We start from the raw sequence: 57671 nt of genomic DNA on the forward strand, positions 1-57671 counted from the left end.
GGTTGGCCGCGGCGAGGATCGCGATATTGCTTGGGGTTCGAGCCGGCAGGCCTACGTGGCTGACGAAGAAGAAGCCACGACCCAGCTGGTGAATCGCTACACCGATTACGCCCAGAATTTCGATGCGGTTCTCATTCTCGGCATTCTGGATGGGGATCCGATTAATCCCGGGATGCTTTCGCGTACCGGCCGTACCATCGCCAACCTGGGCACCACCGGCATCGTCGCCGTGTCGGCGGCGCAGCGCAGCGCCGCGCAGGTGGAGGTTGTTGCCCAGCTTTCCGCGAAGGAGATCGCGGATCGGTACGGCACCCTGAGCGCACTCATTGTTATTGACGCTGATGAAAGCGTCCCCACTACCATGCGTGACCTGGGCATTCCTACTATTTACCTCCCCGATGGTGAGGCGCGTTCCTTCAGTGACGCGGATCGGGCCACCCTCGTTGCCGCGATGGAAGAGGAATCCTCGGTTATTACCCCGCTGTCCTTCCAGGCTTCCCTGGCGGCCCGGGCTCGCAAGGCAAAGAAGCGCATCGTTATGCCGGAGGCCGAAGATGACCGCATTTTGCTGGCCACCGCCCAGATTCTGGCCCGCGATATCGCGGATATTACCCTGGTTGGGGACAAGGACGAGGTCCTCGCCCGCGCCGCTGAGCTTGGCGTGGATGTCTCCGGCGCGGAAATTATTTCGATTGATGATCCGGAGCGGGTGCGCCGCTACGCGGAGAAGTTCGCCGAGTTGCGCGCTAAGAAGGGCGTGACCTACGAGCAGGCCGTGGAGAAGATGAAGGATCCTTCCTACTACGGCACCATGATGGTGTACATGGGCGACGCTGATGGCATGGTTTCGGGCGCGAACCACACCACCGCGAATACCATTGTTCCCTCCTTCCAAACCATCAAGATGAAGCCCGGCACGAAGACGGTTTCCGGCGCCTTCCTCATGCTCATGGATGATCGCGTCTACGTGTACGCCGATTGCGCGGTCAATACCAATCCCACCCCGGAAGAGCTGGCCGGTATCGCTATTGATTCGGCCCGCACCGCCCAGCAATTCGGTATTGAGCCGCGCGTGGCCATGCTTTCCTACTCTTCGGGTACCTCCGGTAAGGGCCCGGATGTGGATGCGGTGCGCGAAGCCACGGAGCTCGCGAAGAGCCTGGCCCCCGAGGGCGTGCTTATTGACGGCCCGCTCCAGTATGACGCTTCGGTGGATGCCGCGGCCGCGAAGAAGAAGCTGCCGGATTCCCCGGTGGCCGGCCGCGCCACGGTTTTCGTTTTCCCGAATCTGAATGCCGGCAATATTGGCTACAAGGCCGTGCAGCGTTCTTCGGGCGCGGTGGCCGTGGGCCCGGTGCTCCAGGGCCTGAATAAGCCGGTGAATGATCTTTCCCGCGGCGCGCTCGTGGAGGATATCGTCAATACCGTGGCGATTACCGCGATCCAGGCGCAGGAATAACCCGTAGTAACCGGAAACAACCTGCAATTCGCGGGAATCCGCAGGCATGAGCCGGAACAACCCGTATCCGGCATTACACTGAAGTTATAGGGGTGGGCCTCCACCCGGTCACAGACACAAGGAGATCATTTTGTCCGTTCTCGTAATTAATTCCGGCTCCTCCTCGATCAAGTACAAGGTCGTGGATCCCGAATCGGGTGAGGAACTCGCCTCGGGCCTCGTGGAGCAGATTGGTCTGCCCTCCGGTCACGTCAAGCACGAACACGGCGAGGACGTGCGCGAATGGGAAGGCCCCATTCCCAACCACGAAGTCGGTATGGAGAAGGTGCTCGAGTTCTTCGACGCCGCCGGCCCGTCCCTGCATGATGGTTCCATTCGCGCCGTCGGGCATCGCGTGGTCCAGGGTGGTAAGTACTTCGATGGCCCGGCTCTTATTACCGATGCGGTGCGCCAGAAGATCGAAGAGCTCCAGCCGCTCGGCCCGCTGCACAACCCGCCGGCCCTGGAGGGCATCAAGGTGGCGCAGCGCCTGCTGCCGAATGTCCCGCACGTGGCGGTTTTCGATACGGCGTTCTTCCAGAGCCTTCCGGAAGAGGCGGCGCGTTACGGCCTCAACCGCGAGATTGCCGATAAGTATGAGATCCGCCGCTACGGAGCGCACGGTACGTCGCACCAGTATGTTTCTGGTGAGGTAGCGAAGATCCTGGGTCGCGATGATCTCAAGCAGATCGTGCTGCATATCGGTAACGGAGCTTCGGTATCCGCGGTGGATTCGGGCCGCGCGGTGGAGACCTCCATGGGCCTGACCCCGCTGGAGGGCCTCGTTATGGGTGGGCGCACCGGCGATATTGATCCGGCTGCCGTTTTCCACCTGGCTCGCCAGGCGAAGATGTCCATTGATGAGATCGATAAGCTCTTCAACCGCCAGTCCGGTATGGCCGGTCTGACCGGCTCCTCCGATCTGCGCGATGTGCACGCGATGGTGGAGAAGGGTGATAAGAACGCGAAGGAAGCGGTGGATATTTACGTCCATCGCATCGTCAAGTACATCGGTTCTTACACCGCGATTCTTGGCGGCCTGGATGCCCTGACCTTCACCGCCGGCGTGGGTGAGAATGACGATATCATCCGCAAGGAAGTCCTTGATCGCCTGGCTCCCTTCGGTGTCAAGTACGATGCCGAAAAGAACGCCACGCGCTCGAAGAACGCGCGGGAGATCTCCACGGAGGATTCCACGGTGCATGTGCTCGTGGTTCCCACCAATGAGGAGCTGGCCATCGCCCAGCAGGCTATGACGCTCGTCTAAGCCCGCGCCCGTTATTTTCGGGTACGACGACGCAGTGGGGGGGAGTAACCGTTCCGGTTGCTCCCCCACTCATTGGGCTATGTGGTGATTGAGGAGTGATTGCTAGTCGAGCCTGGCACCCATATCCGGGGCCGGGGCTGCAACCCGCTTCCGGATGAGGGTAATGAGCTCGGGAAGCACCGTGTAGAGGTCTCCGACGATTCCGTAATCGCAGAATTCGAACATTTCCGCTTCGGGATCATTATTGATCACCACGATGACGCCGGAATCCGTGACTCCCGCGGTGTGATGCGGCTGGCCGGAAATACCGATGGCGATATACAAATCCGGGGCGATAACCGTACCCGAAAGCCCCACGTAGGAATCACGCGGGAGCCAGGCATCCCCTTCGGCCAGCGGGCGGGTTGCGCCTTCCGCGGCATCGAGCACCTCGGCGAGTTCGTGGAAGAGCCGCAGGTCCTCCTTGGCGGCGAAACCGCGGCCGGCACCGACCACCCGCGTGGCGGTGGCCAAGCGCCGCTCGGACACATCTTCCGATTCGGCTGCCGTGATCCGCGCCGGCGCTATCGCGCCGGCCGGGGCTGCCACCTCGGATACCGGGGTGCTGCCAGAGCTAAGCGCACGTCCGGTACCCGCTGCACCGCCAGCACCCGCAGCTCCAGCACAAGCCGCCGTACCGGGAAGCGAACCGATCACGCCCACGAAGGTCACTCCCGCGCGCGCGTAGGTTTCCAGGGAGATAGCACCGAAACGCCCGCTGACCACGTGCTCGGCGCTGACTTCGCGCACGTCGGTGAGGATGGGCCAGCCGCGCCGGCCGGCGATCTCCCCGCCCAGCGCGCGTTCGCTTGGCTCATTGGGAACCAGCACAATATCCCCGGGCTGGGCATCCACGAGCTCCGTGAGCGCCGCGCTCAGGGCCTCGGCCGGCACATCACTCGGGTGCGTGATGACCTGCACGCTGGTGGCATCCGGGAACGCGGGCAGCTGCACGCTGTCACGCCCTGCTTCACCCTCGGGAACGAGGGCGATCACATGAACCGCGTCGTAGCGGCGCAGGGCCGGGAGGAAGGGCGAAATAGTGGCGCCAGCGCTAATAATCCACACCGCGTGCTCCGGAGCAGAACCGGTGGCGGAAGAAGCTTCCGCGCCCGAAGTACCAGCGGCGTGAGGGGCGGCGTCGTCGCCAGAAATAACGGGGGCGCCGGTGCTCGCGTTGCTAGAGATGCCGGTGCTAGAGATTCCGGCGGCGGAACCAGAAACACCCGTGGAACCGGCATTCGGCAGCAGGCCGCGCCGATCCAAGATCCCGACGAGTTCAGCCACGGCGCCGGGACCGTCGAGGATTTGGTGGAGGCGGCGCTGGACGGGCGGAACCGCGCGGGCGATGGGGTCGAGGGTGCGCCCTTCCATATCGCCGAGGTCGGCGGCGGTGAGGAGCTGTGCGGGTTTCTTGGCGGCGTCGAGGATATCTTTCATGGCCGGGACTTTGACGGCCGCGGCGTCGGAGGTGACCGCGATGACCACCGGGCCGGCCACGCGCACCTCGCGGCGCTGCCCGCCGGTGTGCTGGGTGAGGAGAAGCTCCTCACCTTCGGTGCGGATCGCGGAAACATCCTGGAAAGACGGCCAGCCCAGCGCCCCGGCGATCACGCCGGAGACCATTTTCGAGCCTTCGTCGGTGGAACCCGGGCCGGTGATAAGCGCAGTAATAGTGCCATCGCGCTGCACCACCCGCGCCAGCGCTTCGCCCACCGCGGTGGAATTCCAGCTGAGGGTGGCATCATCACTCACCACGAGCAGGCGGTCCGGGCCTTTGGACAGCGCGTTTTTGCGCAGCGCCGGGGTGCCGATGGAGGCGGGGCCCAGGGTGATGCCCACGACCTCGGTGCCCAGGGAGTCGCCGAGTTCCCGCGCTGCCCGCATGGCAACGGCGTCGTCGTCGCTAATGGAGAGGCGCGCGCCGCTCCAATCCACCACACCGGAATCCAGAACGTGCGCTGAACGTGGATCGCCGGCAATTTTGTAGGCAACCGCAATGGTCATAAGTGTCCCCTGACGTAGGCGTTAGGCTTGCACATAATCTTAGCTCTCCCGCGGCGCGGTGGGCTGCTCGGGGTCCGGCCTCCCCGCGGCGGGCTCCACGAAGGATTGGTTCGACGACGCTGCACCCGGCTGCGCGGGCCCATCCTGCGCATCCTCATCGGACAGGCGCGAGCCGAGGGCTTCGGAAAGCACCTGCGGGGCGGCGGCGCTGCGGCCGGCGAAGAAGAGCGCCACGATAATCATGGCCAGGCCGGTCCAGAGGTTGAGGTTGATGCCCGCAGCTTTGGCCAGGTCCTCCTCGGTCACGAAGAAGAGCCCGTAGCCGGCCAGCATCGTGCCGAATACGCCGAACATAATGGCGATCCAGGTGCGCAGGTCGAAAAGCGAGAGTCGCCCGAGGCGCGCCTCGGGGAGGTGCGGCGCGGGCGCCGAAGCTGGCGCGGCGCTCCGCCGCGCTGCGTCGTCGTTCATAGACTCGTATCCCTTCATTTACAGCACCACATTGAGGATCGTGCACACCGCGAGCACCGCGATACCCAGCGGCACCGGTTCTTCCCACCAGTGCAGTTTTTCGCCGGTGAGGGCGCGTTCGCGGGCTTCGGCCACCCGGGCTTCGTGCAGTTTCGGAGCCGGCCGGGCGCCCTTAATATCCATCTTGACACGCCCCCACACCAGGCCGTCGAGTTCCTCGATGGGCTTGGGGCGCGTGATCTTCGTGACGAGCACCGACACGATGAAGTCGGCAATAAAAGCAACACCGGAAGCCGTGAAGGAAGCCGCCTGGGAAGAGTTAAAGTCCAGCAAGCCATTCGCGTAACCCAGCTGGATAAACCCGGCACCGGCCGCGCCGGCCACCAGGCCCCACAGCCCGGCCTGCGGGCTCATGCGCGCCCAGAACATTCCCATAATGAAAGTGGCGAAAAGCGGGGCGTTGAAAATGGACTGCAACATCTGGGTGTAGTCCTGGATATTGGAGAATTCCGCCGCGATAAAAGCCGCCCCGATGGCGATAAGCACCCCGATAATCGTCAGGCGCCGCCCGATTTTAATGTAGTAGGTGTCCTTGCGGCCCGGGCGCACATACGTTTCCCAAATATCGTAGGTCACCACGGTATTGAAAGAGGAAACATTCGCCGCCATCCCGGCCATAAAGGCCGCGATCAGCCCGGCCAAGGCCATGCCCAGCAGGCCGTGCGGAAGCACCTCCCCCATAAGCGCCGGGAAGGCTTCGTTATGGGTGATCTCGCCCGTGTGCAGCTGCGGGATAAGAACTGCGGCGATCAGCCCGGGCACAATAATAATGAGCGGCAAGAACATTTTCGGGATCGCCGCGAGGATCGGGGTCAGGCGCGCAGAACGCATATCTTTGGCGGACAGCGCGCGCTGCACCTCGGTGAAATTCGTGGTCCAGTACCCAAAGGAATTCACGAAGCCCATCCCCAGCAGCAGCGCGATCCAATTGCCGTACGGGTTCGTGGTATTCCCCAGCCCGGTTCCGCCCCACACATCCAGGCCGTTCGGGCCGAGCACCTGGGTTTCGTTGAGGGCGTTCACCAGCCCGGCCGGCCCGCCCACCCGCGCCAGCCCGGCGATGGTGAGCGGGGTGAGCACCGCAACGATGAGCAGGAATTGCAGCACCTCGTTGTACATGGTGGCGGTGAGCCCGCCCATCACCGTGTAGACCAGCACCACGCCGGCCGCGATAATAATCGAGGCCCACAGCGGCACCCCGATAAGCACATTAATGAGGAGCGCCAGGGCGAAAAGATTGATGCCGGCCACCAGGATGGTCGCCACCGAGAAAATCACCGATTGGTAGAGGTGGGTGGGCCGATCAAAACGCAAACGCAGGTATTCGGGAACCGAACGCACCCGCGAGCCGTAATAGAAGGGCATCATAATGAGCCCGAGGAAAACCATGGCCGGCACCGCGCCGATCCAGTAGTAATGCACCGTGGGCAGGCCGTATTGGGAACCGGAGGCCGCCATCCCGATGAGTTCTACCGCCCCGATATTCGCGGAGAGGAAAGCCAGCGCGCAGATCCACGCCGGCAGCGAGCGCCCGGAAAGGAAAAAATCCTCCGAGGTGTTGATTTTGCGCCGGGTGACCACGCCGATGACGAGGACCAGCACCAGGTAGAGCACCACGAAGCTGTAGTCGAAAGCGCTCGCGTCGAGCCGCAAATCCATGTTTAGCCCTCAATTTCGGCCAGGGATACCACGCGGTGCTCGCGTTGCGATAACCGCACGGCTTCCGCGATGCGCAGGGAGGCGACGGCGTCGTCCACCGTGGCGGGAATCTCCCCGCGGCCCGCAACCACCTCCAAAAACGCCTCGATTTCGCGTTCGTAGCAGGCGGCGAAGCGAGCGATGAAATCCACCCAGGCGGATTCCTCCGGATAGGAAACCCCATCTTCAAGGGAGCGCACGGGGAGTTTGTTATCGAAGCCGACCGCGAGGGTCTGCTCGGTGCCGTGCAGCTCCATGCGCACGTCATAACCGTGGCCGTTGAAGCGCGAGGATTGCGCGGTGGCGAGCACATCGCCTTCCATGCGCAGCACCGCTGCTGTTTCGCACACGTCTCCGAAATCGCGGAAATCGGCCAGGCCCAGATCGGTGCCGAAAGCCATGACCTCGGTGACTTCGCGCCCGGTGACCCAGCGCAGCATATCGAAATCGTGGATGAGGCAGTCGATGTAAATTCCGCCCGAGGCTGCCAGGAATTCGCGGGCGGCCGGGGCCTGGTCCATGGTCCCCATGCTCAGGCGGCGCAGCTGGCCCAGGCTTTTTTCGCGCACCGCCGCGCGGGCTCGGGTGTAGGCGGTATCGAAGCGGCGCTGGAAGCCAACCTGGATGCGGGCTCCGCGTGCGCGGGCGGCCTCGCGCACTTTCAGCGTCGAGGCCAGCGAGGTGGATACCGGCTTCTCGGTGAACATAGGAATGCCCAGCTCCATGCCGCGCAGCAGCTGTTCGGCGTGCACATCCGTGGGGCTGGTGAGGACGAGGGCGTCCAGGGTGGTGTCCGTGAGGGTGGCCTCCACGCTGGCTTCACTGATGCGGGCGCGAGTTGCAGCCTCACCTTCCAGTTCGGAAACGACGGCGGCACTGCGCTCAGGTTTCGGTTCGGCAATAACAAGTTCATCAACACGGTGGGCGAGAATGCGCGCGTGCATCAGCCCGGCGCGGCCCGCTCCCAGTAAACCAATTTTCAACAGGGATTCCTTCCAAACGTGTCATTAGCCTAGATCAATTCCCCCGAGCCGTGCGAGATGTGAGTCACACCTCATAGGACTTGCGGCAGAGTCGGTTCTATGGTTCATTAGTTATGTAACTAACCAAGGAGGGAGGGCGTGATGGAGTTCAGTTCAGCGGTGCCGATCTATGTGCAGCTGGCCGAGGATCTGCGTCGTCGTATTCTCTCCGGCGAACTCGGGCCCGGAGAAAAGGTCATGTCTACCACCGAATACGCCGCTACCTACCGCATTAATCCCGCCACGGCAAACAAAGCTTTTTCCCTCCTCGTGGAGGAAGGAATCCTGGAAAAACGCCGCGGCATCGGCATGTTCGTAACCGCGGGCGCGCAGGCAGCCCTGCGTGAGCGCGGGCGTGCCACCTACCTGAGTGACACCCTCGCCCCGGCACTCGCCGCGGGCCGGGCGCTCGGGCTCAGCCCCGCGGAAATATCCGCACTCGTCTCGACCTATTGGGAGGAGAACCAATGATTAGCATCGAGAACCTGAGTTTCAGCTACCGGCGCGGGACTCGCGCCCTCGATGATCTCAGCGTGGAGATCGGCCACGACACCATCACCGGCCTTTTCGGCCGCAACGGCTCGGGCAAATCCACGCTCGGGATGCTCATCGCCGGGCTCCTCCCGATTCGGCGCTCCCGCGGGCGCGCCGCGGGAAGCATTTTTATTGACGGGCACCCGGTGGATGAAAACCCGGAGGTCATGCCGGGGGTGGCCTATATTCCGGCCCGCGTGGAGGTGATTTCCGGTTCGCCCCTCGCCATGACGATGGATCTGTGGCGCATGGCCCGCCCCACCTGGGATGAGGATTTCGCCCGGGAGCTTTTCGAGCTTTTTGAGCTGGATCCCGCCCGCGTGATTGACGGGCTATCCGTGGGGCAGCGCTCCACATTTTCCGCGATTCTGGGCCTGGCATCGCGCTGCCCCATCACCATTTTCGATGAGGTGCACCTGGGTATGGACGCGGTGATGCGCGAGCTGTTCTACCGGGTTTTGCTCAGTGATTTCGCCGAGCACCCCCGCACCATCATCCTCTCCTCCCACCTGCTCGAGGAGGTGGAGAATCTGGTGGATACCGTGGTGTTCCTGCACCGCGGGAACCTGCTGGAAGCCGGGGATGCCGATGAGGTTCGCGCGCGCCATTCCACGGATAGCCTCGCGTCCCTCACCGATGTTTTAGTTACGACGACGCTCTCCCCCGCCCAGCGCGCCCGCCTGGCACAACCGCTGGGCGCGCAGGCGCCCCGGGCCGGAAGCACGGAAACTTCCACCCGCACTCAGATTGGAGTCGATCATGATTAAGCTGTATCGCCGCGCGAACGCTCTTATCTACCTCGCGGCGCGCCGCGCGATTGGGCGGCGCGGGCCTTTCTCCTATTTTTATCGCAGTTTCTGGCTGATTGCGGGCTGTTTCCTGGTGGTGACAACGCTGCTGCTTCCCTTCACAAATATCGAGCCAGATCTGCCTATTGGAGGTATCGATAATCCCATTCTCAACTGGATTATGTGGGCTTGGTTTGTGCTGAGCGGGAGCCTCATGTTCGGTGGGGCGATATGTACCCTCTCCATGCGGGCGCATCTGCAAGCGGGGAGCACGCGGCGGCAATTCTTCAGCAACCTGACGCGCAGCGCCGCGCGGATGAGCGCCGAATACCTGGCGGTTACCGCCGTGATTATCCTCGTGGTGCTCACCATTGTGCGCCGCCCGGATGGTTCCTGGGCTCTGGATGCCGCGTTTTCCCCAGAAGGTACCGCCATGCGATCGGGCAGTGTGTGGTTCATGTTCCTACCTACCTGGCTCTGCTGTATGGCCTTGTTCTTCGGGGCGGTGCTGGTGACCACCTTCCTGCTGCGCTGGTCGCTGAGCACGGTGGTACTGGCTGTCGCGGTGGTTATCGCTTTCTTCGCCGGGCTCTCCCTGCTCGGATACCTCATCGGGGTGACCGGGCTAGGTGGATTTATCTCCCGGCTCTGGAATCCCCATTGGGAAACCTTCTGCACCTGGGCCGCCCGCACCGGCACCGATTTCGCGCACTGGGTGGGGCGGGTGAGTGACTCGACCGGCTTCACGGATTTCCTTACCGCCAATCAGGGCTTCATCGGGCTACTTGCCTTCTCCCTGATCTTCGGCACCTGCGCGGTGATCGCCTGGGCGCTGGCGCGGCGTTCCACCGGGCGGCTCCATCTGCTGCGGCTCTAACTGGGAGCGGGACCTCGCTGCGGGGCGCGCAGTGGCGCGGCCCGCAGCGCCGTCGTCGTACTACCTAGGAGCAGCGCGCACGCGCGCCGTAGACTATGCACATGATTATTGGCGTTCCCACAGAATTGAAGAATAACGAATACCGGGTCGCGCTCACCCCGGCCGGTGCGCGCGAACTGGCCGCGGCCGGGCACACCGTCCTGGTGCAGGCCGGAGCCGGGGCAGCCTCCGGATGCGCCGACGCCGCCTACGCCGCCGCCGGGGCCCGTATCTGCCCGGACGCAGCCGAGGTGTGGGGCGCCGATGCGGTTCTCAAAGTCAAGGAACCCGAAGCGGAAGAATACGGGTATTTGCGCGACGACCTGGTGCTTTTCACCTATTTGCACCTGGCTTCCCAGCCGAAGCTCGCCCGCGCGCTCCTGGATGCCGGCACCACCGCCATCGCCTATGAAACCGTGCGGGAACGGAAAGCGCTGCCGCTGCTCGCGCCCATGAGCCGGGTGGCCGGAAAACTCGCACCCATCGTGGGCTCGCATTACCTCCTCGACGCGCAGGGCGGGGCCGGGATTCTTATCGGCGGGGTGGCCGGAACCCGCAAGGGCAAAGTGACCGTGATCGGCGCGGGGATCGCCGGGGAATCCGCCGCGGTTATGGCCGCCGGGATGGGCGCGAACGTAACGATTCTGGATATTAATATCGAGCGGCTCGCCCAGCTGGAAATGCGCCACGCCGGGATGCTCACCACCCTGGCCTCCACCGCGCAGACCATCGAGGAACAGGTGGCGGATGCCGATCTGGTGATCGGCACGGTGCTGGTGCCGGGTTCGCCCACCCCCAAGCTGGTGACTTCCGCGATGGTGGAAGGGATGCGCCCGGGCAGCGTGCTTGTTGATATTGCTATTGACCAGGGCGGATGCTTCGAGGATTCCCATCCCACCACCCATGATGAGCCCACGTTCACCGTGGACGGCAAGATTTTCTATTGCGTGGCGAATATGCCCGGTGCGGTTCCGCGCACCTCCACGGAAGCTTTGACGACGGCGACACTCCCCTACGTGGTGCGCTTGGCCGCCCAGGGGTGGCGCGCGGCCGCCAGCGCGGATCCCGGTTTCGCTAGCGGCGTGAATATTAGCGGCGGCAAAATCACCCACCGCGGGGTTTTTGATTCGCTGAGCGGGGCGCTGGGGCTGCCCGAATCTGAGTTTGACGATTCCTGCGTGTCGCAGGCAATGGCAGACTAGACCCATGAGCGATTTCTCCTCGATTTACAGTCACGGTTACGTGCGCGTGGCCGCCTGCTCCCCGGAAGTGGTGGTGGCCGATCCGCAGCGCAACGCCCAGGCCATTATTGCGGCCGCCCGGGTGGTGAGTGCGCGGGGTGCGGTACTGGCCGTGTTCCCGGAGCTGAGCCTCACCGGGTATTCCGCGGAGGATCTGTTCCTCCAGGATGCGCTGCTGGGCGCCACCCTGGAAGCCCTGGAAACCGTGCGGGCAGCCAGTGCGGAATTCGATGCGGCCCTTATTGTGGGAGCGCCGCTGCACTGGCGCAACCGCCTCTATAATTGCGCGGTTGTGCTCCACCACGGGAATGTGCTGGGCGTGGTGCCCAAGTCCTATATCCCCAACTACCGGGAGTTTTACGAAAAGCGGCATTTCGCTTCCGGGGCGGGGCTGCGCAATGCGGATATTGAACTGCCCGGGGTGCGCACGGATGCGCCGTGGAGCACCGGGCTTAGCGAGGAGCAGCGGGCCGAATTCGCACAAACCGAGGAAGCCTGGGCCTATACGCTGGGGCGGGATACCGTTCCCTTCGGGCCGGATCTGATTTTCTCCGCCAGTGATATTCCCGGTTTTGATTTCCACGTGGAGATCTGTGAGGACATGTGGGTGCCTATCCCGCCCTCGGCGCGCGCGGCCCTGGCCGGGGCGCAGGTGCTCGTCAATCTTTCCGGCTCCCCGGTCACGGTGGGCCGTGAAGATGACCGCGATCTGCTGATCCGCGGAGCTTCGGCACGCTGCGCGGCCGCCTATATCTACGCGGCGAATGGCGAATGGGAATCCTCCACGGATCTGGCCTGGGATGGCCAAACCGTCATCTATGAATGCGGGGAGAAAATCGCGGCCGGGCAGCGTTTTTCGGCCGGTCACAGCGCCACCCTGGGTGATATTGACCTGGATCGTATCCGCCAGGAACGCCAGCGCAACGGCTCCTTTAATGACAATGCGCTCACCCAGGGCACCGAGCGCGATGCGTATACCAACCCGGGCACGGATTCCTTCCGCACCATTCATTTCACCGCCGGCATCCCGGATATGAGCGCGCTTGGCGCCGCGGAGCAGCGCCTGCACCGCGAAGTGGTACGTTTCCCCTTCATGGGCGGCAGCGAACGCAATCCGGATCGTGATTGCTTCGAAGCTTTCTCCATCCAGGTGTACGCGCTCATCACCCGGCTGCGGGCCACCGGCTCCGCCAAGCTGATTATCGGGGTATCCGGCGGGCTGGATTCCACGCACGCCCTACTGGTGGCTTGCCGGGCCATGGATCTTCTGGAGCGCCCGCGCGCGGATATCCTCGCCTATACTCTGCCCGGTTTCGCTACTTCCCAGCACACCAAGAACAATGCCTATGCGCTATGCGAGGCCTTGGGTGTTCCGCTGGAGGAGATTGATATTCGCCCGGCGGCCCGGCAGATGCTGGCCGATATGGGCCATCCTTTCGCGGATGGCGAGCCGGTCTATGACCTCACTTTTGAGAATGTGCAGGCCGGGCTGCGCACGGATTACCTGTTCCGGCTGGCCGGTTTCCACGGCGGTATCGTGCTGGGCACCGGAGATCTTTCCGAGCTCGCCCTCGGGTGGTGCACCTTCGGGGTGGGTGACCATATGAGTCACTACAACGTGAATGCCGGGATGCCGAAAACCTTTATGCAGCACGTGCTGCGGTGGATGGCTCGCCAGGACTTCCTAGCCGGCGCGGCGGCGCAGGCTCTCACGGATATTCTCAATACTGAGATTTCCCCGGAGCTGGTTCCCGCGGATGCCGGTGGGGCGCTGCAATCCACCCAGGAGAAAATCGGCCCCTACGAACTCCAGGATTTCACCCTTTACTTCGCCTTGCGTTACGGTTTCCTGCCCTCGAAAATTGCTTTCCTGGCCCGGGAAGCCTGGGGGGATGCTTCCCGCGGTTTCTGGCCGGAAGGTATTGAGGGGGATGCTCGCCACGCCTATAGTCTGGCGGAGATCAAGAAATGGATGGAGCTGTTCTACCGCCGGTTCTTCTCCCAGCAATTCAAACGTTCCACTCTCCCCAACGGCCCGAAGATCCTTTCGGGTGGCTCGCTTTCCCCGCGCGGGGATTGGCGCATGCCGTCCGATGCCACCAGCCGGGTGTGGCTGGCCGATCTGGAGAATATCCCCGATATCCCAACGGAGGACACATGATTTCCCTGCAAGAAAATGTGACCGAGGATTTCCTGGCTGCCTGCCAGCGCCTCATCCCGCAGCTTTCTTCGAGCAGCGCTCCGCTTTCGCGCGGTGCTGCGGAGGAATTGCTCGCCCAGCCCGGGGTGTACCAATTGGTGTACCGGGTGGAGGAAGGTGCCCCGATCCTCGGGATGCTCACCCTCGTCACCTTCCAGATTCCCACCGGCACCCGGGCCTGGATTGAAGACGTAGTGGTCGACGACGCCGCCCGCGGCCACGGCGCCGGCCAGCAACTCGTGGAAGCCGCCGTGGTGTACGCGGCGAAGCTCGGCGTGAAATCGGTGGATTTGACTTCGCGGCCCAGCCGGGAAGCCGCGAACCGGCTCTACCGGCGTTGCGGTTTCGAAGCGCGGGATACCAACGTGTATCGGTATCACGCGCAGTAAAAGCAGTGCGCGGTAGCGAGCGCGCCTAGCGCCGGGTGACCACCAGCTGGGCGCGCTGGAATTCCTTGCAATCGGAGTAGCCATTAGCGGCCATCGCGTGGCGCAAGGCCCCCATAATATTGGTGTGCCCGCGGGCGCTCGAGGTGGGGCCCACCAGGATTTCTTCCAGTGTGCCAGCGGTGCCCACATAAACGCGTTCCCCGCGCGGGAGGCGCGGGTGGCGGGCTTCGGGGCCCCAATGCCAGCCACGCCCGGGTGCTTCGCTTGCCCGCGCCAGGATAGTTCCGAGCATCACACCGTCTGCCCCGCAAGCCAGGGCTTTAATGAGATCCCCGGAGCTGCCCACCGAGCCGTCCGCGATCACATGAACGTAGCGCCCGCCCGATTCGTCGAGGTAGTCCCGGCGGGCGGCCGCGATATCGGCTATCGTCGTCGCCATCGGGGCAGCGATCCCCACGGTACGTAACGTCGCAGAAGCGGCCCCTCCCCCGTAACCGGCCAGCACCCCGGCCGCGCCGGTACGCATAAGGTGGAGCGCGCTCTGGTAGGTGACCGCGCCGCCCACCAGCACCGGAATATCAAGATCGTAAATAAGGCCGCGCAGGTTGAGCGGTTCGCGGGTGGTAGATACATGCTCGGCGCTCACCGTGGTGCCGCGGATGACCAGGAGGTCCAGGCCGGCATCGGCGGCCGGCGGCACAATTTCTTTCGCGTGGCCCGGCGAACAGGCCCCGGCCACGGTAATTCCGGCGGCCCGCAGCTGCGCCACCCGGTAGCGCACCAGGCCGGTATCGATGGAGCGCTCGGCGTAGATCTGCTGGAGGCGCGCGGTGGCGGATTCGGCAGGCAGGGCGGCGATTTCTTCGTATAGCGGGGTGGGATCCTCGTAGCGGGTCCACAGGCCCTCAAGGTCCGCCACGCCCAATCCCCCGGCCCGCCCCAGGCGGATCATCATATCCGGGGAAGCCACCGAATCCATGGGTGCGCTGAGTACCGGAATATCGAGGTGGTAGGCGTCCAGCTGCCAGGCAGTGGAGACTTCGCGAACGTCCCGGGTGCGCCGGGTGGGCACAATTGCGACGTCGTCAAAGGTATAAGCTATCCGCGCGCGTTTGCCGCGCCCAATCTCGATTTCGCTCACGCTCTCCACTTTACCGGCAAAGAAAGGCGCGCGACCGGGCCGCGGTGCACATCCGCGCGGCTTAGGTAGTGGAGCGCGGGGCCGCAGCCCCGATTCACCCGGCTACAGCGTCACGCTCCTACCTCGTTTCCGCACCTAGCACGCGGGCGAGGAAGCGCGGCGCGAACGTCTTTTCGTAGGTGCCTACAAATTCCTCGACCTGCCCGTTGAGCCAGCGCTTGAAAGCGAGGATATTGGCATCGGCCGCATCCTCGGAAAAGTCCCCGGAAATCCCGAACGTATTGTAGATATCCAGGCCCTCGTCGCAAGCGTATTTGAACATAGCACGTTCAACCGGGTAGTCGCGCGCGTAGGCGGAGAGCGTTTTATCCATCCCGCCCAGCAGCAAAATGAGTTCGGAACCGACCCGGAATCCGAGCGCCGCGTTGAAGGGAATCTCCGCGTCGCCGCGCTCGGCCAGGGTTTCGCGCGCCATCTCTTCCTGACCGTCAAGCACCTCCAGGCGCTGAGCGGTCTGCTCAAGTTCACGATCCCGCGCTTTAGTTTCTTTGCGCCCGCGCAGTACCTCAATCCGCTCATGTACCTCCGCGCGTTCGGCTGCGATCTGGTCGAGGTAGCGGCGCGGGGACACATAGGCCACCGCGAGCAGCGCGCGTTCGGGGCCCATTTCCGCCATGAGGTCGCGGTAGAAACGCACCGCGGAGGCCGAGAGCTCCGGCATTCCGTCGGTGCGGTCCCGGGTGCTCGCGTAGAGCTGCGCGAATACCTCGAAATCTTCCGGCCCGAGGAAACGGGTCTGCACCCCGTAGCGGTTTTCGTTATTGAAACGACGACGCAGCCCCTTGGCAAGGGTGGCTTTGGCTTCTTCGAAGTTCATCCCGGAGATGGTTTTGGTGTAAATCCAGCGCAGCTGAATATCGGAGCGTTCCCCGAATTCATAAGGAAGGTGGCGCCAGCCATCGCGTTCCAAAGCGTGGGAGACCGCGCCAGCCACCGGGTTATCTTCCAGGGGCGTAATATCCGTGTACCAGCGGCGCGCCAAAATCGGGTTAATCCGAGCGGTGAGCAGGCGCGGCTGGGAAGCGAAATGCCGGTTGAGCCCGCTGAAGAAAGCGGAAACAACCTCGCTGCGGCTCCAATCTAAGGTGGGCCCGTAGGCGAGGGAAGCCCGGGTGAAAATCTTTTTCCAGGGTTGGTACATAATGAGACCGGCCCCGCAAATCGTGCCGGTGGCATCGCGCACGCCCACGTATTCCACCCGGTAGCCTTCGGCCTGGCGCACCCGCCCGTAGCTCACCGTTTGGGAGAGGAAACACCGTTGAGCGTTCATATATGCTTCATATTCATTTTCTGAGAGCACCGCAAAGTCCATAGCTTCCCTTTCGCGCCACGGCGGTGAGCTGCACAAACCGCCCCGACCTTTTCCGAACTGACCCAGGCTGTTACCTTGCCTCGCAGAATTTTACCGAGTCTTCATTAAAGTAACTTAAGCTGATTTAAACCTGGGAACGCACCGCGGGTCTTTTGGGACCAATTTTTGTGTCGTAGGGGCGGATTAGACTACGAAGCACCAGCACAGGAGCGCGGCGCGGGCCGCGGAAAGGATGGGAACCGTGTGGACCACGCTGCCGCTTATCGGCTTTGATACAGAAACAACCGGGGTAGATCCCCGGCGTGATCGCCTCGTCACCTGCTCGCTCGTGCGGGTGGATAGTGAGGGAACCTCGCGGCGGTATTGGCTGGCTGATCCCGGGGTGGATATTCCGGAAGCCGCCAGCCAGGTACATGGCATTACTACGGAGCAAGCCCGCGCGGAGGGCCGCCCCATCGCGGAAGTGCTCGGTGAGATCGCGGATATTTTGGGGGCGCAACTAGCAGCCGGCCAGCCGGTGGTGGCTTTTAATGCCTCCTATGATTTCACCCTGCTCGAAAGTGAGCTGGCCCGCCACGGGCTCCCCACCCTCAGCCAGCGCCTGGGTGGTGAGATTTTCCCGGTTATCGATCCTTACCTGCTGGATCGCGGGGTGGATCGCTACCGCAAGGGGAAGCGCCGCCTGGAAAACCTCGTCATGCACTACGGGGTATTCCAGGATGATTCTTTCCATAATGCGGAAGCGGATGTAGTGGCAACACTGCGGGTACTCGGTGCCATGTTGGAGAAATTCCCCCAGCTGCGGGAAAAGGAGCTGCGGGAAATCGTGGATATTCAGATCGGGGCCGAACGCGAATTCCAAGAGTTTTTGCGCGAAGTAGGCCGCTCGGATGGTCCCAAGGAAGGCTGGCCCGTCCCGCGCTCATAGTGCTCACGGGTCGCGTTGTTGGTCCGGATGGGCGAACCCGACCGGACCACGCATCATCCGGTACCCGCATAAGCTCAGCCACGCGGGAGCCGGGCTGCGGCGTCGTACCTTCCGGCACATAGCGAAAGGCCGGGAACGCACTCTTACGTTCCCGGCCCTCACTACCACCCCAGCCCTACCGCTCACGGCAACGGGCTAAAGGAGGTATGAGTATGAATATTTAGGACTTGAGCCCGGAGTAATTCGGGGCTTCTACGGTCATTTCCACATCGTGGGGATGCGATTCCTTGAGGCCGGCGCCGGTCATGCGGACCATGCGGCCCTTTTCCTTCAGCTCGGCAATGGTGGAGGCACCCGAGTAGAACATGGTCTGGCCCAGGCCGCCCACCAGTTCGTAGAGCACGGAGGCCAGCGGGCCGCGGAAGGGAATCTGGCCTTCGATGCCTTCCGGAATGAGCTTGGCATCGGAGGTAACGTCGGCCTGGAAGTAGCGGTCCTTGGAATAGGACTTCTTGCCGCGCGAACTCATCGCGCCCAGGGAACCCATGCCGCGGAAGTGCTTGTACTGCTTGCCGTTCACGAAAATAACCTCGCCGGGCGTTTCTACGCAGCCAGCCAGGAGTGAACCGAGCATCACGGTATCCGCGCCGGCCACGATGGCCTTGCCGATGTCGCCGGACCAGTGCAGGCCGCCGTCCGCGATCAGCGGGATCCCGGCGGGCTTGCAGGCGCGCGCCGCATCAACAATCGCGGTCACCTGCGGTACGCCCACGCCGGCCACCACGCGGGTGGTGCAGATGGACCCGGGGCCCACCCCGACCTTGACCGCGTCCACCCCGGCGTCGATGAGTGCCTGGGCGCCGGACCGGGTAGCGATATTGCCGCCGATAATCTCCACGCCATCGAAACCGGAATCGGCACGCAGGCGGCGAATCATATCGAGGGCGAGCTTCGCTTCCCCGTTCGCCGAATCGATCACGAGCACGTCCACGCCAGCATCGGCAAGCATCCCGGCCCGCTCCCACGAATCGGTCAGGTAGCCAACGCCCGCACCCACGAGGAGGCGGCCCTGGGAATCCTTGGAAGCATTGGGGTACTGCTGGGTTTTGACGAAATCCTTGACGGTGATAAGGCCGGTGAGGCGCCCATCCTCATCAATAAGGGGCAGCTTTTCAATCCGGTGGCTCTTGAGGAGCGCGCGGGCATCCGCGCGGGACACACCCGTGGGCGCGGTCACCAGCGGCATGCGGGTCATCACGTCCTCAACCCGGGTGGTGGCGTACTCATCTTCCGGAACGAAACGCAAATCACGGTTGGTAATAATGCCGAGCAGGTGCTTCTGCTCATCCACAACGGGAAGGCCAGACACGCGATACTGCCCGCACAGGGCATCGAGCTGGGCAATCGTGGCATTCGGGGCTACGGTCACCGGATCGGTGATCATGCCGGATTCGGAACGTTTGACCTCGCGAACTTGCTGGGCCTGATCTTCCGGGGAAAGATTGCGGTGAATAATCCCAATACCGCCCTGGCGTGCCATCGCAACAGCCATATCGCGCTCCGTGACCGTATCCATGGCCGCGGAAGCCATGGGGGTTTTCAGCACAATATTGCGGGTCAGGTGGGAAGAGGTATCGACTTCGGAAGGAATAACATCAGTTGGTTGCGGAACAAGCAACACATCGTCATAGGTTAGAGCAAGAGGAGCAAAATCGTTCACGAAATCCATTTTCCCATGTTATCGCGCCAAGCTGATAACTCCAATGTGGCCGGCACGCGAAAATCAACACAGCTCGCGCGTGCATACCCAACCGGCAGGCACATAGACACAAGCCCAGCTCACAGGCCCGTGACTAGCAACTCACCCGTGCGCAACTAGCCCGCACGCCAGCTCAGTAATGAGCACGGCAGCATGCGGGCTAGCGATGCACAGCACCGGCAAATATTGCTCAGCGGTGCTGCTGCGGATTTTTTAGCGAGGGCTTAGCGAACGCTTAGCGGACGCTTAGCGGACTCGGTGGACGGCCGGGGTATCAACGCCGTCGCCATTCCAGTCACCCAGAAGGTGCGTATCGGTGTGCTTCCCGAAGGAGTACACCGCGCTGGCCGGCCCGGAGGTCAAGGAACCGGCAACGTAGTAGGCGTTACCGCGGACCACCACGATGGTGTCCTTCCCGTCCCCATCGGTATCACCGGCAAGGGCAATATCCGAGGCACGGCCAAAGGAGAAGGCGGCATTGGCAGCCCCGCCCAGGGAGTCCTGCACGAAGAAGGTATTGCCGCGCTGGACCGCTACTTCGTCACGGCCATCGCCGTTGAAATCGCCAGCCAGGTGGGTATCCCCGTGGCGCCCGAAGGTGAACACATGATCCGCCGCGCCGCCGCGCAGGGAATCCACCGCGTAAATGGTGTTTCCGCGCACCACGGCCACGGTGTCTTTGCCGTCCCCGTTCCAGTCGCCGACGAGCACCCGGTCACCGGCCTTCCCGAAAGCGAATACCTCGGTGGCGTTCCCGGCAAAGCCGTTGGTCAGGAGGAACTGGTTGCCGCGCACGACGCCGAGGCTATCCACGCCGTCGCCATCCCAATCCCCGTAAATAAAGCTTTCGCCAGAGCGCCCGTAGCCGGCATCAATGCTGCCAGCACCCGCGTTCCAGTTATTGGTGGCGATGAAGCGGTTGCCCGCAGGAGCGCCAGGCTTGCCCGGTTGCGTGGGTTCCGGCTCGCCCGACTCCTCGCCCGCACCCGGGTCCGGCGCCACCGCGGCGGGAGCAACCGCCACTCGGAAGGACAGATCGGTGGGCCCGGCCACCACCCGCAGCACGGAATCTGCGGGGGCATCGGCGGGCACCTTGACCGTCACGGTGGCCCGGCCGGTGTTATCCAGCGAGGGAGTCACGGTGGTATCCAGCGCGCCGCTGCCCACTTCCACCCCGTTGAGGTACACGGTGACCTTCTCACCCTTGGGTTCGGTGGAGGTGTGGGCCAGCGAGGAGAAGCTCAGCTCAGAGCTTTCCCCAGCCTTGAGGGCATCTTCCCCGGTGATACCCACCGAGGTCTGGTTGTAACGCACCTGGTAGCCGGGGTTGGCCTTGAGGAAAGCGTTGAATACATCGTTATCGATCAGCCCGGTATCGGCGTAATTGCTGCCTTCGCCGAGCACCGTGAAGCCGTCACCACCGGCCAGGATGAACTGGTTGGAGGCCACGGTATAGACCTTCTGCCCCGCCCGATCCAGTTTCTCGCCGTTGATGTACACGGCCTTGACGCGCTGGCCCGGGGTGGCATCCGCGGCGGCGTCGAAAACGTAATGCATATTGTAGGAAAGCCCGAGGCGCAGCATGGGCCGCGAGGCGCCTTCCTTGTCATTCCACTGCTGTTCGAGCATGGTGTAGATCTGCGCTTCGGTCAGGTCCACGGTGGCGTAGGAATTCCCGAAAGGCTGCACGGTGTAGGACTCTTCCAGGGTGACGATGCCGTCCCCGTTGGGGTCCAGGTCCGCGCGAATACCGCCCGGGTTAATAATCCCGAAATCGGCCTTCTTTTCCATACCCTGGGAGTACTGGTAGAACGCTTCGGCGATCATATTGCCGGCCGAGGATTCCGTCCCGCGATTCGCCCCGGTATCGGTGCCGTTATTGGTACCGCGGTTCGCGATTCCCTTAATGGTTCCGATCTGCTGGGCGCCCAGTTCCTTTGCCTTCGTTTCGGCAGCCTGGTACATCGCGTCAATATCGGCGGACTTGGGGGCCTGAGCATTCTTGTAGTCAATAGCAACGTTGGCGGCGGTAGCGCTCACGAGCTTCTTAGCTGCGGCGTCGTACACAAAAGTGTAACGGCCGTACGTGCGCCCGTATTCGCCCACTTCCAGAACCGGTGCGCCCGAAGGCGTGGTCACGCTATCCACGGTGAGGTGCGTATGACCTGCGACGACGGCGTCCACATCGCCTCCGAGCGTTGCCGCTACCGCATTATTGGCGTGCATAAGGGCGACGACGATATCCGCCTCGCCGTTGCTTTCGTCCCCATCCTTGAGCAGGGCAGCCTGTGCATCCACGGCCTTGACGGGATCCTTAATATCCAGGCCGGTAATTGCGGTGGGAGACACCAGGGTATTGAGCTCGTCGGTCACGCCCGAAACGAAAGCCACCCGCACCCCGCCCACGGTCTTGGAGGCGTAGGGGGCGATCTTTTCGGTATCGATGCCGCCCACGCTCGCCAGGGTCCACGGGAATTCGGAAGCCGGGACGATGCGGTTCTCGAAATCCTTGACGCCCTGGTCGAATTCGTGATTGCCCGCCCCGGAAAGGTCGAGCTGCATGGCGTTGAGAATATCGAGGGTGGGCTGGTCATTCGCGATGGAGGACACGTAGGCGGAGCCGCCCACCAGATCCCCGTTCCCCACGAAAATGGTATTCGGATTGGCCTTGCGCAGCTCGTCAATCTGGTAGTCGAGGGCAGCCGCGTTCTCGATATGGCCGTGGAAATCAGAGATCGCCGCGATATCGATAGTGACGTGGTCGGCTGGCGCGGCCTGGGCCGGCGTGGTGAGCACGCCCGCGCCCAGGACCGCGACCGCACCGAAAGCGGTCATGCGCCGCAGGGAAAATATGGTCATGGTGTTCCTTCATCCGAGGGAAATAGGACACCGTCACCATAGGAAGCGCGGGTAAACACCCGGCTAATTGAACGTGACTGGAAAGTGAGCGCGGGGTGGCCCGGGCCGGCGGGCGGCCACGAATGCGGCGGCGCGTCCGGTTCACCCGGCCTGGCTCACCCGCCTCGCCCGGCCCGCTATTCGACAGTCACGGATTTGGCCAGGTTACGCGGTTTGTCCACGTCGTAGCCGCGCACCGCCGCCATCTCCGAAGCGAAGATCTGCAAGGGAATCACGGTGACGAGCGGCATCATGAGGGTGGGCGTGCCGCGGGGCGCCCAGAATACCGAGGTGGCGAAATCACGAACGGCGTCGTCGCCCTCCTCCGCAACCACAATGGTGCGTGCCCCGCGCGAACGAACCTCTTGCAGATTCGAAAGCGTTTTCGCGTGCAACTCAGGGCGGCGCGGGGTCGGGACGATCACGAAAATCGGTAGGTTGTCGGTCACGAGCGCGATGGGGCCGTGTTTGAGTTCCCCGGCGGCGAAACCTTCGGCGTGCACGTAAGCGATTTCTTTGAGTTTGAGGGCGCCTTCCAGGGCGATGGGGAAGCCGACGTGCCGGCCGAGGAAAAGCACCGAGTTTTCGCCCTTGAGTTCGCGGGCCAGGGCGCGGATTTGCGGTTCCTGGGCGAGCATTTTTTCCATGCGCGCCGGCATTTTTTCGAGTTCGTCGAGGTAGCCGGTGATTTCATCGCGGAATTTATTGCCGCGGATTTGAGCCAGGTAGAGCCCGAGCAGATAGGACGCGGTGATCTGGGCCACGAAGGCCTTCGTGGAAGCAACCGCGATTTCGGGACCGGCGTGGGTGTAGAGCACCGCGTCGGATTCACGCGCGATGGTCGAGCCGTAGGTATTGACGATGGCGAGGACTTTCGAGCCCTGTTCGCGCGCGTGGCGCACCGCCATAATCGTGTCCATCGTTTCCCCGGATTGCGAAATGGCGACGACGAGCGTCTTCTCCCCCACCACCGGGTCGCGGTAACGGAATTCGGAGGCGAGCTCCACCTCCACCGGGATGCGGCACCAATGCTCGATGGCGTAGCGCGCCACCTGCCCGGCATAGGACGCGGTGCCGGCGGCGATGACGATGATTTTATCGATGGTGCGCAGCACCGCTTCGCTGATGCGCATTTCGTCGAGTTGGAGAGAGTCATTGACCACGCGCCCGCGCAGGGTATCGGCGACGGCGCGCGGCTGCTCGTGGATCTCTTTGTCCATGAAGGTGGCGTATCCGCCTTTGACAGCGGCCGAAGCATCCCAATCCACCGTGAATTCCTTGCCCGCGCGCGGCGAGCCGTCAAAGCCGAGGAGCCGCACCGCATCCGCGCTGATTTCCACCACGGTATCCTGCGGAACTTCCAGGGCGCGCTGGGTTTCGGAGATGAAAGCGGCCACGTCGCTACCCAGGTAGTTCTCCCCCTCGCCCAGACCGATGACCAGCGGGGAGTTCCGCCGGGCGGATACCACGGTATCGGGGTGATCCCGGTCGATGGCAACGAGGGTGAAGGAGCCGTCGATGATATTCGCGGTGGCGAGCATGGCTCGGAAGAGGGCGGAGCCTGAGCCGGGCTCCGCGGTGGTGGGCTCCGCCGCGCCGTCTTGTTCGACCGCGGCGCCGTCTTGTTCAACCACAGCAAGCTGCTGGGCGAGGATATGCGCCGCAATTTCCGAATCGGTATCGGAGACGGGCGTAATACCCGCGGCCGCAAGACCCTCCGCGAGTTCGCGGTAGTTTTCGATAATGCCGTTGTGGACGATAGCAACCCGGCCGTCGAAAGAAACGTGGGGATGCGCATTGGTGTCCGAGGGCGAACCGTGGGTAGCCCAGCGAGTGTGCCCGATAGCCACCTGCGCGGGCGGCAGCGGGGTGTCCCGCAGGGCCCGGCGCAGGTTATCGAGGCGCCCGGCGCGCTTGACCGCGCGCAAGCCTTCCGGCCCAGCCACCGCCACCCCGGCCGAATCATAGCCGCGGTATTCCAGGCGGGCTAAGCCTTCCAGCACCACCTGCAATCCGCGTTGCGTCGCGCCGGTCGAGGCGCCGGTAGTGGCTTCGGCCTGGGCGCTGATGCCTGCCGTTTCAGCGCCGTTCGTTCTTCCCTGTTCTGCTCGCGAGCGCGGGCCCGCGTACCCAACAATTCCGCACATGGAAGTTAAAGTACTGCGCCGGCGGCTCCGAGAAAAGAGCCAACACCCGCACAGCGCGCACATTTGCGCAGGTCAGACAAATTTCGGTCACGGCCTCCGGATCCTTTTTGAACGACGCCGCAGCTACGTGCCATCCCCGCCACCATGCAACCCGAATGTATTTCACCTCACAAAAAGTTGTCAGACTTTAGGACCAAAAGGCACTTACTCCCGCCCGGCCACGCTCCTAGTATGTTCAGAACAAGAACCGGTGATCTTGTACACGAGCACGGCAACCCCTGGCCCGGGTTGCGGCGGAAGCAATGTCGCGGAAGCTCCGTGCTCATAACTGTCAAATTCATCGAAAGCGAATAGTGGTGAAACGTTTATACCGATTTATATCTGTTGCCGGTGCGTTACTCCTCACCTTGCCGGGCGGCAGTACCCTTATCGCCCACGCATCACAGGCAGCTACCCCCATTCATAAGTACACCTTTGATACGAATCTCGCGGATTCCGCGGGGCAGCGCAATCCAGATCAGGCACAGGCACCGCTGGTGGATGGCGTGTCCGGCACTGCCTTGCGGGTGGAGAACGGCAAAGGTATCAGCTTTTCCCAGCCGATATCTATTTCTGAGAATGATCCGTGGTCGGTGAGCTATTGGGTGCGCTCGGATGCGGAACCCCGTGAGCGCACCTCCGTACTCATGGATAGCAAGAAGGATTTTTCTTTTGATCTGAAATTAGCCGCGGGCCGCCAGGCTGGATTCCATGTTGGTAAGGGCCGCGGCGATGTGCTTACTTTCAAATACGATTTTGCCGGTGGTACCTGGTACCACGTGGCGTGGACGCAATCGAAGTCTGCTGGCATGACGATGTACGTCAACGGCCAGGCTGTTGATAAGAACTTCTGGACGAAGAATCATCGCGTGCTTATTCCCGCGGATGTTATTGGTGGAACTGGTTTCACCGGGGCCATTGACGAACTTGCGGTCTACAATTCCGCGCTGAGCGCGGCCGATGTGAAGGCTCTCTATGATAAGGAGCGCCCGCAGAATCCCGCGCAAAATACCCCCGGCAAAGCAGATTCTGACCAGGAGAATCCCGATCAAAACGCTCCGGGGCCCCAGCTCCCCTTGCGCAATACAATCCCGGAATACAAGCTCAATGACGCCAATATCAGAACGGTGATGCGCCAGCCGGGCGGGAATCGCCAGTATTTGGGGCAGCCCGATCTGGTGCAGACGAAAACCGGGCGGCTGATTTCCGCGTTCCCGGCCGGGCACGGCAAGGGCCCGCTGGTCATGATGATCTCGGATGACCAGGGTAAAACGTGGACGGAAAAGACCGATACCCCGAAGTCGTGGACCGGCTCGCAGGAAACTCCTACCCTGTATTCCCTCATCCGGGCAGACGGCTCGGAGCGACTCATGCTTATTACCGCTAATCCGGGCTGGGGCGTTGATAATGCCGGCCATCGTTACGGATGGAATACCTCGTATTCGGATGACAATGGCGAAACGTGGAGCGAATACAACAATTTCCACCCGGTCCGCAAGCACGATGGGAAGGATAATGCCGCGATTGTTGCCATGGCTTCCTTAGTGCAATTGCGCGACGACGCCGGCCAGCCAATCCAAAAATGGATGGGCGTCTATCACGATTACGATTTCGTCAATTACAAGACCTACCTCACTTTCGAGAACGGGGTGGAGAAGTGGTCCGATCCGGTTCCCTACCTGGCCGAACATCGCGATATTGAAAAGTCCCATCAGATGTGTGAGATCGGGATGTTCCGGTCTCCCGATGGCAAGCAGATTGTCGGTTTGGCACGCAGCCAGTCCCACGCGCATCTGCCCACGATGATCGTGTCCAAGGATGAGGGCAAGACCTGGTCGAAGCCGGTGGAGCTTCCCGGTTCTCTTGCCGGCGAGCGGCATAAGCCTGCATATGATCCCGTCTCCGGCCGGGTGGTGGTTCCCATGCGGGAAATCCGCTATGACCTCAATGGCAACGGCCGCCACGATGGTGCCAGTGATTGGAAGGCCGGGAACTGGGTGGCCTGGGTCGGCACCTTCGATGACTTAATGCAGCAGCGCCCGGGCCAGTATCGCATCCTGCTGGAGCGCGATTGGTCGAATAATCGTTACGGCGGGGATACCGGGTATACGGGCATCACAACGCTGCCCGACGGCACGTTCATCATGCACTCGTATGGCCACTGGGATAAGGACTTCTCGCACTCCTGGAAGGGCACGTCCGGGCGCGGATACGATGTGCGCACCGATCTTGCGTATATCAAACAAGCGAAATTTACCCTGGCCGGGCTGGAGCAATCGGCAGGTATTGCGCAACCCGATCCGAAACCTACTCCTTCAGTAACGACGACGCCCACCGAGAAACCGGCTCCTTCGGCAAAGCCCGTACCCTCGGCCACGCCCATTCCCCCGGTGCAGCCGACGCCTACGGCCCAGCCGATGCCAACAGTAAAGCCAGCTCCTACTGAAAAGCCGGATCCGACAGTGCAGCCGACTCCCACGGTGAACCCAGATCCGACCCCGGCGCCTACCCCGAGCGCAACTGACGTTCCAGGGAAAACGGGTAACACCGGCAATACGTTCTATCTATCCAATGATTGGGAGTCCACGGCAGCCCAGCCAGGTTTCTCCTATGGGCGAGCCGGTGACGAAATCCTGGCCGGGGACTGGAATGGTGATGGCCGGCAAACCTTGGCTGTCCGGCGCGGTAACCAGATCTTCATCCAGAACAGCCTCACCGGAGGCGTGGCCGATGAAGTGATTTCCTTCGGGCGTGCAGGTGACACCATCGTGGTTGGTGACTGGGATGGTGACGGGAAGGATACCTTCGCGGTACGCCGCGGCAACCAAGTATTTGTCCTTAACTCGATTCGTTCCGGGGACGCTGACCAGGTATTCAGCTTCGGGCGCGCTGGCGATGTTTTGCTCTCCGGTGATTTCGACGGAGATGGCAAGGATACCTTTGCGGTCCAGCGTGGGAATGTGTTCTTCGTGAATAACACCCTCGCGGGTGGCAAGGCGGAAACGTCCTTCTCCTACGGCAAGGCCGGTGACCAGATCTTTGTTGGTGACTGGGATGGCGATGGTAAGGATACCTTCGCGGTACGCCGCGGCAACCAGGTGTTTGTGGCTAACTCGCTCAAGAGCGGCGATGCTGATGTGGCACTGTCGTACGGAAATCCCGGCGACCAGCTGCTCGTGGGCGATTGGGATGGTGATGGCGTAGATACACCAATGCTCCGCCGCTAACACAGCACTGCTTGCAACCCGCTAACACCTAACGCCCGCGGGATGCCGGTCTACTGGCCGGTATCCCGCCTCGGCAAGGGAAGGGGAGACCCCGGATACTTTCCGGGAGCCTCCCCTTCCTTCATATTCAGCTAGAAAACAAAGTGTGCGTGGCGGACAGTTTTCCTCTGATTTTCTGTTCCTGACGCACACTTGACGACCCGAACGGTCCAGAATGCACACTCTGTCCAGACTCCACGGGGTTCGCGCAAGCGCCACCGAAGATCTCCCTCCAATCCACTACCCGCGCAGAGGATCACTACTAGCCGAATACACGGTTTCGCCGGTGACGGAGTCGATAATCAGGGTGGGAAAATCTCGATAGTCAAGAGTGAGAGAAGCGTTGTAGCGCCGTGGTCCATCATGAATGATCTCAATGATCTCCATCGCTACTTGGAGAAACTCATCGTAGAGTGGATCCTCCGGTTCGATATCGAGTTCCCCTCCGTTCTCGCTCTCATACGCAGTGTCTAAGAGGCAGCGATATCGCTCGCCTTCTTCGTAATGAATATCGAGTATGTTGTCCGGGTGGGCATCCGCGTAATGGATGAGCGTCCACACCTGGAATTTTTCCTCCGGATGCAAGTATTGGAATGCCATCTCACCGTCCGCTCGTCAATCTTGCCGTGGGGCTATGAAACTATGCACCGCTCCCACCTCAAACATATTCACCGGCATCAGCCACCGCATAGCTTTCTGCGTTAGCCGGGGCGCCGAGCCCACGGAAGCGGTCCAGCAGAAGGCTGATCTTCTCGATAACACGCTGTTTGCGGGCAATGCGGCTGTTCTTACCCGCCCCGAAGAGCGATTCGGCCGGCAAAATGATTTCAATATCCGCACCCGAGGCCACCAAACGCCCGCGCCGGAAGACCATATCGATGAAAGTATCCGTTTGCGGCTGTTTGAGGTTTTCCTCCCGCACCAGTTGTTCAATTTCCGCAGCCTTTTGTTCAGCTAAATACTGTTCCCATTCTTGGTCAATCTCACCGGTCACGGAGACCGACTCGATAAACCGCTCAATAAGGTCAAGCTTGTTCTGCAGGCTCGGGCTGGATTTGACCACGCGCCGGATTTCTTCGCGAATCTCGGCTCGCGATCCAGCTTCGTGCTGTGCCCGGTAGCGTTCCACCAGCATGAGGATGTAATCAACGTTGACCTCAACGTGCTTCATGAGCTCGATCTCGAAAGTGAGGTCGTCATTGATGCGCTCAACATCGCCTTCGCTTTGCTTGCGCCGGGCCCGGTATAGCTCAAGGTATGTGGATTGGTAGTCCTGCAGATCGCGCTGGGAAAGCGGGTCCTGTCCCTCGAATTCATCGAAAGCGGTGAGGATATTGCGCAGGCGCAGCAGCTCTCCAAATACCTGAATGAACGCGTTTTGCTGGCTTTCGCTGGCGATAACCGCGCCGGGTTCCCAGGTCCGTAGAGCATCAATCTTCGTTACGTACGTGGAGAAGTAATCAGCGAAAGGCTTGAGCACGGTGATGCCTTGCGCTTCTTTGTTTCCGAACAGCGCGATGGCATCGTTTGTTTCCTTTTCGAGGTTCCGGAAGGAAACGATATTCCCGTAAGTTTTCACGGAGTTGAGAATCCGGTTGGTCCGCGAGAACGCCTGGAGCAGCCCGTGGTGATGCATATGCTTATCCACCCACAGAGTGTTGAGGGTTTTCGCGTCGAATCCGGTGAGGAACATATTGACCACGATGAGCATATCCAGCTCACGCGTCTTCATCTTCTTGGAAACGTCCTCGTAGTAGTTGCCGAAGTTGTTTGCCGAGGTATCGAAATTCGATCCGAACATGGCGTTGTAATCGGCGATGGCTCCCTCAAGGAATTCCCGATCCGGCAACGAAAGCGCCTCGGCGTTGAAGTCTTCTTCGGGGAGTAGGCCGTCGCCACTGTACTCATCTGAGTTCGCCGCGTAGGTGAAGATCGTGGCGATTTTCAGGCGCCGCTCCGCTGGCAGGTTCTCTTGTTGCCGAGCAAATTCCGTGTAGTAGAGTTTCGCGGCGTTGACGGAGGCGGTTGCGAAAATAGAGTTGAAGCCGGAGAGGCGCTTGCCTTTGAGGGAGTAGTGCTCGTTCCGTTTTGTTTTCTGATCGAAATGCTCAAGGATATAAGCCACAACCTGGCTGATTCGGCGCGGGTCTAGGAGGGCTGCCTCGGTGGCGATGGCTGCTACTTCCTCGTCCTCCACGCCTTCACGGGCCCGCACGGTGTTGACGTAGTCGATGCGGAAAGGCAGCACATTGGCGTCTGTGATCGCGTCCGAAATGGTGTAGGAGTGGAGGCGATCACCAAAGACTTGCGCCGTCGTACGAATCGCAAGCGAGGAACCGCTTGCCTTGTTTTCGTTGAAAATCGGGGTGCCGGTGAACCCGAAGAGGTGGTAGTTCCGGAAGGCTTTCGTGATCGCCTTGTGCATATCCCCGAATTGGCTGCGGTGGCATTCGTCGAAGATGATGACGATATGACTGTTGTAGACATCGTGGGTCTTGGTTGCACGCACGAAGTTGGAGAGCTTCTGGATCGTGGTGATGACGATGCGGGCAGCCGGGTTAGATAGCTGCCGGGCCAGCTCGGCGGTGGAGCGGTTGGAATTGACCGCGCCTTTTTGGAACGTCTCGTATTCCTTCTTGGTTTGGTCGTCCAGATCCTTTCGGTCGACGACGAAAAGAACCTTATCCACTCCCTCGATGCGGGTTGCGAGCTGGGCGGTCTTGAAGCTGGTGAGGGTTTTACCCGAGCCGGTGGTGTGCCAAATATAGCCGCCAGCTTCGATGCTCCCGAGCTTTTTGTAATTGGTGGCGATCCGGATGCGGTTGATAATGCGCTCGGCGGCCACGATCTGGTAGGGCCGCAGCACCATGAGGTTCTTCTCGGAGGTGAAGACGCAGAATCGCGAAATGATGTTGAGCAGGGTGCGTTTGGAGAGGAAGGTCTTCGCGAAATCCATGAGGTCGGTGATATGGCGGTTGCGCGCGTCTGTCCACCAGGAGGTGAATTCGAAACTCGCGGCGCTCGCCTTCTTATGCCCGGAATTCTGGCCTTTCACGTGCTCAAAACGCGTGGTATTGGAGTAGTACTTCGTGTACGTACCGTTGGAAATCACGAAAAGCTGGACGTATTGGAACAGGCCGCTGCCCGCCCAGAAACTATCGCGCTGGTAGCGGTTGATCTGGTTGAACGCTTCGCGCAGTTCCACGCCGCGCCGCTTGAGCTCAATATGTACGAGCGGCAGACCGTTCACCAGGATAGTCACGTCGTAGCGGTTGTGATGCCGGCCTTCCACCTCGTACTGGTTGATGACCTGCATGTGGTTGCGGTGAATATTTTCCTTATCGAAAAGGTGGATATTCTTCTGGCTGCCGTCTGTGCGGACTAGTACCAGCGCCGCGGGATTCGCCTGAATAATCGCGGTTTTTTCCAGGATCCCTTCGGCTTTATTGGCGAGCTGCATGCTGTAAAAACGCGCCCATTCATCGGCATCGAAGCGGATGCCGTTGAGGGCCTCAAGTTGCGCGCGCAGATTGTTTTCGAGGTCTGCTTCTTCTTTGATGGGCAGGTACTCGTATTCTTGCCGCTGGAGTTGCGCGATGAGTTCTTTTTCTAGCGCTGCTTCGGATTGATACCCTGCGGCTTGACGCGTGGGCGGGTCATATGTGGCGACGACGGTCGCATCGTCGCTGGCGGCAATCGGAAGATAACTGGTCATTTGGCTTCCTCAAAACTCAGGAGCCGGTCACGGTAGTACTCATACTGCTTGCGCCGAGCCTCAATCTCCGCGGGCAGACCCGAGGAAATATCGTTGACAAGGGCGTCGAACTTATCGAGGATAGCGACGATGCGTTCTTGTTCGGCGAGTGGGGGTACTGGAACTAAGGTGTTTCGAACTGTCTGCGCATTCAAATTGCTAACCGTTCCCGAACCTGCCGCGGAAGTAAATTGTCGTTGGACGTCCGAGCTACGCAGAGCGTGGTATAGGTAATCAGGCAAAAACGAGTCTTCAAACCCCGATATCTTCAACCACCCGTCGTGTATGCACCCTCGAATTTGCGAAATGTACGGTCTGCCAAAACTCATCGAATTAGAAAGGATAAAATCGCCAGGATTTACGATGCGCGACTTCTCGGCACCGGCCAAGGTCACGTATTGCTCCGTATCGGTAACATACTTACCTTCAGCCGGAACGTCGCCAATCTTGATCCATGGAAGCGCATCCTCACCGGGCTCTGTAATGAATGACCGAATCGGACGAGGTGAAGCACCCCGAACTATCTCGCACATGTCTCCCAGTAGCCGAGTAGTAGGATTCTCGCCAAGATGATTTTTAGTGTTTTTAAAATCAATGAGAGCATCCCGATAATGCCCATATTGCATAGTACGGGCTTCCAGCTCCGCTTCCAGCTCCGCTTCCAGCTCCGCTTCCATTTTAGTGAATGCATCTAAGATTCGCACTATTTCGTCTTGAACTTCACACGGTGGAACCGGGAATTTCACTTTAGCAAGAAGCTGTTTAGATAGATTAAAACGGGTTACGCCGTTGGCGCACTTGACTATCTGCTTCCTTAGTTCCGTTGATCTAAATAGATATTTGGCAAAATCCGGACGAACTCGCTCAGGAAGTCTAACCAAAAAACAAAAACTATTAAGATAGATCCTGTCTTTAGGTTCAACAGTCATAACCGATGTCATACCTGCTTCGTCTAAATTCTCTGACGAAGCCGTAAAAATTAAGTCACCGCGATGAATCTGAGTTTGCTTCTCACGATCCCCAATCGCGACTCGTTCAAGATCGCTTAGATCCACCGCAATGTTATTAAAAACATTCTTGTAGGGAATGAAGAAAGCGTTCCCTCGCCCAAAATCACTCTTGGTTTTGGACCTTAAACCTGATTCGAACGGGCCAATGTCAGCTAGTTGAATGTATTCAACGCCATTCGGGCAGTACGTCTGGATCAGTTCGTCAATGCGGCTCACTTGGCACCCTCCAGATCCGCGACAATCGCGTCGATAGCGGCGCGCAACTCGGCTTGGCGGGCCACGATCCCCTCGATCTCCTTATTGAGCGCGTGGATATCGATCTTTTCCCGGGTATCCTCGGGCTCCACATAACTGGAAACCGACAGATTGTAATCGGCTTCCGCGATCTCGCTCATGGGAACAAGCTGGGCGAAATGCTCCTGATTTTCCCGCTTCGCATAGGCATCCAGAATTTGCTCGCGGTAAGCCTCCGTGATTTGATTCTTCGTGCCAGACCGCTCGAACAACTGAGAAGCATCAATGAACAGAACGTTCGAATCCTTCTTGGCCTTCTTAAGCACCAGAACACACGTGCCAATAGTGGTGCCGTAGAACAGGTCCACCGGTAGCTGGATCACGGCATCAACATAGTTGCCGTCCACCAAATACTTGCGGATCTTCTGCTCTGCCCCGCCGCGGTAGAGCACCCCGGGGAACTGAACAATAGCAGCCGTGCCATCTTCCGCCAGCCAGGAAAGAATATGCATGGTGAAAGCCAGATCAGCCTTACCCTTCGGGGCAAGCACACCCGCCGGAGAAAAGCGCTCGTCGTTCATTAACGTGGGCGAATCCGAGCCGATCCACTTCGTGGAGTAGGGAGGATTGGAAACAATCGCCTCGAAGGGCTCGTCATCCCAATGCGCCGGCGCGGTGAGAGTATCCCCCAGGGCGATATTGAATTTGGAGAAGTTCACGCCGTGCAAGAACATGTTGATGCGGCACAGGTTATACGTGGTGAGGTTTATTTCCTGACCGTAGAAGCCTTCCTCCACGTTATCCCGGCCCAGCACCTTAGCGAATTTAAGGAGCAGCGAACCAGAACCGCAGGCCGGATCATACACGCGCGACACCCGTCGCTTACCTAGGACGGTGATGCGGGCGATCAGTTCCGAAACGTCTTGCGGGGTGAAGAATTCGCCTCCCGATTTCCCGGCCGACGACGCATACATCGTCATGAGGTACTCGTAGGCATCACCGAAAGTATCAATATCGGCATCCTGGTAATTGCCGAACTCAAGGTCACCGATAGCATCGAGCAACTTCACGAGCTTGTCATTTCGCTGCTCGATGGTGTTACCCAGCCGAGGGCTATTGACGTTGATGTCCTCAAAGAGGCCCTTCATATCGTCTTCGGATTCGCTACCCGTGGCCGAAGCTTCGATGCTTGAGAATACCTTGGCAAGGGTCTCATTCAGATTAGGATCACGCGGGGCAACCTTGCGGATGTTCTGGAACAGTTCAGAAGGCGCAATAAAGAATCCGAGGGTCTGGACAAGGTAGGCGCGGGCCTGCTCTGCGTCGTCGTCAGAAAGCTTCGTGTAATCGAAACCGGTCTCCCCCGCTTCCGCTTGGATCTTATTGACCCAGTTCGTGATGTGCTCGGAAATGAAACGGTAGAAGAGCATGCCCAGCACGTAGGCTTTGAAATCCCAGCCATCCACGCTCCCGCGCAGATCGTTGGCAACTCGCCAAATTGTCCGATGCAAATTCGCCCGCTGAGCCGCAGCTGCCACAAGAACCTCCTTGTTATGTTCCACCGCAACTTTACCGGAGTTTCGCGGAGGCCGAGGCTACGGCTCAGGTAAAACGTGGTGGGGCCGGCCCGAAAGAGCCAGCCCCACCACGTACTACGCTGCCGCCGAATCACGGCGCTACTAGCTACCGCAAAAACGGCGCTGCCTAGCGCTATCTAGGCCGCCTAGCTGATGTTACTTTTCCACCACGGCGAGCACGTCACGCGCGGAGAGGATGATGAATTCATCCCCGCCGTACTTGACTTCGGTGCCACCGTAGCGGGAGTACACCACAACATCCCCCACCTTGACATCCATGGGAACGCGGTTGCCCTTATCATCAATGCGGCCCGGGCCCACCGCCAGAACGGTGCCCTCCTGGGGCTTTTCCGAAGCGGTATCGGGAACGATCAGACCGGAAGCGGTGGTCGTTTCTGCTTCAGCTTGACGGATAACAACGCGATCCTCAAGCGGCTTAATGGAGACCGACATGCGGCTCCTCCTTACTTCTCAACTCGTGCACTACAAACGCGCTCAGAACCGGGACCCGCCGTCGCGGGGGCCGGGCCCGCACTAAGCACAAGCCGTAGCATGAACTACGTCCGCTATTAAAGGTAAGCCGCACTTAGCACTCAGTCAAGGTGAGTGCTAAGGATTTGCGAAAAGCGAAGTTTCTCGCACGGCGCGCGCTCAGCCGCAAGGTTCCGGGCACGCACACCTACCGCGCCGCACCCACGCTCGCGCCATTCCGCGAGCTTAGTTCACCTCATCGGGATGGGAACTGACCCGCCCGGCTTCCCCGACATCCAGCCCGGCAATCGCCTGCATTTCCGCGGCGCTGAGCTCGAAATCGAAGAGGTCGATATTCTCCTCCATACGCGCCCGATGCGTGGTTTTCGGGAAAACAATATGCCCGCTTTGCAGATGCCAACGCAGCGTGACCTGCGCGGCGGTTTTTCCGTGCGCGCGGGCCGCGGCCGTAATCGGCTCGAGTTCATCAAGCCCGTACTTAGACTGCCCCAGCGGCCCCCACGCCTCAATCTTGATATCGCGCGCGGCGCAATATTGGGAAACTTCGCGTTGCTGGAAACGCGGGTGCAGCTCAACTTGGTTCACGGCCGGTACGACGCCGCCATCAGCCACGATGCGATTGAGATGCGCAGGTTGGAAATTGGATACGCCCACCGAACGGACCAACCCGGCCTCCCGGAAGCTCACCAGATCCTTCCACGCCTCCCCGTACAGCCCCTGCTGAGGAGCCGGCCAGTGGATGAGGTACAGATCCACGTAATCAAGCCCGAGTTTCTCCAGGGATTGCGCCAGTGCGGCCGGGGCATCGGCCTGCCGGTCATTCCACAGTTTCGTGGTGATAAAAAGTTCCTCGCGCGGGATACCGGAGGCCGCAATCGCGCGCCCCACCTCAGCTTCATTGCCGTAAATGGCTGCGGTGTCAATATGCCGATAGCCGGTGGCCAGCGCCTCGCTCACCACGCGCTCTGCCTCCTGCGGCTCCACCAGGAAAACGCCGAAGCCGAGCTGTGGGATGGTGTGTCCGTCGTTCAATGTCAATGTCGGAATATTAGCCATATCACATAGTGTGCCAGGTGGGGGCAGCTGGCGCCAGGCACTCCCCCGGACGCGTTAGGCCCCGCCCGCTCGGGCACGCTAGGCTTGGAAGCGTGGAACAGCTCGACGTCGCCCACTGGCTCACCTCCCCCGCCGGGCAAGCCCTCCTCGCCACCATGCCTGCCCATAACGTGGCCGATGCTTTCAAACTCTCCACCGAACTGCGCGAACGCGGGCTCACCCCCGAACAAAGCTCCGCTCTGCTCACCCAAACCCGGCTGCGCGATGCCGCCCGCGCCAAATTCGGCGAGCGCGCCACCCGCATGTTCTTCACCGACGCCGGCCTTCAGCAATCCACCCGCGCCAGCGTGGCCCGCCAGCACGCCTCGGTTTTCCAGCGTGCCGGCGTGCGCGAAGTGCTCGATTTTGGTTGCGGGATCGGAGCGGATTCCCAGGCTTTCACCGATGCCGGCCTGACCGCCGTGGGAGTGGAGCGTGACCCGGTTACCGCTCATTTCGCGCAGGCTAATGCCGGTTGCGCCGTCGTACCAACAGACGGATACGCCCTGCTCGGTAGCTATGAAAGCCGCGAGGGGCTGTGGCTGGACCCGGCGCGGCGCGATGCGCGGGGGAAGCGGATTTCGCACCCCGAGCACTGGCAGCCGGCCCTCAGCGATGCTATTGCGCTGGCGCGCGAGTTCCGGGTGACCGGGATTAAGCTCGGGCCCGGGATTCGCTGGGCGGATTTGCCCGCCGATGCCTTCGTCGACTGGGTGAGCGTGGACGGGGACCTCGTGGAGGCGGTGGCGTGGTTTGGGACGCGCGATCCGGGGCGCGGCGCCACGATTCTCACCGAAAAGCCCCGGCGCGAGGATGGCGACGGCGCCGCCACGTCCGCCCCCGGGAACTTGGTCGGCTACTACCGCACCTGGCGCGGGGCTCCGAGCCAGTCGGCCGCTCCCCTGCCGGCCCGTCCCCTGGACGGGTACCTGTACGAACCGGATCCGGCGCTTATGCGCGCGGGCGGCCTCGACCAGGTGTGTAGCGATTTTGATTTGGCTCCGATTTCGCCCGGGCTGGCGTATTTAAGCGGCGACGCCGTCGCCTCCCCGCTCCTCGCCCGTTTCAAAATACTGGACGTTCTCCCGCTGCACGCTAAAACCGTGGCTGCCGAGCTGCGCAAACGCGGCGTCATGCGGGCCGAAATCAAAAAACGCGGAACCGATATTGACCCGGCGCTCTTCCGCAAACAACTCAAGCTGCACAAGAACGCCGGGGACGGCGCCGCCACCGTGATCCTCACCCGGATCCTCGGCGAGCACCGCGCTATCGTCGCCGAACGCGAAGGGTGGTAGGCGCTAGAACGCTACCAGATCGAGGGGCATATTCGTGTCCACCGTTATATCGAGAGCCGACGGCGCCCGCCCGCTGACCGCCACGCTGTACCCGAGGGCAGCAATCATGGCGCCATTATCGGTGCAGTAGCGCAGCGCTGGGATGCGCACGTTGATCCCGCGTTCGGCTCCGCGCTGGGCGGCCAGTTCCCGCAGCCGGGAATTCGCGGAGAATCCCCCGCCCACCACCAGGGTGTCGCAGCCTTTATCTTCGCAGGCCCGCAGGGCTTTATCCGTGAGGGTATCGGTAATAGCTTCGGTGAATCCGGCGGCAATATCGGGAACATTGACTTCTTCGCCGCGTTCCTCCAGGCCCTCAATATAGCGGGCCACCGCGGTTTTCAGGCCGGAGAAGGAAAAATCGTAGCGGTGGCGTGCTTTATTTTTCCCGCCTTCCAAGCCGCGCGGGAAACGAATGGCATCCCGGTTGCCGGTCCTTGAGAGGCGGTCGATATGCGGGCCGCCCGGGTAGGGCAGGCCGAGGAGACGCCCCACTTTATCGAAGGCTTCACCGGCGGCATCATCCAGGGTGCCGCCCAGCTCCGTCACATCCCCGGCAATATCGCGCACGTGCAGAATCGAGGAATGACCCCCGGAAACCACCAGCCCGATGAAGCTTTCCGGGAAGGGCCCGCTGGCCAGCTGATCCACCGCCAGGTGGCCAATAATATGATTAACGCCGTAGAGCGGAATACCCAGCGCCAAGGCCAGGGATTTCGCGGCGGAAACCCCAACGGTCAGCGAACCAATGAGCCCCGGGCCGGCGGTCACCGCAATCGCATCCAGATCACCCAGCCCCACACCGGCCTTCTCCAGGGCCGCCTTCAAGGTGGGGACCATTTGCTGGAGGTGAGCACGCGAGGCAATCTCCGGGATAATGCCGCCGTAGCGGGCGTATTCATCCATAGACGTGGCGGTTACATCCGCCAGCAGCTCGCCGTCGCGTACGATCCCGATCCCCGTTTCATCACACGAGGTTTCGATTCCCAAAACTGTTGTACTCACGCCCGCCAATCTTACTCCTTTAATGCTCATTCCTCGCCGGTGCCTGTCTGCTCGCCGACTCCGGTTTCCGCATCCCTGCGCAGCGCGCAGCGCATAATCGTGGCGTCACGCCCGTGATAGTAGCCCGGGCGCCGCCCCACCGCGGTAAAGCCGCGCGAGGCGTAGAGTCCAGTGGCAATCGGGTCGTCCGAGCGGACCTCGAGGAACATGGTTTCCCCGCCCGCATCGCGCGCCAGGGTCATGAGGTCGTCAAGAAGCGCGCCGCCCAGGCCCTGCCCCCGCACCGCCTGCGCCACCGCGAGGGTGAGGATTTCGGCTTCCACTCCCAGGCTGACCCCGCCGGCCGCCAGGATGGGCGGGTGGAGATCGTCGAGCGCATTAATGGAAGGAGCGCTTGGTTTAACGGCGCCGGGCACGGCCGAAGTGGCGCCGTGCTCCGCGACTTCCCGCGGCGGTTCCACCGTGTAGAGCAGGTAGGCTTCGCTACTGGCCCGCAGCGCCTGCTCCCAGGCCCCGCGCGGCCAGGCCTCCCGCGCCCCAAATTGCGCGGCATCAAAACGCGCCAGGTCACGCGCCCAGGACGGATCAGCCACCACGCGCCGCACCGGCACATCGCGCCAGCGCCGCGGCATCTCACTCCCCACCACGCGCCTAGCTGCCGAGGTAACCGCTGCCCGCCGGCTGAGCCACACCCTGCGCGATATCGGGGCGGCGCAAATACTGCGGTTCGGTATCGAGCGCCTCGCCCGCCGCGAGCTTCGCGCCCGCGCGCGCCACCATGAGTTCCGGTTCGCATTCCACCACGCGCGCCCCGCTCAGTTCCGGATACATATCTCCATGGGATACGACGACGCTGGTATGTTCGCCGCGCAGCGCAGGTATCTCGGCCGGGCGAATAATCCGGGGGCCGTCCGTCACGGTGAGTTCGCCGCGAGCCGCGCTCTGGGCAGCCGGTGCTGCTTCTGCGCTCAGCACATACAGTTCTTTACGCCGGGCATCGATAACCGCGAGCGCGCGGGTGGCTCCCTCGCGCAGCGCGCCCAGGGCCCGCACTTCCAGGGAGGAAACGCCGTAGAGCGGCACATCCCAGGCAAAAGCAAGGGTGCGGGCGGTCACCAGGCCGGCACGCAGCCCGGTAAAAGCCCCGGGGCCGGTTCCCGCCACGATGGCATCGGCGCGTTCCACCCCGGCCGCTTCCAGAACTGCCTTGACCATCGGGGTGAGGGTTTCGGCGTGGTGGCGCGAATCCGGGGACACCTCGCGGGCCAGAGTGGCGATCTGCCCGGCGGCGCCGTCGTTCCCAAAATGTTCCACGCGAACCAGACCCACCACGGATAGGTCGCTGGTATCAATAGTCAAAATATTCATGAAGCATTCTCCTGGTGGTACGAGGCGAGCAGATCGGCGGCGAGCTGGCGCGAACGCGGGCCGGAAGCGCGCAGGCTGAGGGTGCGGGGCGAATCGACGTACAGGTCAAGCACATCGCTGCCGGCCGCGGCGCCGACGGGCCGTTCAATATCAATATCGAGGCGGTCATTGGTGAGGACCTCGGTTTTGCCTTCGCCCCATTCCACCACGGTGGCGGATTCTTCCAGGGAGGAATCCAGGTCCAGGGCGTCCAGTTCTTCCAGGGAGGTGAGGCGGTAGGCGTCCACGTGGACGAGGTCGGGGCCGCCCACCCGCGAGCGGTGCACATTGGCGATCACGAAGGTCGGGGAGGTCACGCGCCCGCCCACGTTCATGCCTTCCGCGATTCCGCGGGTCATTGTGGTTTTTCCGGCGCCCAGCGGCCCGTTGAGCATGATGAGGTCGCCGCCGCGCAGGAGTTTTCCGAGGGCGCAGCCAACGGCGTGCATCGCCTCGGCGTCCTCAATAAGGATCTTCTCAGTCACCGTGCTATTCTACGTCGCTTCGCGGGCGCGGGCGTAGGTCGCGCGGGTGCCTATTTCACGTACACGCGCGGGACCCGGGCCGCCACGCGGGTAATAATCTCATAAGAAATCGTGCCGCTGGCCAGCGCCCATTGCGCGGCGCTCACCTCCCCGCGGGCCGGGTCACCAAAAAGCACCACCGGGGTGCCGGCCGGCAGCGGCCCATCCAAACGCACCACAAACTGATCCATACACACCCGCCCGGTGATGGGCGCGCGCTGAGTGGCCGGCCCCTCCCCGACCGTCACATAGCCCTTATTGGACAGTGCCCGCGGAACCCCATCGGCATATCCGAGCGGTACGACGCCGAGCACGGCCCCGTCCTCAACAACGGCCGTGTGCCCGTAAGAAACGCCGGCGCGGTGGGAAAGCTGGCGGGTGGTGAGGAGTTCGGATTCCAGGCGCATGGCGGGGCGTAGGCCCAGGTCAGAGGCGAGGGTGCGGCGCGGTTCGGGGCTGAGCCCGTACAGAATAATGCCGGGGCGCACCATATCGTAGCGGGCCTGCGGGTGCCAGAGCACCCCGCTGGAGGCGGAAAGGTGGGCCAGGCGCGGGGTGAGGCCGGCGCGGGCGGCGAGCCGGCGGGCTTCGTCGAAAGCGGCGATCTGGCTGGTGGTGGCTTCGCTATCCGGGTCGTCCGCGCAGGCCAGGTGGCTCCAGATGCCGACGACTTCGAGGTGCCCGGCCTGTTGGTGTTCGGCGAGCAGTTGTGCGGCCGCGGGAATATCTTCCAGGTTGAAGCCCTCGCGGCTCATCCCGCTATCCACGCTCAGGTGGACCCGGGCGGTGTGGCCGGTAGCCTGAGCGGCCCGCGCCACCGCCTCAATCATCCAGGTATCCCCCACCGAGAGCTCAATCCCGGCTTCGAGCGCCGGGCCGAGGTCACTATCGGGGGTGTAAATCCAGGAGAACACCGGGGGTAGGGCCGGGTGGCCGGCCAGCGCTTCACCTTCGGTAGGCCGCTCCCCCCATTCCCGGACCAGCGCGAGTGCTTCGGCAAGTTGGGCAACCCCCAGGTAGTCCGCTCCCGCGCGCGCGAATGCGCGCGCGGCGGGAAGCAACCCGTGGCCGTAGGCATCACCTTTGATAACCGCCATGATTTTCTGGCCCGTGAGATGGGCCCGTACCCGGGTGAGGTTCTGTTCGAGCGCACCCAGGCTGATGGTAGCTCGGGAGGTAAAAACTGCGGGATCGAGGTTAAACATGGTGTTCTTCCTGTTGAGGCGCGGATAGGGATGCAGTGCGGGAGCCGGTGAACCGCGGGCGCGCTGGTCGCCTACGGGCGAGCTGGTCACCCGCGGGCGAGCTGCGGGCCGCGGCGCGGGGTGCGGGCGTGCCTGTATTCTACGCGCCGCCCAGAATCTGGCCGATGACCTGCGGGATGCGCGCGGCGATCTGGGCTGCGCTGATAGGCCGGCCCGGCGCCGGCGCGGGCTCCCCGAGGGCACTCCGCGCCGGAGCTGCGAAAGGCGTTCCAGCCGCGAGCGCGGCAGCGCGGGCATGCACGTGCAGGGCAGCGGCCGCGATACGGGCGGCCGCCCCCGGTGCCAGGCAGGCAGTCGCACCGGGTGCGTCGATTGCGGTGGGCGCCCCCGCGCCATCTGCAGGCTCGGTGAGTTCAGTGCGCCCCGTAACCTCCGTGGGCTCGGCAACTACAGCGTGTTCGGCAACCACAGCGTGCTGAGCGAGCATGGCCCCGATCAGCCCGGCCAGCACATCGCCGGCACCGGCCACGGCCCGCCAGCCGGGTGCCCCGCCCTGGGCGTAACACGGCCCGCTCGGGCTGGCCACCACATCAACGGATCCCTTGAGCACCACCGTCGCCCCCAGCTGGGCCGCCAGAGCCCGCGCGGCCGCCACCGGGCACGACTCAATCACCGCGCGGCTGAACGGCGTGCCATCCCCATCGCGAAGATCCAGTTGCGCGGCGAGCAGGGCGGCTTCCCCGGCATGCGGGGTGAGCACCACGTGCTCACCGAAGCGCGCTCCCGCCCGCGCTTCCATATCGGCGATGGTGGGTAGGGCCCCGGCATCCACAACCACCGGGGATCCGTCTTTGAGCGCGGCGTGCAGGAGGGCCGGTGCCCCCGGCGGGTCACCCGAACCAACCGCGAGAGCCTGGATGCGCCCCGGGGCGGCCACCACTTCCGGGTGCGCGGTGATGACCAGCTCCGCGACCTCACTCTCGCCGAGGTAACGTACCATCCCGGGTCCCGCCGCCAGGGCGGCCGTCGTCGTTAATAAACCCGCACCCGGGTACTGCACCGAACCGGCCACGATCCCCACCACGCCGCGGGTGTATTTGTGGTCCTCCGCGCCGGGCACCCGCCACAGGTCCGCCACATCGGAATCGCCCAGGCGCAGCACGGAAGCTTCGCCCAGGTGCGGGGCAAAGCCGAGCTCCACCACCTCGATGCGTCCCGCGGCCCGGCGAGCCGGGTCCAGCACCAGCCCGGCCTTGGCCGCTCCCATGGTCACGGTGAGGTGGGCAGAGAGGTAGGGGCCGGGCAGGGCGCCGTCGTCCACACCGATCCCGGAGGGGGTATCCACCGCGACCACGAGCGGTTCCACCGGGCTGACCAGGCGCTCGGATTCCAGCGCGGCAAGCCACGAGGCCAGCGGTTCGCGCGCCGGCCCGCGCGCCCCGATGCCGAGCAACCCATCCACCCAGACGGCGCTGCGGCGTGCCACCTCGACCGCCTGCGCCACGCTGGCCTCACGGATGAGGGTGCCGCCGGCGCGCTCCAAAGCCTGCGCCCCCGCGCGGTGGTAAGCGGGCAGCGGAAGCGCCGCCACCACGGCGGCCCCGCGCCGCGCCAGATACGCGCCGGCGTAGAGGGCATCCCCGCCGTTATTACCCGCCCCGGCAAAAATCGCGATGCGGGTCCCGCTCACGCGGATGGAGCGACGGCGCAGCTCCCAAATAATCGCATTCGCGAGCGCCCGGGCCGCCCGGGCCATGAGCGGCTCGCCGGCCGCCAACAGGGGTTCTTCCGCGGCTCGCACGGTCGCGGCATCATAGGTACGCAACATACTGGTATGGTAACGCGCGCCCGCGTCCGTGGAGCTGGGCCGCCCGCCGGGCTGAGCACGGCCGTGAGCTCCAGGCCGCGGATCCCCACCCGATGCGGCGGGGCCGGGCGCCCAGCTAGTAGGCTGGCCCCATGGAGTCCAACCGTCACCTCGTCACGTTCACGCACGACGAATGGAGCGCCCTCGCCAAGAACGCGCCCCTCCCGCTCACGCACACGGATGTGCGGCACCTGAAAGCCCTCGGCGACCCGATTGACCTGGCCGAAGCGGATGCTATTTACCGCCCGCTCTCCGCGCTGCTGCAAATGTACGCTCAGGAAATCGGGGATCTGCACCGCAAAACTTCCGATTTTTTGGGCTTGCGCGAACAGCGCACTCCTTTTGTGATCGGTATTGCCGGTTCGGTTGCGGTAGGAAAATCGACGACGGCGCGACTTCTCCAAGAGTTGCTTCGGCGCTGGCCCTACACTCCCCGCGTGGACCTGGTGACCACCGATGGCTTCCTCTACCCCAATGCGGTGCTGGAAGAGCGCGGCCTCATGGACCGCAAGGGGTTCCCGGAATCCTATGATCACGCCGCGCTTCTTGATTTTCTGCGGCGGGTCAAATCCGGGGAGGATCGCGTGGAGGTGCCCCGCTACGATCACGTTATTTACGATATTGTGTCCGGTCAGCACCAGGTGGTGGCCCACCCGGATATTCTCATTTTGGAAGGGCTCAATGTGCTCCAGCCGCCACTGCTCGCGGCCGGCTGGCCGCCGAGGCATGCGGAGGCCGGTGCAGCGGCCGGTGAGCGAGCTGATTCGCGGCCCGGCACCCAGCCCGGCGCCCGGACCGGCGCCCGGACCGCCACCCCCACGCGCGTGACTCCCACGCGCGTGACTCCCACGGATGCCGCTTTCTACACCGGGAACCTCACCGCGGTCTCCGATTTCTTCGACGTCTCGATTTACGTGGACGCTTCCCCGGAAGACCTGGAAACCTGGTACCTCTCGCGTATTTTCAAATTGCGCGACGTCGCCTTTAATCTGCCCGGCGCCTATTTCCACCAATTTGCGGATATGCCAGACGCCGAACTGCGGGCCCGCTCCCTCGACATCTGGAACGCAATCAACCTGCCCAATCTGCTGGAGAATATTCAGCCCACCCGCGAGCGCGCCGATATCATGCTCTGCAAGGGCGCCGACCACCGGGTCCAGCGCATTCACCTGCATAAGTTGTAGCCGCCCGGCCCGTAGCTAGGCTGTGCCCCGGCCAGCAGCATAGGCGGGCCGGGGCGCAAGGATACGTGGCGGCGTCGTCGTAAAAAATACTGCGCGGCGCGCGGCGCGCACCGTACGAGTTATAACGCGAGGTTTGTGGCGACCACGTCCGCGAGTTCATGGGCCACGGCATCTGCCTCCTCCTGGGTGGCGGCCTCGACCATGACGCGCACCAGCGGCTCGGTACCCGAGGGGCGCAGCAGCACCCGGCCGGTCTCCCCTAGGCGTTCCTCGGCCTCGCGGACCGCGCGCTGGACCTGCTCGTTTGTGGAGGCCGCGGCTTTATCCACATTCGGCACATTGACGAGGATTTGCGGGAGGCGGGTGACCACGCTCGCGAGTTCACGCAGGCTGCGCCCGGATGCCGCGACCTGTTGGGCGAGGAGCAGGCTGGTGAGGGAGCCGTCGCCGGTGGTGGCTTTTTCGAGGGAGATGACGTGGCCGGATTGTTCGCCGCCCAGGCTGTAGCCCCCGCGGCGCATTTCTTCGAGGACGTAGCGGTCCCCCACCCCGGTTTGGATCGTGCGCACGCCGTGCTCCTTCATGGCCAGGAGCAGGCCGAGGTTGGACATGACTGTGACGACGAGGGTGTCTTTCGCGAGTTTGCCGGCGTCTTTGAGGGCGAGGGCGAGGATCGCCATGATTTGATCGCCGTCCACGAGCTCGCCTTCGTGATCGACCGCGAGGCAGCGGTCCGCGTCGCCGTCGAAAGCCACTCCGAAATCGGCGCCGTTATCGACGACCGCGCGCTGGAGGGCTTCCGGGTGGGTGGAGCCGCAGCCGTCGTTGATGTTGTATCCGGAAGGATCGGCGTTAATAACAATAACCTTCGCTCCCGCGCGGCGCAGCGCCTCGGGGGCGATAGCGGAGGTGGCGCCGTTCGCGCAATCGGTCACGATGGTCAGGCCGTCCAGCCGGGTGGTGATCGCGGTGGTGAGGTGGTCGAGGTAGAGGCGATCCCCGAATTCCGCGGTATCGCTAATGCGGCCAATGCCGGCACCGGTGGGGCGGCCCCAGTCCGTGCCGAGGAGTTCTTCGATTTCGTCTTCGAGGCTGTCTTCGAGTTTGAAGCCGCCTTTGGCGAAGAATTTAATGCCGTTGTCCTGCATGGGGTTGTGGGACGCGGAGATCATGACGCCCAGGTCATAGCCTCCTTCCGCGGTGAGGAAGGCGATGCCGGGGGTGGGGATAACATCCACGTGTTCCACGTCCACTCCGGCGCCGGCGAGCCCGGCCGCTACCGCCTGGGACAGCATCCCGCCCGAGACGCGCGAATCCTGGCCGATGACCGCGCGCGGGCGGCCCTCCCCGTCGAATTCGCGGGTGAGGACCCGGGCGGCGGCCTCACCCAATTTCACAGCGAGGTCCGCCGTGAGCGCGCGGTTTGCGAGTCCGCGGACGCCGTCTGTTCCAAAAAGTCGTGGCATTACTCAGCCTTTCGCCGGGGCGCGGCCGGTGCCGCGCCACATGTGCTTCCCTCTGTTCTTACTTCGCCCGCGGGCCAGGAACCGGGGCGGCTGTGGAGCTTGTTGAAGCTAGCCGCTCTGGCTGACACCGCGGGTGCGCTGTGTTCTACTGTAACGCGCGCGGCCGGCCGGCGGAAAAAGGAACGCGGGGTGGACGCGTGATGGCCAAAGGGTGAAAGGCGAACGGGGCGCGGGGCACAGGGCACGGCGAACCGCAAACCGAGAACCGCAAACCGAGCACACCCACCCCGCGCACATACAACAAGGGAGGCCCCGAATGGGACCTCCCTTGTAAAAACTGAGCGCTGCGCCGAAATGGCGCATAGCCCCGAAGCTTAACGCTTGGAGAACTGCGAAGCCTTGCGGGCCTTCTTCAGGCCGGCCTTCTTGCGTTCCACCGCGCGAGCATCGCGGGTGAGGTAACCGGCCTTCTTGAGGGCCGGGCGATTCGCTTCGCGGTCAATTTCGTTGAGGGCGCGGGCGATGCCAAGACGCAGCGCACCGGCCTGGCCGGAAATGCCACCGCCGTTGATACGGGCGATAACATCGAAACGGCCTTCGAGATCAAGCAGGGTGAAGGGGGACTTCACGAGCTGCTGATGGATTTTGTTGGGGAAGTAATCGGCCAGGTCGCGGCCGTTCACCTTCCATTCCCCGGAGCCGGGGACGAGCCGGACGCGGGCAACGGCTTCCTTGCGGCGGCCGAGTGCCTGACCCGGGACAGCGGCGGATACACCCTGACCGACCTTGGGGGTTTCGGTCTCTGTGGTGTAGGAGCCGCTGAACTCCTCCTCCACCTGGGTGTCAATTTGAGTTTCTGACATTGATGTAAATCCTGTTCCGAAAAAAGCGGCCGAACGCGACTCGCTTATTGGGCGATCTTCTTCAGCTCGTAAGGTTCGGGCTTCTGAGCTCCGTGCGGATGCTCAGCGCCGGCGAAAACCTTCAGCTTCTTCAGCTGCTGGCGGCCGAGAGATGTGTGCGGAAGCATGCCGCGCACCGCCTTAATAACGGCCTGCTCGGGATTCGAGGCAAGGAGTTCGGCGTACGAGGTGGCCTTAAGGCCCCCCGGGTAACCGGAATGCCGGTAAGCCATCTTCTGCGTTGCCTTGCTTCCCGTGAGGGTCACCTTGCTCGCATTCGTGATAATAACGAAATCGCCGGTATCCATGTGAGGAGCAAAATTCGGTTTGTGCTTCCCACGGAGCAGGGCGGCAACCTGAGCTGCCAAACGCCCGAGGACAACATCGGTGGCGTCAATGATGTACCACTTCTTCTCAATGTCGCCGGGCTTAGGAGTGTACGTGCGCACGTGCGTAGCCTTCGTTTCTGATATTGGTTCCGAACATCCGCCGTGGTGGCGGGCGAAACCGTAACGGTCAAAAGTTAGATGTGCCCTTCACAGCGCGCGACGAGTGGGAATAAGCATCGCGCCGATGGTATGGACAACAACGCTCTATCATACCCGTAGCGCCTATGCCGGTCAAAGCTTTGCCGGCGCTGTGAGGTACTCCACCGGCGCTTCCGCGCGGGAAAGTACGACGACGCCGCACCGGCCCGCCGCCTCACTTTCCCGCGCGCCGCGGCAGTTCGGGTGGGAGCTAAAGAAGCGCGGGTGGGAGCTAAAGAAGCGGGCATGACAGGATCGGGTATTACAGGATTGGGGTGGGCAGATCCACCACGGGTTCGGCCCGGCCTTCTGTGACCCACAGGCGCACATGCGGTGCGGTGATTGCCAGCACCACCAGCACCGAGATCCCGGCCGGGTACATGGCCGCGGTTTCCCCCGTGGTTGCAAGCAATAGGTAGAGCAGCGCAATACCCGCTTCGCAGGCGAGGAAGAGCACCCAGGCCACCCGGGAATGGTTGGCCACCCCGAACAGGAGCAGCAGCATAACCAGGTAGAGCACCACATCTACCGCGGAAGCCGGGAGCATATCGGTGACCAGCGCGGCCCCCAGCAGCACCGTGATCGCCACGGCGGAAAAGAGCAGAGCCCCGGGCGGGACGCGGTGTTCGGCCGCGGTGCGCGCCAGCTCGGTGGCCTTTTCTGCCATAGCACTGGAATTGCGCCACCCCGGCTTGCCCGCCGGGCCAGCGTGCCGGCGCCGGCCCGGGTATCCCGAACCCCGCCGGCCCGCGCGCGGATGGCCAGAGCGCCCGCGGCCCGGCAGCGCCGTCGTACCATTACCGGAACCACGCTCACCACGCGTTCCCTCACCGTACGTTCCCTCCGCATCGGGGAAGCTCTCCTCTACGCCCTCTTCCAGACGCGCGGCCGCGCCGGTGACATCGAGGATGGGAAGATCGCCGTCGGTTTGAATCTCATCCCCGCCGCCGTTACGCGAGCTATAGGCGTTGAAATACTGCTCGATCACGCTCACGTGGCTATCGGGATCCGCGTAACGCACCGTATTGATAATGAAATCCCGCTCGGCATCAATATTCGGATCGATTTTGTGGGTGAATTGCCCGGTGAAAATGGATAGCCCCACGCTGCGATCAAAGGTTCCGGCCGCGAGCCAGGTGATGCGTTCCCCGCCCGGGAGCGTCCAATCCGGCGGGCAGCGCCAAAAGCGTACGTGGTGGCGCCGGGCCGCATTGCCATCCACTTCCTGCTGGTAGGCGAATTCCTGTTTTCGAGAAAACAAATACAGATCGGAGACCGGCGCCGAAGGATAGGAGCGGCGCAGCACCGCGGCCACGATAATGCGCCAAGAAGTGCGGAAAGTAACGGGTTCGGCTTCGATCCAGCCCGCGGCCCGCATGGCGGCGTGAATATCCGCTTCGCTGCCCTCCCAGCCGATATTGACCGGGTCCCCGAGGATGCCGTCCGCAGTTTTGGTGCGCCCGAAGAAATAATCCGGCACATACATCAGCGAAAACAGCTGGTGCAGGCGCGGGAAAGCGAAATACGCCGCGAGCGCCCAAAATACCAGCAGGTGGAGCCACCACAGCGGTTGCCCGGGAAGCCCGCGCAGCAAAAGCAGCACGGCCAGCCAGAAACTATAAATCAGGGCGACGACGACGAACAGGCCCGCCAATACCGCATACAAAGGGAAGCCGCGCCGCAGCCGCTGCCGGGGCAGGCGGGTATAGGCGGGCGGGCGCGCGGGGACTGGCCAGCGCTGATCAGCGCTGTGCCGCACCGAGAGCACCGGCGTTGTTTGCCCGACATCGCTTTGTTCCTGAGTCACGCCTCGATTTTACTCGGAGCCTACGACACATTAAATCGGCCTGAATTGACGATGCTCGTCACGCGGGGAGCAGCGGGGGTACGTTTCGCCGCGCCGAGCTTGCGCAATGGTAGCGCCCGGCTAATCCTCGAGCAGGGTGCGGATGGCCCGGGATGCCGCGGCGCGCGCGGCCCACTGGCTCGGTTCGGGATAATTCACTTTTTCCAGGGTGAGGGGATGGGGCGGGGCCACCACCACCTCGCCGTCGCGGCTCGCTTCGCGCAGGCGCCGGAGTGGCCAGGCGGCGTCGCGCTGCCCCTCGCCCACCCGGAGCAGCGAGCCGACCAGGGTCCGCACCATGGAATGGCAAAAAGCATCGGCCACCGCGTGGATGGTTACTAGCTCGCCTTCTTCAGCCACGTCCAGAGCCAGGAGCTCGCGGACCGTCGTCGCTCCCGGGCGCGGTTTGCAATAGGAGAGGAAATCGTGTTCGCCCAGGAGGGAGGCCGCGGCCTCCCTCATCGCGTTGAGGTCGAGCGGGCCGGCCAGCCAGAGGACGTCGCGTCGTCGTAAGGGATCAAAGTGACCCACCGCAATGCGGTACGTGTATTCGCGCGAAACCGCGGAAAAACGGGCGTCGAAATCGGGGGAAACTTCGCGGGCGCTGTGGAGCACAATATCGGCACTCCCTCGCGGTCCGCCCGCACCCCGCGCGAGCAGGCCCTGCACGCGCCGCACCAGCACCCGGGTGGGGTCATCTTGAGAGCGCCCCGCCACCGCAGCAAGAGCCGTGCGCGGCACATCCATATGAGCGACCTGCCCGCGGGCATGCACCCCGGCGTCGGTGCGCCCGGCAACGGTGAGGGCGACCGGCACGCGCAGCACCGTGGCGAGGGCTTCGGTGAGAGTGCCTTCCACGGTGCGCAGGCCGGGCTGCGCCGCCCAACCGTGAAATTCAGTACCGTCGTAGGAAAGATCAAGCCGAAGCCGAAGGTTTTGCGCTAGCGTGTCACTCATGGATCCAGTTTCCCACGCCGAGCCCTCCGCCCGCATACCCGCGAGCCGCGCGCCAGAAGGCCGCGGGCTCGAGGGGCACGTAGCCGAGGCCTGTGTAGCCGAGGCCTGTGTAGCCGAGGGCCGTGCACTCGAAAGCGAAGAGCCGGCCCTCCCACTCGGGACCGCGCCACTGTACGCGAGTGCACCCAGCCCGGAGGACGCCGCGAACGCCACCACCGCGGCCGCTGTTTCCGGGCCGCGCACTTTCGCGGTGGATTGCGGCGGGGGCGGTATCAAAACGGCGCTGCTGGACGCGGCCGGCACCCAGATCGGGCCGGCCCGGCGCACCCCGGTCCGCTACCCCTTCTCCCCCGCGGCCCTGGAAAATATCATTGCCGCGGATGCCGCCGCACTGCGCGCCGAGGGCTGCGATTTTGAGCGCCTCACGGTAGGAATGCCGGGGATGCTCCGCCACGGCGTGGTGGTTTATACCCCGCATTACATTCGCCGTGCCGGCCCGCACACCCGCCTCGACCCGGAGATGGAGGCCGCCTGGAACGGCCTGGATATTCGCGCCGCACTCACCACGCGTTTTTCCCGGTCCACCCTGGTGCTCAACGACGCTGAAGTAGCCGCCGCCGCAACCGTGACCGGCCAGGGCCTGGAAGTGGTGCTCACCTTCGGAACCGGGCTGGGCAATGCCATTGTTGATAACGGGGTTCTGGCTCCCCACCTGGAGTTTTCGCATGCCCCGCTGCGCTGGGGCCTCACCTATGATGATGTGATCGGCGAAATTGAGCGCATCCGCCTGGGCGATGCCGCGTGGAGCCGCCAGGTGGCCCGCGCTATTGAGTCCCTCTACCCGGTGATCCGCTGGGACACCCTCTACCTCGGGGGCGGCAACGCGGCGCGCATCACCGAGAGCGTGCGCGAACGCTTGAGCGGTTCGGTGGTCTTTATTCCGAATGCCGCCGGGATGAGTGGCGGGGTGCGCGCTTGGGATCTGGTGGCCGCTTCCGAGCGGGCTCGTGCGGAACAGTAGCCCCGCTCCCCGCAGGCAACAGTAGCCCTGCGTCCTGCGGGCAGCGAAAAGGGCTCCGGAAACTCACGTTTCCGAAGCCCTTCTCTCAAGCTTCCCGGCGGTTCGGTTTACTCACGTGACCGAACCAACCGCAGGCGCTTCTCTGGCTTACTTAGCTTCTTCGGCCTTCTCGGCCTCCGCAGCTTCGTCCGCGCTGGGAGCCGATTCCGCAGATTCGGCGCTTTCCGCAGATTCAGCAGATTCCGCAGACTCCGCGCTTTCGGCCGACTCAGCGGATTCCGCGGATTCAGCCGACTCGGCTTCTTCCGCGGCAGCGGCGCGCTCGGCGGCCTTTTCCGCTTCCTTGACAACGGCCTGCTTCGGGGAAACCTTCTCGGTCACCAGCGAAATAACGGCCATCGGGGTGTTATCACCGCGGCGGTTGCCCACCTTGGTGATGCGGGTGTAGCCACCCTCGCGTTCCGCGAAGAGCGGGGCGAGTTCCTCGAAGAGGATGTAGGCGGTTTCACGATCGCCCAGCACCTTGAGGGCCAGGCGGCGATTGTGGGTATCACCCTTCTTCGCCTTCGTGATGAGCTTTTCGATATGGGGACGCACCGCGCGAGCCTTCGCTTCGGTGGTCTTAATCGACGTGTGATGAATAAGTTCCTTGCACAGGTTGGCAAGAATCTTGCGCTGGTGGGCGGGGCTACCGCCGAGGCGCGGACCCTTGGTGGGCTTAGGCATTGTCTACTCCTAGTAAATTATGTGGCTGCTCAGGCCTGAGAATCGTCGCTGAACTGCATCCCGAAATCATCGAATCCGCCACCGAGGAAGCTCGATCCGGAATCCTTGAGGCTCAGGTCCATCTTCGCCAGTTCATCCTTGACATCATCGATGGACTTCGCCCCGAAGTTGCGAATATCGAGCAGGTCGGCTTCCGAGCGCTGCACCAGTTCCCCAATGGTGTGGATACCTTCGCGCTGCAGGCAGTTCTGGGAACGTGCGGGCAGGTTGAGGATGGTGATCGGGCGCTGCAGATCCGAGGAGCGCTGCTCGGTGACCGGTGCCGGACCAATTTCGATGCCTTCGGCTTCGTCATTGAGATCCACGGCCAGGCCGAAGAGCTCCACGAGGGTCTTGCCGGCAGAGGCGAGGGCGTCCCGCGGGGTCGTCGATTCCTTGGTTTCCACATCCACCACGAGGCGATCAAAGTCGGTGCGCTGTTCCACACGGGTGGCTTCCACCTTGTAGGAAACCTTGAGCACCGGCGAGTAGATCGAGTCAATCGGAATGCGGCCGATCTCATCGTTATCGCCCTTGTTGAGAGCCGCGGAAACGTAGCCGCGCCCGCGTTCAACCGTGAGGTCGATTTCGAGCTTGCCCTTGTCATTGAGGGTGGCGATATGCAGATCCTGGTTGAGGATCTCCACGCCCGCCGGCGGGGTGATATCCGCGGCGGTCACTTCGCCCGGGCCCGTCTTCCGCAGGTACATGAGGACCGGTTCGTCGTTATCCGAGGAGACAACAAGTTCCTTGAGGTTGAGGATGATTTCCGCAACATCTTCCTTCACACCGGGAATGGTGGAGAACTCATGGAGCACCCCATCGATGCGGATCGAGGTGACCGCAGCACCGGGAATGGAGGACAGCAGGGTACGGCGCAGGGAATTACCCAGCGTGTACCCGAATCCGGGTTCGAGCGGTTCGAGGACGAACCGGGACCGGAATTCGGAGATCTTCTCTTCACTCAGAACGGGACGTTGTGCAATAAGCACGATTCTTTCCTTTCCGCAAACAACCGCTATATGAGGTTTGCGTAGCCTCGCGAAACTCCGTCTGTCCGCGAGGTTCGGGCGCGGCTTTTCCTGTCAAAGCCCGCGCCCTGGGAGGGGTGCCGCAGCGGCCGGTGCCGCTGCGGGCGGCGTCGTACCTACAAAGGCGACGCCGCTGCACCGCGCCGCTACTAGACGCGACGGCGCTTGGGCGGGCGGCACCCGTTGAAGGCCTGCGGAGTCACATCGGAAATGGAGGTGACTTCCAGCCCGGAGGCGGTCAGGGAACGGATCGCGGTTTCGCGCCCGGAACCCGGACCCTTGACGAACACATCAACCTTCTTCATGCCCTGTTCCATGGCCTGACGCGCGGCGTTTTCCGCGGCGAGCTGCGCGGCGTAGGGAGTCGACTTACGCGAGCCCTTGAAGCCAACCATCCCGGAGGACGCGGAAGCGATCACCGCACCGGTGGGATCGGTGATGGACACGATGGTGTTATTGAAGGTGGACTTAATGTGGGCCTGACCCACGGTGACATTACGACGCTGATTGCGACGCGGACGGCGCGCACCGGCGTTAGCAGAACGAGTCTGACGAGCCATAATCTATTTCTCCTGAACTACGACGAAGCCTACTTGGCCTTCTTCTTACCGGCCACGGTGCGCTTGGGGCCCTTGCGGGTGCGCGCGTTGGTCTTGGTGCGCTGCCCGTGCACGGGCAAGCCGCGACGGTGACGCAGGCCCTGGTACGAACCGATTTCGATCTTGCGGCGAATATCGGCCTGGACTTCGCGGCGCAGGTCGCCTTCAACCTTGTAGTTCTCGTCGATATGGTTCTTGAGTTTCACCAGATCGTCTTCAGTGAGATCACGCACGCGGGTATCCGGGTTCACCCCGGTAGCGGCGAGGGTCTCGTGGGCGCGGGTGCGTCCAATGCCAAAAATGTAAGTGAGCGCGATCTCAATCCGCTTTTCGCGGGGGAGATCAACGCCGGAGAGACGTGCCAATTTCTTAGCTCCCTTAGTTATGCCGGAGGTGTCGGGCACTGCTGTTCCCACGGGTCTCTAATCCGTGAGCCCCGGCCTCCGGACCGGGGGTTGCCTTGCGGCTAACAGTGCTGGTGCAACGGGGCTTTAGCCCTGACGCTGCTTATGGCGCGGATTCGAGCTGCAGATCACCATGACGCGACCGTGGCGCCGAATGACCTTGCAGTTATCGCAAATGCGCTTAACGCTCGGCTTGACCTTCATGAATAACTTTCCTTGTTGATCACTTGTAGCGGTAGACAATCCGCCCGCGGTTCAGGTCATAGGGCGTGAGCTCTACAACCACCCGATCCTCGGGCAGGATACGAATGTAGTGCTGACGCATTTTGCCGGAAATATGGGCCAGAACTTCGTGCCCGTTTTCCAGCTCGACCTTGAACATCGCGTTGGGCAGCGCTTCGATCACGCTACCTTCAACTTCGATGACGCCGTCTTTCTTCGCCATGTTCCTCGCTAACAGTGTTGCCCGCACCGGATTGTGCGGGACATCAAAATCGGTGCGCAAGCGTGCGCCATATGGGCACACGGCACCGACGTTCAATACTACTGCACGAAGCCGCCCCTACGTAAGGGGCGGCAGCGATGTTATGGGTCACGTGTAGCGCGGGAATTGCGCCGGGAACGGTTGTGCGCGGCGCGCTTTTAGTACGACGGCGCAGCTGCGGCGCGTGGGTTCGTAGCCCTGCACCGCGCTATTAGTACGACGACGCAGCTAGTCCCCGAGGGGAACCGGCACCACACCGTACTTCGCAAGGCGGGCCGCTCCCCCATCGGGCTCATTGAGCACCCAAATACCGCCGGCGTGCTTCGCGATTTGGCTTTCCCAATGGCAGGCATCCTGGCCATCCGCAGTTTTGACCGTCCAGCCATCGGCCAGGGTGATGTTCTCCTGGGAGCCGGCGGTAAGAATCGGTTCGATGCACAGCACCATGCCGGCCTTGAGCCGGGGCCCGCGCCCGCGGGTGCGGTAATTGAAGACCGTGGGGTCTTCGTGCATGGCCCGCCCAATGCCGTGCCCGGTGAATTCTTCCACGATGCCCGGTTCGGGATCTTGGGATACCACGAAATCGTCAATGGCTGCCCCGATATCGGAGACGAATTTGCCGGTGGCCATCGCGGCGATACCCACCCACATGGATTCTTCCGTAATATCGGAGAGCCGCTGGCGGGCGGCCATCTGCTCCTCATCCCCACCCGGAAGAACAATGGAGAAACAGGAATCCCCATTCCAGCCGTTGAGGAGTGCCCCGCAGTCAAAGGAAACCAGGTCCCCCGGCTTGAGGATTTCCTCTTCGCTGGGGATACCGTGCACCACGGTGTTATTCACCGAGATGCAGGTCTGGGCCGGGTAATCGTAATACCCGTAAAAATTCGAGACGGCCCCGTGTGCCTCCAAGACGGCCTTGGCGCGCTGGTCGAGCTGCGCCGTCGACATTCCGGCTTTCACGTGGGCGCGCAAGTCATCGTGAATCGCGCGCACCACGAGCGCGGCCTGGCGCATGCCCAGGATATCCGCCTCGCTGCGAAGATTAATCATCGGTACGCCTACCGGCCCAGGAAATCGCGCAGCGCGGTATCAATCGCGGCGGCGACTTCCTCCACGGTGCCCAGGCCATTGACGGAGACCACGAGGCCGCGGCTGGCGTAAGCGTCGATAATCGGCTTGGTGGTGGCGTGGTAAACCTCGATGCGGTGGCGGATAACATCCTCGGTATCGTCGGCGCGGCCCTGCTCAAGAGCGCGCCCGAGGAGGCGCTGGACCACCACGTCGTCGTCGGCCTGCAGTTCCACCACGGCGTCCACGTTCTTCTCACCGAGCATGGTATCCAGAGCGCTTACCTGATCAAGATTGCGCGGGTAACCATCGAGGAGGAAACCGGCGGCCGCATCGGCTTCGCCCAGGCGCTCCTCCACCATCTGGTTCGTCACGGAATCGGGAACCAGCTCGCCCTTTTCCGAATAGGAGGCCGCCAGGCGCCCGAGTTCATCCTGAGCCTTGGCGTGCGCGCGGAACAGGTCACCGGTGGAAATCGCCGGGATACCGTAGCGCTGCGCAATACCGGCCGCCTGGGTGCCTTTGCCCGCGCCCGGGGGGCCAACCAAAATCAAACGTACTGACATGAGTGGCACCTTTCTGTGTTATCGATGCGGAGCGCCCGCGCGCCCCGCCGGAAAGAAGGGGCGAGGCCGCGCTAGCGGATACCGCCGAGGAAGCCTTCGTAGTGGCGCTGCTGGAGCTGTGCGTTGATGTCCTTGACGGTCTGGAGGCCCACACCCACCAGAATCATGATGGAGGTACCGCCGAAGCCGGACTGTACGATGCCGAGCGCGCTGAAGAGCAGCAGCGGGATGAGGGCCACGATGGTGAGGTAGGTGGCACCCACCCAGGTGAGGCGATTCGACACAAAGTGGAGGTAATCCGCGGTGGGTTTGCCGGCGCGCACATTCGGAATGAAGCCGCCGTACTTCTTCATATTGTCCGCCACTTCGTCCGTATCGAAAGCGATGGAGGTGTAGAAGAAGGTGAAAGCGAAGGTGAGAAGCGCGTAGGTGAGGATATAGGCCCAGCCATTGTGCTGGAAGTTGCGCTGGATCCAGACCACCCACGAAGAGTTCTGATTCCCGAAGGTGGAAATCATGGTGGGGAGCATGAGGATCGAGGAGGCGAAGATCACCGGGATAACGTTCGCCATATTGATCTTGATGGGCAGGTAGGTGGTGGACCCGCCGTAGGTGCGCCGGCCGATCACGCGCTTGGCGTACTGAACCGGAATGCGGCGCTGGGATTGCTCCACGAAAGTAACAACCAGGGTGATGAGCGCGAAGACCACGATCACGATGAGAAGGGTGCCGATGCCGTGCCCGGCGTAGATCTGGCCCATCATCGAGGGGAAGCCGGCGCAGATACCGGTGAAGATAAGGATGGACATACCGTTGCCCACCCCGCGTTCGGTGATGAGTTCGGCCATCCACATGATGAGGCCGGTGCCGGCCGTCATGGCGAGGATGGTCATGGTGTAGGTCCACCAGGTGGCATTCGGGATCACCGGTTCTTTACACCCGGCGAAAAGCGTGAAGTTCGCGGTGGCCACCACCACCGAGGACTGGAGCAGGCCCAGGCCGATGGTGAGGTAGCGGGTGTATTCCGTCAGCTTCGCGGTACCCGACTGGCCCTGCTTATGCAGTTCCTGGAAACGCGGGATGACCACGCGCAGCAGCTGCACAATAATCGAGGCCGTAATATAGGGCATAATTCCGAGGGCGAAAACGGAGAGCTGCATCATCGCACCACCTGAGAACAGGTTGAGCATATCGATGAGATCCTGCGCGCCCGACTGCTGCGTGGTGCACTCCCGAATATTACTCAGGCTCACGAACGGAGCCGGGATGAAGCTGCCCAAGCGGTAAATCACCATAATCATCATGGTGAAAAGCAACTTGCGGCGCAGATCCGGGGTGCGGAAAGCAGCTGCGAAAGCCTTAATCAAGATTCCTCCTGATGGTGACGGATCGCGCGGGGCAGTCCGTTATCGTCGAGAACCGTCGGGTGACGGAAATGGGGACAAGCGTATTTTCTGGGAAAGTACGTACGACGGCGCACCGGCAGCTCTGCTTATTCGCCACTGAAAGCAATCTTTCCGCAGCAAAGCAATGCTTGAGCGGCGCTGCCTGCGCCCAGAAAAAAGCTCGCCCCCGCCATAATAGCGGGGACGAGCAAATTTCGCACTGTTCATCCACAGAGTGTGGGTGAGTGCTCAGTCAAACGGTGGCCCGCAGGCCAACGC

The 57671-nt window shown here is 62.5% G+C and carries 48 protein-coding genes; 13 read left to right on the plus strand and 35 right to left on the minus strand.

Annotated elements, in window-relative coordinates; translation table 11 throughout:
* Both pta and QP305_RS03510 read left to right on the plus strand, forming a co-directional pair.
* Positions 1–1459, plus strand: a 1459-nt coding sequence (gene pta / locus QP305_RS03505) for a phosphate acetyltransferase (RefSeq protein WP_434736384.1), incomplete at its 5' end; no start/stop codon positions are given.
* Positions 1460–1589: 130 nt separating this feature from the next.
* Positions 1590–2765, plus strand: coding sequence for an acetate/propionate family kinase (locus tag QP305_RS03510; RefSeq protein ID WP_284904033.1), 1176 nt, complete (start codon positions 1590–1592; stop codon positions 2763–2765).
* A gap of 102 nt (positions 2766–2867) precedes the next feature.
* Here the strand turns inward: QP305_RS03510 and QP305_RS03515 are convergent, their stop codons facing one another.
* From QP305_RS03515 to QP305_RS03530, 4 genes are read right to left on the minus strand one after another with little or no spacing between them, the layout of a single operon-like run.
* Positions 2868–4811 (minus strand): FAD-binding protein, encoded by a 1944-nt coding sequence (locus QP305_RS03515; protein WP_284904035.1) that lies wholly within the window; start codon positions 4809–4811, stop codon positions 2868–2870.
* A gap of 39 nt (positions 4812–4850) precedes the next feature.
* The gene (locus QP305_RS03520) at positions 4851–5300 is read right to left on the minus strand and encodes a hypothetical protein (RefSeq protein WP_284904036.1); all 450 of its coding nucleotides are present in this window, start codon (positions 5298–5300) and stop codon (positions 4851–4853) included.
* Positions 5301–7001, minus strand: coding sequence for a sodium:solute symporter family protein (locus QP305_RS03525; protein WP_284904037.1), 1701 nt, complete (start codon positions 6999–7001; stop codon positions 5301–5303).
* Between the two features lie 2 nt (positions 7002–7003).
* The gene (locus QP305_RS03530) at positions 7004–8023 is read right to left on the minus strand and encodes a Gfo/Idh/MocA family protein (RefSeq protein WP_284904038.1); all 1020 of its coding nucleotides are present in this window, start codon (positions 8021–8023) and stop codon (positions 7004–7006) included.
* A 141-nt stretch (positions 8024–8164) separates the two neighbouring features.
* Between QP305_RS03530 and QP305_RS03535 the strand changes: the two genes are divergently transcribed.
* The 6 genes from QP305_RS03535 to QP305_RS03560 all read left to right on the plus strand — a co-directional run bounded on the left by QP305_RS03535 (position 8165) and on the right by QP305_RS03560 (position 14130).
* Entirely contained in the window at positions 8165–8533 is a 369-nt protein-coding gene (locus tag QP305_RS03535) for a GntR family transcriptional regulator (RefSeq protein ID WP_026428239.1), read from the plus strand.
* A complete protein-coding gene (locus QP305_RS03540) occupies positions 8530–9363 on the plus strand; it encodes an ATP-binding cassette domain-containing protein (RefSeq protein WP_284904039.1) in 834 nt (277 codons plus the stop codon). Before QP305_RS03535 ends, QP305_RS03540 begins: the two co-directional genes overlap by 4 nt.
* The gene (locus QP305_RS03545) at positions 9356–10261 is read left to right on the plus strand and encodes a hypothetical protein (protein ID WP_284904040.1); all 906 of its coding nucleotides are present in this window, start codon (positions 9356–9358) and stop codon (positions 10259–10261) included. The genes QP305_RS03540 and QP305_RS03545 overlap by 8 nt, the downstream gene beginning before the upstream one ends.
* Positions 10262–10362: 101 nt before the next feature.
* Positions 10363–11502: an alanine dehydrogenase gene (ald, locus tag QP305_RS03550; RefSeq protein ID WP_284904041.1), complete on the plus strand. Its 1140-nt coding sequence runs from the start codon at positions 10363–10365 to the stop codon at positions 11500–11502.
* A 4-nt stretch (positions 11503–11506) separates the two neighbouring features.
* Positions 11507–13702, plus strand: coding sequence for an NAD(+) synthase (locus QP305_RS03555; RefSeq protein ID WP_284904042.1), 2196 nt, complete (start codon positions 11507–11509; stop codon positions 13700–13702).
* On the plus strand, positions 13699–14130 hold the full coding sequence (locus tag QP305_RS03560) for a GNAT family N-acetyltransferase (RefSeq protein WP_284904043.1): 432 nt from the start codon (positions 13699–13701) through the stop codon (positions 14128–14130). Before QP305_RS03555 ends, QP305_RS03560 begins: the two co-directional genes overlap by 4 nt.
* A 25-nt stretch (positions 14131–14155) precedes the next feature.
* On the opposite strand, the gene QP305_RS03565 is transcribed toward QP305_RS03560, so the two are convergent.
* Complete coding sequence (locus QP305_RS03565) at positions 14156–15271, minus strand: GuaB3 family IMP dehydrogenase-related protein (protein ID WP_284904044.1); 1116 nt, start codon at positions 15269–15271, stop codon at positions 14156–14158.
* Between the two features lie 118 nt (positions 15272–15389).
* Positions 15390–16643, minus strand: coding sequence for a lipid II:glycine glycyltransferase FemX (locus QP305_RS03570; RefSeq protein WP_284904045.1), 1254 nt, complete (start codon positions 16641–16643; stop codon positions 15390–15392).
* 241 nt (positions 16644–16884) lie between these two features.
* Here QP305_RS03570 and QP305_RS03575 point away from each other — a divergent pair, with 241 nt between their 5' ends.
* Positions 16885–17571 (plus strand): exonuclease domain-containing protein, encoded by a 687-nt coding sequence (locus tag QP305_RS03575; RefSeq protein ID WP_434736385.1) that lies wholly within the window; start codon positions 16885–16887, stop codon positions 17569–17571.
* Positions 17572–17791: 220 nt separating this feature from the next.
* Here the strand turns inward: QP305_RS03575 and guaB are convergent, their stop codons facing one another.
* The 3 genes from guaB to glmS form a co-directional block, all read right to left on the minus strand.
* Positions 17792–19300, minus strand: coding sequence for an IMP dehydrogenase (gene guaB, locus QP305_RS03580; RefSeq protein ID WP_026428247.1), 1509 nt, complete (start codon positions 19298–19300; stop codon positions 17792–17794).
* A 276-nt stretch (positions 19301–19576) separates the two neighbouring features.
* The gene (locus tag QP305_RS03585) at positions 19577–22189 is read right to left on the minus strand and encodes a 5'-nucleotidase C-terminal domain-containing protein (protein WP_284904048.1); all 2613 of its coding nucleotides are present in this window, start codon (positions 22187–22189) and stop codon (positions 19577–19579) included.
* Between the two features lie 176 nt (positions 22190–22365).
* Entirely contained in the window at positions 22366–24375 is a 2010-nt protein-coding gene (gene glmS, locus QP305_RS03590; protein ID WP_284904049.1) for a glutamine--fructose-6-phosphate transaminase (isomerizing), read from the minus strand.
* Positions 24376–24728: 353 nt separating this feature from the next.
* Here glmS and QP305_RS03595 point away from each other — a divergent pair, with 353 nt between their 5' ends.
* Entirely contained in the window at positions 24729–27641 is a 2913-nt protein-coding gene (locus QP305_RS03595) for a LamG-like jellyroll fold domain-containing protein (protein ID WP_284904050.1), read from the plus strand.
* A 279-nt stretch (positions 27642–27920) separates the two neighbouring features.
* Here the strand turns inward: QP305_RS03595 and QP305_RS03600 are convergent, their stop codons facing one another.
* The 6 genes from QP305_RS03600 to QP305_RS03625 form a co-directional block, all read right to left on the minus strand.
* Complete coding sequence (locus QP305_RS03600) at positions 27921–28280, minus strand: hypothetical protein (RefSeq protein ID WP_284904052.1); 360 nt, start codon at positions 28278–28280, stop codon at positions 27921–27923.
* A 58-nt stretch (positions 28281–28338) separates the two neighbouring features.
* A complete protein-coding gene (locus QP305_RS03605) occupies positions 28339–31395 on the minus strand; it encodes a type I restriction endonuclease subunit R (protein WP_284904053.1) in 3057 nt (1018 codons plus the stop codon).
* On the minus strand, positions 31392–32660 hold the full coding sequence (locus QP305_RS03610; RefSeq protein ID WP_284904055.1) for a restriction endonuclease subunit S: 1269 nt from the start codon (positions 32658–32660) through the stop codon (positions 31392–31394). The genes QP305_RS03605 and QP305_RS03610 overlap by 4 nt, the downstream gene beginning before the upstream one ends.
* Positions 32657–34216, minus strand: coding sequence for a type I restriction-modification system subunit M (locus QP305_RS03615; RefSeq protein WP_284904056.1), 1560 nt, complete (start codon positions 34214–34216; stop codon positions 32657–32659). The genes QP305_RS03610 and QP305_RS03615 overlap by 4 nt, the downstream gene beginning before the upstream one ends.
* 195 nt (positions 34217–34411) lie before the next feature.
* The gene (groES, locus tag QP305_RS03620) at positions 34412–34708 is read right to left on the minus strand and encodes a co-chaperone GroES (protein WP_016443059.1); all 297 of its coding nucleotides are present in this window, start codon (positions 34706–34708) and stop codon (positions 34412–34414) included.
* Between the two features lie 264 nt (positions 34709–34972).
* Positions 34973–35803 (minus strand): aldo/keto reductase, encoded by an 831-nt coding sequence (locus tag QP305_RS03625; protein ID WP_284904058.1) that lies wholly within the window; start codon positions 35801–35803, stop codon positions 34973–34975.
* A gap of 92 nt (positions 35804–35895) precedes the next feature.
* On the opposite strand from QP305_RS03625, the gene QP305_RS03630 reads away from it, so the two are divergent.
* Entirely contained in the window at positions 35896–37137 is a 1242-nt protein-coding gene (locus QP305_RS03630) for a class I SAM-dependent methyltransferase (RefSeq protein WP_284904059.1), read from the plus strand.
* Between the two features lie 3 nt (positions 37138–37140).
* Here QP305_RS03630 and tsaD read toward each other — a convergent pair whose 3' ends face one another.
* The 6 genes from tsaD to QP305_RS03660 form a co-directional block, all read right to left on the minus strand.
* Entirely contained in the window at positions 37141–38211 is a 1071-nt protein-coding gene (gene tsaD, locus QP305_RS03635) for a tRNA (adenosine(37)-N6)-threonylcarbamoyltransferase complex transferase subunit TsaD (RefSeq protein WP_284904060.1), read from the minus strand.
* Positions 38208–38825: a GNAT family N-acetyltransferase gene (locus QP305_RS03640; RefSeq protein WP_284904061.1), complete on the minus strand. Its 618-nt coding sequence runs from the start codon at positions 38823–38825 to the stop codon at positions 38208–38210. The genes tsaD and QP305_RS03640 overlap by 4 nt, the downstream gene beginning before the upstream one ends.
* 7 nt (positions 38826–38832) lie before the next feature.
* Complete coding sequence (tsaB, locus tag QP305_RS03645; protein ID WP_284904062.1) at positions 38833–39549, minus strand: tRNA (adenosine(37)-N6)-threonylcarbamoyltransferase complex dimerization subunit type 1 TsaB; 717 nt, start codon at positions 39547–39549, stop codon at positions 38833–38835.
* Positions 39546–40073 carry a tRNA (adenosine(37)-N6)-threonylcarbamoyltransferase complex ATPase subunit type 1 TsaE gene (gene tsaE, locus QP305_RS03650; RefSeq protein WP_035276466.1) on the minus strand — a complete coding sequence of 176 codons (528 nt, stop codon included), beginning with the start codon at positions 40071–40073 and terminating at the stop codon, positions 39546–39548. Before tsaE ends, tsaB begins: the two co-directional genes overlap by 4 nt.
* Before the next feature lie 50 nt (positions 40074–40123).
* On the minus strand, positions 40124–41317 hold the full coding sequence (gene alr, locus QP305_RS03655; protein ID WP_284904063.1) for an alanine racemase: 1194 nt from the start codon (positions 41315–41317) through the stop codon (positions 40124–40126).
* A 139-nt stretch (positions 41318–41456) separates the two neighbouring features.
* Positions 41457–43145 carry a bifunctional ADP-dependent NAD(P)H-hydrate dehydratase/NAD(P)H-hydrate epimerase gene (locus tag QP305_RS03660; protein ID WP_284904064.1) on the minus strand — a complete coding sequence of 563 codons (1689 nt, stop codon included), beginning with the start codon at positions 43143–43145 and terminating at the stop codon, positions 41457–41459.
* Between the two features lie 131 nt (positions 43146–43276).
* On the opposite strand from QP305_RS03660, the gene coaA reads away from it, so the two are divergent.
* On the plus strand, positions 43277–44368 hold the full coding sequence (coaA, locus tag QP305_RS03665; protein WP_284904065.1) for a type I pantothenate kinase: 1092 nt from the start codon (positions 43277–43279) through the stop codon (positions 44366–44368).
* A 119-nt stretch (positions 44369–44487) separates the two neighbouring features.
* Here the strand turns inward: coaA and glmM are convergent, their stop codons facing one another.
* The 5 genes from glmM to truA form a co-directional block, all read right to left on the minus strand.
* Complete coding sequence (gene glmM / locus QP305_RS03670) at positions 44488–45834, minus strand: phosphoglucosamine mutase (protein ID WP_284904066.1); 1347 nt, start codon at positions 45832–45834, stop codon at positions 44488–44490.
* Positions 45835–46208: 374 nt separating this feature from the next.
* Entirely contained in the window at positions 46209–46697 is a 489-nt protein-coding gene (rpsI, locus tag QP305_RS03675) for a 30S ribosomal protein S9 (RefSeq protein WP_016443070.1), read from the minus strand.
* A 44-nt stretch (positions 46698–46741) separates the two neighbouring features.
* Positions 46742–47185: a 50S ribosomal protein L13 gene (gene rplM, locus QP305_RS03680; protein WP_087070545.1), complete on the minus strand. Its 444-nt coding sequence runs from the start codon at positions 47183–47185 to the stop codon at positions 46742–46744.
* A 340-nt stretch (positions 47186–47525) separates the two neighbouring features.
* Entirely contained in the window at positions 47526–49070 is a 1545-nt protein-coding gene (locus QP305_RS03685) for an LssY C-terminal domain-containing protein (protein ID WP_284904067.1), read from the minus strand.
* A 120-nt stretch (positions 49071–49190) separates the two neighbouring features.
* Positions 49191–50066: a tRNA pseudouridine(38-40) synthase TruA gene (truA, locus tag QP305_RS03690; RefSeq protein ID WP_284904068.1), complete on the minus strand. Its 876-nt coding sequence runs from the start codon at positions 50064–50066 to the stop codon at positions 49191–49193.
* Positions 50067–50316: 250 nt separating this feature from the next.
* On the opposite strand from truA, the gene QP305_RS03695 reads away from it, so the two are divergent.
* The gene (locus tag QP305_RS03695) at positions 50317–51087 is read left to right on the plus strand and encodes an ROK family protein (RefSeq protein WP_284904133.1); all 771 of its coding nucleotides are present in this window, start codon (positions 50317–50319) and stop codon (positions 51085–51087) included.
* A gap of 147 nt (positions 51088–51234) precedes the next feature.
* Here the strand turns inward: QP305_RS03695 and rplQ are convergent, their stop codons facing one another.
* The 9 genes from rplQ to secY all read right to left on the minus strand — a co-directional run bounded on the left by rplQ (position 51235) and on the right by secY (position 57374).
* Positions 51235–51813 (minus strand): 50S ribosomal protein L17, encoded by a 579-nt coding sequence (gene rplQ / locus QP305_RS03700; protein ID WP_284904069.1) that lies wholly within the window; start codon positions 51811–51813, stop codon positions 51235–51237.
* Between the two features lie 29 nt (positions 51814–51842).
* Complete coding sequence (locus QP305_RS03705) at positions 51843–52844, minus strand: DNA-directed RNA polymerase subunit alpha (RefSeq protein ID WP_026428269.1); 1002 nt, start codon at positions 52842–52844, stop codon at positions 51843–51845.
* A 188-nt stretch (positions 52845–53032) separates the two neighbouring features.
* Positions 53033–53443, minus strand: a complete 411-nt coding sequence (gene rpsK / locus QP305_RS03710; RefSeq protein WP_016443077.1) for a 30S ribosomal protein S11 — start codon at positions 53441–53443, stop codon at positions 53033–53035.
* Between the two features lie 29 nt (positions 53444–53472).
* Complete coding sequence (rpsM, locus tag QP305_RS03715) at positions 53473–53847, minus strand: 30S ribosomal protein S13 (RefSeq protein WP_026428270.1); 375 nt, start codon at positions 53845–53847, stop codon at positions 53473–53475.
* 126 nt (positions 53848–53973) lie between these two features.
* On the minus strand, positions 53974–54090 hold the full coding sequence (gene rpmJ / locus QP305_RS03720; protein WP_016443079.1) for a 50S ribosomal protein L36: 117 nt from the start codon (positions 54088–54090) through the stop codon (positions 53974–53976).
* A 19-nt stretch (positions 54091–54109) separates the two neighbouring features.
* Complete coding sequence (gene infA / locus QP305_RS03725) at positions 54110–54331, minus strand: translation initiation factor IF-1 (RefSeq protein WP_016443080.1); 222 nt, start codon at positions 54329–54331, stop codon at positions 54110–54112.
* Positions 54332–54598: 267 nt separating this feature from the next.
* Entirely contained in the window at positions 54599–55423 is an 825-nt protein-coding gene (gene map, locus QP305_RS03730; protein ID WP_284904071.1) for a type I methionyl aminopeptidase, read from the minus strand.
* A gap of 8 nt (positions 55424–55431) precedes the next feature.
* Positions 55432–56007, minus strand: coding sequence for an adenylate kinase (locus tag QP305_RS03735; RefSeq protein ID WP_284904072.1), 576 nt, complete (start codon positions 56005–56007; stop codon positions 55432–55434).
* A 71-nt stretch (positions 56008–56078) separates the two neighbouring features.
* Positions 56079–57374, minus strand: coding sequence for a preprotein translocase subunit SecY (gene secY / locus QP305_RS03740; RefSeq protein ID WP_016443083.1), 1296 nt, complete (start codon positions 57372–57374; stop codon positions 56079–56081).
* Positions 57375–57671: the final 297 nt, after the last annotated feature.

It is taken from the genome of Actinotignum timonense (genome assembly GCF_030216305.1).
In the GTDB taxonomy this organism is placed as follows: Bacteria; Actinomycetota; Actinomycetes; order Actinomycetales; family Actinomycetaceae; genus Actinotignum; species Actinotignum timonense_A.

Excerpts from the sequence above, each read along its gene's own strand:
- QP305_RS03515 (WP_284904035.1), bottom strand. The coding sequence starts at position 4,811 with ATGACCATTGCGGTTGCCTACAAAATTGCCGGCGATCCACGTTCAGCG.
- QP305_RS03520 (WP_284904036.1), bottom strand. The coding sequence starts at position 5,300 with ATGAAGGGATACGAGTCTATGAACGACGACGCAGCGCGGCGGAGCGCC.
- QP305_RS03525 (WP_284904037.1), bottom strand. The coding sequence starts at position 7,001 with ATGGATTTGCGGCTCGACGCGAGCGCTTTCGACTACAGCTTCGTGGTG.
- QP305_RS03535 (WP_026428239.1), top strand. The coding sequence starts at position 8,165 with ATGGAGTTCAGTTCAGCGGTGCCGATCTATGTGCAGCTGGCCGAGGAT.
- QP305_RS03540 (WP_284904039.1), top strand. The coding sequence starts at position 8,530 with ATGATTAGCATCGAGAACCTGAGTTTCAGCTACCGGCGCGGGACTCGC.
- QP305_RS03545 (WP_284904040.1), top strand. The coding sequence starts at position 9,356 with ATGATTAAGCTGTATCGCCGCGCGAACGCTCTTATCTACCTCGCGGCG.
- ald (WP_284904041.1), top strand. The coding sequence starts at position 10,363 with ATGATTATTGGCGTTCCCACAGAATTGAAGAATAACGAATACCGGGTC.
- QP305_RS03555 (WP_284904042.1), top strand. The coding sequence starts at position 11,507 with ATGAGCGATTTCTCCTCGATTTACAGTCACGGTTACGTGCGCGTGGCC.
- QP305_RS03560 (WP_284904043.1), top strand. The coding sequence starts at position 13,699 with ATGATTTCCCTGCAAGAAAATGTGACCGAGGATTTCCTGGCTGCCTGC.
- QP305_RS03570 (WP_284904045.1), bottom strand. The coding sequence starts at position 16,643 with ATGGACTTTGCGGTGCTCTCAGAAAATGAATATGAAGCATATATGAAC.
- guaB (WP_026428247.1), bottom strand. The coding sequence starts at position 19,300 with ATGGATTTCGTGAACGATTTTGCTCCTCTTGCTCTAACCTATGACGAT.
- QP305_RS03585 (WP_284904048.1), bottom strand. The coding sequence starts at position 22,189 with ATGACCATATTTTCCCTGCGGCGCATGACCGCTTTCGGTGCGGTCGCG.
- glmS (WP_284904049.1), bottom strand. The coding sequence starts at position 24,375 with ATGTGCGGAATTGTTGGGTACGCGGGCCCGCGCTCGCGAGCAGAACAG.
- QP305_RS03600 (WP_284904052.1), bottom strand. The coding sequence starts at position 28,280 with ATGGCATTCCAATACTTGCATCCGGAGGAAAAATTCCAGGTGTGGACG.
- QP305_RS03605 (WP_284904053.1), bottom strand. The coding sequence starts at position 31,395 with ATGACCAGTTATCTTCCGATTGCCGCCAGCGACGATGCGACCGTCGTC.
- groES (WP_016443059.1), bottom strand. The coding sequence starts at position 34,708 with ATGTCGGTCTCCATTAAGCCGCTTGAGGATCGCGTTGTTATCCGTCAA.
- QP305_RS03625 (WP_284904058.1), bottom strand. The coding sequence starts at position 35,803 with ATGGCTAATATTCCGACATTGACATTGAACGACGGACACACCATCCCA.
- tsaD (WP_284904060.1), bottom strand. The coding sequence starts at position 38,211 with ATGAGCATTAAAGGAGTAAGATTGGCGGGCGTGAGTACAACAGTTTTG.
- tsaB (WP_284904062.1), bottom strand. The coding sequence starts at position 39,549 with ATGAATATTTTGACTATTGATACCAGCGACCTATCCGTGGTGGGTCTG.
- alr (WP_284904063.1), bottom strand. The coding sequence starts at position 41,317 with ATGTTTAACCTCGATCCCGCAGTTTTTACCTCCCGAGCTACCATCAGC.
- QP305_RS03660 (WP_284904064.1), bottom strand. The coding sequence starts at position 43,145 with ATGTTGCGTACCTATGATGCCGCGACCGTGCGAGCCGCGGAAGAACCC.
- coaA (WP_284904065.1), top strand. The coding sequence starts at position 43,277 with ATGGAGTCCAACCGTCACCTCGTCACGTTCACGCACGACGAATGGAGC.
- glmM (WP_284904066.1), bottom strand. The coding sequence starts at position 45,834 with ATGCCACGACTTTTTGGAACAGACGGCGTCCGCGGACTCGCAAACCGC.
- rpsI (WP_016443070.1), bottom strand. The coding sequence starts at position 46,697 with ATGTCAGAAACTCAAATTGACACCCAGGTGGAGGAGGAGTTCAGCGGC.
- truA (WP_284904068.1), bottom strand. The coding sequence starts at position 50,066 with ATGAGTGACACGCTAGCGCAAAACCTTCGGCTTCGGCTTGATCTTTCC.
- rplQ (WP_284904069.1), bottom strand. The coding sequence starts at position 51,813 with ATGCCTAAGCCCACCAAGGGTCCGCGCCTCGGCGGTAGCCCCGCCCAC.
- rpsK (WP_016443077.1), bottom strand. The coding sequence starts at position 53,443 with ATGGCTCGTCAGACTCGTTCTGCTAACGCCGGTGCGCGCCGTCCGCGT.
- rpmJ (WP_016443079.1), bottom strand. The coding sequence starts at position 54,090 with ATGAAGGTCAAGCCGAGCGTTAAGCGCATTTGCGATAACTGCAAGGTC.
- infA (WP_016443080.1), bottom strand. The coding sequence starts at position 54,331 with ATGGCGAAGAAAGACGGCGTCATCGAAGTTGAAGGTAGCGTGATCGAA.
- map (WP_284904071.1), bottom strand. The coding sequence starts at position 55,423 with ATGATTAATCTTCGCAGCGAGGCGGATATCCTGGGCATGCGCCAGGCC.
- QP305_RS03735 (WP_284904072.1), bottom strand. The coding sequence starts at position 56,007 with ATGTCAGTACGTTTGATTTTGGTTGGCCCCCCGGGCGCGGGCAAAGGC.